Raw genomic sequence first — 57,671 nt, forward strand, 5'->3', positions numbered from 1 at the left:
GCGGTCCTGGCCGGCCAGGGCCTTTCGGCGGCCGTCGAAACGACCTTCGTCGCAGCGGCTTCCACCCGTCGACCGGCGGATATCTGTCGCGGCACACGCGGGGGCGGTAGGCTTTGCGCAAGCGTAAACACCGACGTTTCGCGTTACTCGGACAGTGGGAACGGACTGACGACAATGCCCGATGATCAGCGAGCCGGTACCTATTCGGTGCGCGACACCCTCTCGCAACTGCGGTTGCGCGAACTGCTCGCCGAGGTGCGCGATCGGGTCGACGAGATCATGGACTCCCGAGACCGGATGGACGGTCTGGTCGAGGCCATGTTGTCGGTCACCGCGGGACTCGACCTGGCCGAAACGCTGCGCACCATCGTGCACGCCGCGATCAATCTGGTCGACGCGCAGTACGGTGCGCTGGGGGTGCGCGGCCACGACGAACACCTGCAGCAGTTCATCTACGAGGGCATCGACGAACCGACCCGCAAGCGCATCGGCGATCTGCCCGAGGGCCACGGCGTGCTGGGCATGCTGTTCACCCAGCCCAAACCGATCCGGCTCGAAGACCTCGCGAAGCACCCGTCGTCGGTCGGATTCCCCGCCCACCACCCGCCGATGCGCACGTTCCTCGGGGTTCCGGTGCACATCCGCAACGAGATCTTCGGCAATCTGTATCTCACCGAGAAGGCCGGCGGTCAGCAGTTCACCGAGGACGACGAGCTGATCGTGCAGGCGCTCGCCGCCGCCGCGGGCATCGCCATCGAGAACGCCCGGCTGTACGAGGCCGCCCGCAACCGGCAGGCCTGGATCGAGGCCACCCGCGATCTGACCACGGAATTCCTCGCCGCCGACGAGCCCGGCCGGGTGCTGGCACATCTGGTCGACCATGTGCGGGTCCTCACCGGATCGGAGTGGGTGCTGCTCGCCACGGTTACCGACCCGGACGTGCCGGCGGAGGAGATCACCGAGTTGGTCGTCGAGCAGGCCGCGGGCGAACGAGCCGACGTCGCCGGACATTCCCTCGACGTCACCGGCACCATCGGGAGGGCCTTCGCGGACCGCAAACCGCTGCGCTTCGACGATGTGAGCGACCTCGACTTCGCCGCGCTGTTCCCCACCGGCGGGCCGGTGCTGCTGGTCCCGCTGCATACCCGCGACGCCCCGCAGGGCATCCTCATCGCGGTCCGCGCGAAGGACACCGCACCCTACGACGACGAGATGCTGGAATTGACCGCCGCCTTCGCCGATCAGGCGGCGCTGGCCATGCAGCTGGCCGCCACGCAGCAGCGATTGCGCGAACTCGACGTGCTCACCGACCGCGATCGGATCGCCCGGGATCTGCACGATCACGTCATCCAGAGGTTGTTCGCGATCGGTCTGTCGCTGCAGGGCGCGGTGCCCCGCACCCGCGTTCCCGAGGTCAAGGTCCGGCTCACCGAAGCGATCGACGGATTGCAGGATGTGGTCCAGGAGATTCGCACCTCCATCTTCGATCTGCACGGCGGCACCAGCACGCGCTTGCGCCAGCGCCTCGAGGAGGCGATCCGCCAGCAGTGCGGCGACACCCCGATCCGCAGCTCGCTGCGGGTGGCCGGACCGCTCTCGGTGGTGAGTTCGCAGCTGGCCGATCACGCGGAAGCCGTTGTGCGCGAAGCGGTCAGCAACGCGGTCCGCTACGCCGGCGCCGCGATGCTGGAGGTCGTGATCGGTGTCGGCGACGACTTGACGATCACCGTCACCGACGACGGTTGCGGCATCGGCGACAACATCACCCCCAGCGGCCTGACCAACCTCGCCGAGCGCGCGCGTTCGCTCGGCGGCACCTTCCGCACCGAGCCCGGCGCGGCGGGCTCGCAACGACCGGGTACCCGCCTGGAGTGGTCGGCTCCGCTGAGCTGACCACCCGGGCGACTGCTACCGAACCCGCTGTCACGCGGTCTTTCCGGCCGGTTGGCGGACCACGGTGATCGGACATTCCACCGAATGCGCCAAGGCCGCGCTGGTGGAGCCGAGGAGCATTCCGGTGAATCCGCCGCGGCCGTGGCTGCCGACGACCACCAGCTGTGCGTTCTCCGACGCATCGAGCAGGGAGCGCACCGGCCGGTCGAGCACCATTTCGCGGCGCACCTTCACATCCGGATACCGTTCGGAGTATCCGGCCAGGGTCTCGGCCAGCACCGCGTCCTCGGATTCCCGGATCGCGTCCCAGCCGACGATCGCCGGATCGAGGCCGCTGCTGCGGTCGCTCCACGCGTGCAGCACCACCAGCCCCACGTTGCGCCGCGACGCCTCCTCGAAGGCGAGTTCGAGTGCCGGCACGCTGTTCGCTGTGCCGTCGACGCCGACGAGAATCGGCTTCACCGCCGTGACGGCATCCGTCGCCGAGATCGAATGCACCACGGTCACCGGGCAATTCGCGTGCCGGATGAGCGCGGAGGACACCGACCCCAGCAGGCCGCGCCGGATGGCGCCCAGGCCGCGGCTACCCACCACGATCCCCTGCGCCTGATCGGACTGTGCGATCAGATGTCCGATGATCGCGTCGGTGGTGATCTCGGTGGTAATCACCGGCGCACGGTCCGGTGTCGCGGCACGGGCGATGCGGGCGGCCTCGACGAGGACGCGTTCGGCGTCCACGCGCAGCCAGCTCATATCGTCCTCGGTGAGGATCGGTGCGGGACCCAGCCCGCCCGCGACCGAGATCGACGTGACCAGATGCAGGCGGCAGTCGCGCACCGCGGCGTCGGCGGCGGCCCAGGCGGCCGCGTGGTAACCGACGGCGGAGCCGTCGACCGCGGCGACGATCGGCGGATCGGTGTGCCGCTGCGGTACGGCGGAGTGCTCGGTCATGATGTTCTCCTCGTGAATCGGGTTTTACGGAGTTCCGATGGGGCGGCTGATCTGTCGCCATTCGCGGGCCCAGCCGGCACGATGCCGGATACCGAATGCCCAGGCCGTCAGCCATACCAATGCCGCTGTGGCGAAACAGATTTCGACGAAGGTGGCCATTCCCAGCCCGACCCCGCGCATCGCGGCGGTGTCGGCGGGCAGCGGCGCGGCGGTCGGGCGCCCGTCGGGCCCCAGCCACAGGGTCAGCTGCTGCCCGGGATGCGCGGATGCCGCCACCATGGTCGTGGCGTCGCCGGAACGACCCTCGTGCGTCCACCGCACCGTGGCCTCGTATCGATCGGCGGAGACGTCCGTCGATGTCGCCGTCGTGCGAACCGGATCGGTGACGATCATGGCGGCGACCGCCGTCTTCGCCGCATTCTCCTCGCGGATCTGCACGGCGGCATCGGTGTAGCGGGCGGTGCCCATCGCCGCGCAGATCGGCACCGCGGCGAGAACCGCCACGACGGCCAGGATCCGGATGACGGCCTCGATCCGGTCCGACGGCCGCATCAGCCGGTTCGCCGCCCACGGACCCGTGCGCCACGTGCGCAGTGCCAACGACGGATACCGCGTCATGTCGGTCATCTCCTCACAGCCGGGTCACGACGTCGTCGAGCGGTCGTCGCGGCGTCGGTGAGAGCGGGGAACCGGTTGCGGCCCAGCCGGTTCGGACGATCATCTGCGGATATCCGCTGTCGTCGAGAAGGTCGTTGCGCAGCTCCGCGCGCACCTCCGGGATTTCGAGTGGTTCGCTGAGCGGGCAGGTCGCCAACCCGAATGTGGTCGCGGCCAGCAGGACCGCGCTGGTCGCCTCCCCGGCGCGCAGCCGGCTCACCGTGTCGTCGCCCGCGGTGTAGAGCACGAGCATGTGATCGGCGTCGGCGATATCGCGTACCACCGCCTCCGGCAGCCGGGGATCGGCGAACGGCCGGGCCGACGCGTCGGTCGCGGCGACCGCACTGCGGGCCGGAACGCCCTCGGGGGCCGCGTGATGGCCGCTCCAGCGCGCCAATTCGGCGCGGTAGGAGGCGTCGGAGTTGTGTACCGCAGCGGCGCGTTCGAAGGCGTGCAGCAACCGCACCCGGTCACCGTCGGCGACCACATCGCGGACCAGCACGCCGTTCGCCGCCGCGGCGGCCGACAAGGCGCCCACGTGGATGTCGGGCACCTCCCAGGAGGTGTAGTGGCGGCGGTCGCTGCGCCGCAACGGAATCGCGCGGGAGAGGCCGACCGCCTCGGCCGTCGCCGGAGCGGGCCGGAATTCCACGGCCGCCAGGTGCTCCGGCACGGCCGGGTTCGGCACTCGGTGCACCACCGTCGCCCAGCCCAGCGCCGCGGCCGCCACCCGCAGATGATGCAGTGCCGCACCACAACTCACGATCAGATCGCGCTGGTCGGGGTCGGTCTGCCGCAATTGCCGGGTGGTGTCGGCGTAGAGCTGCACGGTGTCGTCGCCGATGCGCCACAGCCACGGCTGGCTGTTGTGCACGGAGGGGGCGCGCACCGCCAGCTCCACCGCCGTCATCAGGGTGTCGTAATCCGGATGTCTCGTCATGATCGGTCTCCTACCGCGGCAGGCAGATTCAGCACCTGACCGGACGTGGCGCCGCCGTCCACCACGAATTCCGATCCGGTGGAGAACGTCGCCTCGGCGACGACGAACCGGACCATGGCGGCGACTTCTTCGGGCTCCCCGAAACGCGCCAACGGTTGTGCGGCGGTGACGGATTCGTCCATGCCGGCGGTCATCGCCGTGCGAATCGGGCCGGGATGCACCGAGCAGACCCGGATATTCGACGGTCCCCATTCGAGCGCCGCCGCCTTGGTCAGCCCGCGCAATCCCCATTTGCTGGCCACGTAGGCGCCCACACCCGCGTACCCCATCAGGCCGGCGGTCGAGGAGATGTTGACCACCACTCCGCCGCCGGCTTCGCGCAGGCGCGGACCGGCCAGGTGCATGCCGAGCCACGAGCCGTACAGGTTCACATCCAGGACGTGGCGGAACATGGTGGGTGGCTCGGTGTCCATGCCGCCGAAATCGACGATGCCGGCGTTGTTCACCAGGACCGCCAGCGGGCCGAACGTGGCTTCGGCGTCGGCGATCACCCGCTGCCAGGCGTCCTCGTCGGCGACGTCGAGGCGGCGGAAGATCGCCCCGGCGCCCACGGCGGCCGCTGTGGCGGTGCCGTCGCGTTCGAGGAGATCGGCGATCACCACGCCGAGCCCCTCCTTGGCGAGCGCGACCGCCACGGCGGCGCCGATGCCTCGTGCGCCGCCGGTGACGATCGCACTGCGACCACTGAACGTGCCCATTGTCTGTCGCCCCTTTCACTGGTGCGGTATCGCACTCAGCATCGCGCCCCGGCAGCGGGCGGGGCATGGCCGAAAGTCACCGGAACGCCGAGTCTTCGGACAGTCGTGATCGCCGGGCCGTCGTCGTGCCGGCCGGATCCGTCGCCGTCATCGGCGGTTGGTCGCCGAATCACCCGAGTCCGGTGGACCCTCGGGACGGTAGTGCGGGACCAAAGGCCCTGGCGGCCCTTCCCCGGTGTCGGGAAAGGTCGGGGTATGGCAGGAATCACTCTCGGCGACGGCGTCGGACGCTCGCACGTATTGCTGGCCGCGTCCGCGGGTGTGGTCACGGCGAGTGTCGTCGCGCTCGGGGTCGCGCTGAGCGTCGGCCTTCCGGTGAGCGCGCCACTGGGGAGCGCACCGGCCGGGAACGGCGTAGCGGCCGGCGCTGTGGCCTTCGCACTGGTCGTGGGAATACCGATGACGATCACCGCGGGCGGCGCTCTCGCCGGTGATCGGCGCGTCGCCACGGCCGCGGTGACCAGCGGCTTGCTGCTGATCTGCTGGTTGCTCGCCGAGATGGCCGTGGTCCGCACGCTGGACTGGGCGCAGCCGCTGTATCTCGTCCTCGGCATCGTCGTCGCCGGCCTGGGACTACATATCAAAACCGAGGAGATCGCATCATGACCGGCGTATGTGCGCGGCGGATCGATCAGCGTGAAAGGAAATACCGATGAGTTCTCAGTATGCGGACGATGCGCACCACCTCGTCTCCGCCCCGATCGTGGTCGGGGTCGACGGGTCGGCCGGTGCCCGCACCGCGCTGTTGTGGGCGGCCGAGGTCGCCCGCGATCGAGGACGCGACCTGCGCATCGCCTACGGGCTCGACCTGCCGAGCGCCAGCCGGGTTTTCAACAACTACGACCTGTCCGAGCCGGCGGTACTGGAACGCCTGCGCGCCCACGGCGCCGCCCTGGTCGCCCGCGAGGTGCTCGCCGTCCGCGACACCCTGCCCGAGGTCCAGGTCAGCACGGAGGTCTCCTCCGAGCATCCGGCGCGGATGCTGTTGCGGCACAGCACTACCGGCTATCTGGTGGTCCTCGGCGCACAGGGCGCCGGCGGTTTCGGCACCCACCTCGGTTCGATTCTGCTGTCGGTCACCAGTCGTGCCGAAGGCCCGGTCGTGGTGGTGCGCACCGAGTCCGAGCAGCACCCGCGACCGCGCGAGACCGGCCCGGTGGTGGTCGGCGTCGACGGCAGCCCGCTCAGCGAGGGCGCGGTGGCGGCCGCGTTCGAGGAGGCCGCCGAGCGCGGCGCCGAACTGGTGGCCGTGCACGCGTGGAGCGATCTGACGTTCGGCTCGTTCGTCGGCGACCCGTACACCTGGTTCCCGATGTCGGATATCGAGGTGAACGAGGAAGCGATCCTCGCGGAACGACTGGCCGGCTGGCAGGAGAAGTATCCGGACGTCTCGGTGCGCCGGCACATCAGCATGGCCGAACCCGCGGCCCATCTGCAGCGGTGGAGCGAATCCGCCCAGCTCATCGTGGTCGGCAGCCACGGCCGCGGCAGCTTCCGGGGGCTGCTGCTGGGCTCGGTGTCCAATTCCCTTGTCCAGCATGCGAAATGCCCCGTCATGGTGGTGCGTTCGGCCGAGGAGAGGCAGGCACATGACAAGGACTGACCACGCGGCCGCCCGCCGCGGCGCCGCAGCCGCGGTCGGCGTCGCCTCGTTTCTGGGCGGGCTGGCCACCGGCTACCGGCTCTTCGCCCGCCGGTGGTGTCTGAACTGGGGCGCGACCGAGGAGGAGGTGCGCCGGCGCATGCCGGGCGACGACCTGCTGCTGCTTCCCGACATGCTCTCGACCCGGGCGATCACGATCGAGGCCGATCCCGCCGCGGTCTGGCCCTGGCTCGTGCAGTTCGGGCCGCAACGCGGCGGAATCTACAGCTACGACTGGATCGACCGGCTCCTCGGCGTCGACGTGCACAGCGCCCGGTCGATCCTGCCCCGGTTCCAGGACCTCGCCGTCGGTGACGTCGTCACGGTGAACTCCGGCAGCACCCCGTCCCGGGTGGCGGTGCTCGAGCCCGAGCGAACGCTGGTATTCCGCACCGACGACGGGAACTGGATCTGGGAATTCGGGCTGTATCCCTGCCCGGAGGGCACCCGCCTGGTGAGCCGCAACCGGATCGCGACTCCCGGCGCCTCGGCCGTCCTGCGGCTGTTCAACACCTTCTTCCTGGAACCCGGCAGTCTGGTGATGGAGCAGAAAATGTTGCGCGGCATCAAAGAACGCGCCGAAGCGCACCGCGTCGCCGAACCCGTCCGGATCGGGAGCGCGGCGCCGTGACCACCACCGGCACACCGGCACCACTGCCGATCGCGCCGGCGTTCCTCGCGGTCGGCCGGTGCGCGGTCATGACCGCCGGCCTGCTGGCACGCCACCGCGTCCACTACCCGGCCGAGAATGTGGGAACGTGGCTGAGTTTCGGCGACGGAACGTCGGCCTACGTCTTCCGGGAAACCGTGGTCGACCGCATCCCGTCGCCCGAACCGTGTGTGCTGCTGGTGTGTTTCCAGTTGCGGGGCGTGCGCGGACGCGGGCATGCGTGGTTCCGTCGCGAGAGCATCCTCAACACCGTGCTCTTCGCCGGATTCCCGGGGCTGATCAGCAAGTTGTGGCTGGCGCACGATCAACGCGGCGTATACCGGGGGCTCTACGAATGGGACGGGGCGGCCTCCGCCGAGGCCTATGCCCGCGCGCTGTGGCGGGTGCTCGCCCCGGTCAGTGTCCCGGGCTCGATCGATTATCGAGTGCTGCCCGGCCTGCGCCGCCGCGACCTGCCGGTGGCGGTCACGGGCCACGCCGCCGGTGGCACGGAATGGTGGCGGGTCACCGAATTCGGTTCGGCCGCAGCGTAATCGGGCTTAGCGCAGTCTGGCTCAGCGTAATCGGGCTCAGCACGATTCGAAGCACGGCGCGGCGAACCTCCGCGGACGGTGCGGCCTTCACGCCGTCAGTGTTCGTCGACGGCCGGCAGCGTGGCGCTCTCCCCCGTCGACAGCACGACGGTGCGGCCGCGGCATTCGATCGTGATCGACCGCGCCCCGTCGGTGTCGGAGGTGATGTCGATTCGCCGGGCGTCGATGCGCACGGTCAGGCGGTGGCCGTGGTAGATGATCGCGAAGGTCAGGGTGCCCAGCTCGGGTGGCCAGCACGGCGCGAAGATCAGGCGGTCGTCGCGGGTTTCGAGTCCGGTGAAGCAGCGCTGCACCAGATCGATACTGCCCGCCATAGCGCCCAGGTGAATCCCCTCGGCCGTGGTGCCGCCCTGAATATCGGCGATATCGGATTCCAGGACGCTGGCGAAGAATTCCATCGCGCGGTCCCGGTTCGCCCGGGCCAGCACCCAGGCGTGCACGACGGCACTCAGGGTCGAGCCGTGCGAGGTGCGGGCGAGGTAGTAGTCGACGGTGCGCGGGATGTCCGCACCGCCGAAATCGTAGCCGAGCCCGGCGAACAACCGTCCCAGCTCGTCGGCCGAGAACAGGTAGAACAGCATCAGGACATCGGCCTGCTTGGCCACCCGATACCGGTCGACGTCGTCGCCTTCGGCCTCGAGGATGCGGTCGAGCCGGCTCGTATCGCCGTAGCGGCGCCGGTAGTCGTCCCAGTCCAGTTCCGCCAGCCGGTCATATCCGGCGAACTGGCTGATCACCCCGTCGTGGAAGGGCACGAACATGCGATCGGCCACCTCGGCCCAGCGCTCCGATTCGACGGCCGGCACCGCGAGGCGGTCCAGCAGTTCCGACCGCACGCGCGGCGGCAGCAGTGCGACCGTGTCCAGCGCGCGCCGGATGACCCACACCGCCATGACGTTGGTGTAGGCGTTGTCGTCGATCCCCTGGTAGGGCTGCCCGGGATAGCCGGAATGAAATTCGTCGGGTCCGATGACACCGCGGATGTGATACCGGTCGTCGGCGGGGTCGTAGGTGGCGCGATCGGACCAGAATCGGGCGATCTCCACCAGCAGCTCGGCGCCGAACTCGGCGAGGAACGCCCGGTCTCCGGTCGCCTGGTAGTAGTGCCACACGTTGTAGGCCACCGCCGGACCGGCATGCTGGGCCCGCGCGCTGGCATCCGGATTCCAGTGTCCCGAACGAGGATTCAGATGCAGGCGCTGACTCTCCTCCCGTCCGTCGCTGCCGGATTGCCAGGGGAACAGGGCGCCGCGGCAGCCCTGTGCGCGGGCCGCGGCGCGTGCCTGCGGCAGGCGGCGATAGCGGTACCGCAACAGTTCTCGCGTCAGCGCCGGATCGCGCAGGCTCACCACCGGCAGGACGAACAATTCGTCCCAGAACACGTGCCCGCGATACGCCTCGCCGTGCAAGCCACGCGCCGGCACCCCGGCGTCGAGGTCGGCGGTGTGGCGGGACAGCGTCTGCGCCACATGCAGAACGTGCAGTCGCAGTGCTCGCACCGATTCCTCACTGGCGTCCAGATCGATGCGCAGGCGCCGCCACACGTGCTCCCAGGCGTCGGCGTGCGCGGCGCACAGCGCGTCGTAGCCCGGTGCCTCGTCGAGCAGGCGCAGGGCGGCTTCGTCGGGTGCGGAGATGGCGCGGTCGCGGCCGGTGAACACCGCCGCCGTCTTGTCGACGACGATGTCGCGACCGGACTCGGCGCGCACGACGAAATCGTGGCCGGCCGCGCCGTCGGTGAGCGCGGAGCCTGCCGTCTCCTGCGCTTCCGATGTCACGGTGGTCCGCGTGGCCACCGCCACGGTGACCAGCGACTGCGTGGTCCGCATCAGCGCGGACACGGTGTGGGCGTCCGGAGTATCGACGCGCAGTTCACTCAGATGCGTCCCGGACAGGTCGCGATACCGGTCGACTCCGGTGTTGCGGACCGACGTATCGATCGCCGACCGGACGGTGAGCGGCCCGCTCCAGTTCTCGGGCGTCAGGGTGGTTCGCATCGCACACGTGTGCGGAGAGTCCATCGACGCGAAACGCTGCTGAACCACCGCGGTGATCCGGCCCGCGGTGTCGCGGCAGCGTAGCCGGCGGGTGAGCAGCGCCTGGCGCATATCGAATTGCTGTGTGTAGTCGAGCAATTCGACACCATCGACATCGAACCATTCGTCGTCGGCGGCGCACCAGGTCAGCGGAAGCCAGTTCGGCAGATTCACCAGGCTCTCGTTCTCGACGTGCCGTCCGCCGATGTCGTCGCCGAGCCGGTTGTAGATTCCCGCGACATAGGTTCCGGGATAGTGGTGGGCTCCGGCGCGCGTCTCCGGCGCGGCCGCGCGGGTGACGAGGTAGCCGTTGCCCACCGCGCACAACGCTTCGCGCAGCCGCTCGGCGGCGGGATCGTAGCCGTCGTAGGTGAGCAGCCACGACCGCCCCACCGCCCAATCGCTCTCCCCGGTCAGCAATTCGGCCATCCGCTGCAGGAATTCGCCGGCGCGGGCGGGACTGTCGAGGGCGAACCGTGCCGCGGTGCGCCGATCGCCGGTGTCGCCGTGGCGAACCACGAGCGGCACCCCGGTGACCTGGATCGCGTCGAACGCGTCCTCGTCGGTCAGATCGTCCCCGAGGTACATCGGCATCACCGGCCGGTTCACCAGATCCAGCACCCAGTGCAGGGCTCGCCCCTTGTCCCAGTCCACATCGGGACGCAATTCGGTGACCTTGCGGCCGGCGGTCACACGCAATCCCTGACCGCGGGCGATGTCGTGCACGGTGGCCACGACCGTCGACACGGCGTCGGCGGCGACCTTGCGGTGATGGACTGCGACCGCGAATCGCTTCGGCTCGATCAGCACACCGGGAATCCGGCTCAGCCGCTCGGCGAGTTCGGCCGCCGCCCGCACCAGCGCCCGCTCGGCCTTCAGGCCACCCTCGTGCACGTGTTCGGTGCCGTCGGGGGCCATCAGTTCGAAGCCGTGGCTGCCGGCGTACCAGATTCCCTCGACGCCCACGCGCCTGCGTAGATCGTCGAGTCCGCGACCGCTGATCACGGCGACGGGACACCGCGCGGCCAATGTGGCCAAGGTGGCGCGCACGCCCTCGATCGGGATCGCCGCATCGGGATCGGGCACGATTTCCGAGATCGTGCCGTCGAAATCCAGCAGCACCGCGACGTGCTCGTCCTCGACGGCGTCGGCGATCGACGGCCAGCACGCCAGCGCGTCCGCGATCTCCGAGAGGCGGCGGAAACCACTGCGCACCCGGATCTCTTCGGCGTCGGCGACCACCACATCGGCTCCGGTGCACAACAGCCGGTCCGGATCTCCGCCGCGCTCGATGCCGATGACCAGCCCGAAACCGCCGCGCCGCCCGGCGCTCACCCCGGCCTCGGCATCCTCGACCACGACCGTCCGCTCGGGTTCGGCGCCCAGCCGCTGCGTGGCCAGCACCATGGTGGCCGGATCGGGCTTGCCCGGCAGCTCGAGTTCTTCGGCCACGACACCGTCCACCCGCACGGCGAACAGATCTCCCAGCCCTGCGGCGTCGAGTACCTGAGCAGCGTTGCGGCTGGCCGAGAACACCGCGGCCCGCACCCCCGCGGCGCGCAGGCGGCGCACCAGGGCCACCGTGGTGGCGAACACCGGTACGCCCGACTCGGCGATCCGGGCGAGGAACACCTCGTCCTTGCCGTTGCCGAGTCCGCAGATCGTGCCGTCGGCCGCCGTATCCGACGGCTCGCCTCGCGGCAGTGAGATCGCCCGGGAGGCAAGGAAATCCGCGACACCGTCGTAGCGCGGCTTGCCGTCGACGTAGTCCTGGTAGTCCGAGGCGGTGAACGGGTCGCAGTTCTCGCCCGGCCCGGGTGTGCGGGCGGCGAGGAAGTCGTCGAACACCTGGGTCCACGCGGCGGCGTGGATCGATGCCGTGTCGGTGACCACGCCGTCCATATCGAAGATCACCGCGTCGTAGCGACGCGCGTCTATCACCGGCCCGGCCACCGGTTTGTCAGGGTGCACTCCCCCACCCTCCGCTCCCGAGCGGGCCCCGGCAAGGTACACAAGTCCTCACCTGCACCGCCACCGGTCCCCATCCACCGGTCGGCAGCAGCGGTGACCGCCGGAGCGGTCCGGCAGTGTCTTTGGTCCCTGGCGCATCCCGGGGGCTCGCACAACCATCGAGGTATGAACCGTGCCGCCGTGCGAGCGGTCGTCCCGACGGCCACGTCCCGGACCGACGCCGCCCCCTCGATCGGCCCGCTGCCGGCGACAACGGCCGCCGCCTCGACGCCGGACCAGGTGCTGGCCGCGGTGACCACCACCGACACCGGCCTGACGAGCACCGAGGCCGCGCGCCGACGCCACCTGCTCGGCCCCAATGCTGTTCGCACGCATCGTGCTCGGCTGCTCGCCGTGGTCGCGCGGCAGTTGCGTTCGCCGCTGCTGTTGCTGCTCGGGGTCGCGGCGGTGGTGTCGTTCTTCGTCGGTGAACGTTCCGACGCGGTCGTCATCGGGATCATTCTGCTGGTATCGGTCGGGCTGGGGGCGGTGAACGAGTTTCGCGCCGAACGCGCCGCCGACGCGCTGCACGAACGAATCCGACACGGCACCACGGTGATTCGCGACGGCCGGTCGGCATCGATCGACGTGGTCGATCTCGTACCCGGCGATGTGGTGGAGATCCGGGCCGGGCAGCTGGTCCCGGCGGATGTGCGGCTGCTGTCGGCGACCGCGCTGCAGTGCGACGAATCGGTGCTGACCGGCGAATCGGACAGTGTCGAGAAATCCGTCGACCCGGTGCCGCCGCATTCGGCGGTCGCGGAGTTGTCGTGCTGCGCGCTGATGGGCACGGTCGTCGCCGCGGGGCACGGGCGTGGGGTCGTCGTCGCCACCGCAGGTGCGACGGAGTTCGGGCGGATCGCCCTCGGCCTGGGAAAACGACAGCCCGACACCGAATTTCAGATCGGGCTGCGACAGTTCTCGATGCTGCTGGTGTGGGTGGCCGCCGCCCTCACCACCGGCATCTTCGCCGTCAACCTCGTCCTGCACCGCCCGATCCTCGATGCCCTGTTGTTCTCGCTGGCGATCGCCGTCGGTATCTCACCCCAACTGCTGCCCGCGGTGGTATCCACCAGCCTCGCCGCCGGATCACGGCAACTCGCGCGATGCAAGGTACTGGTCAAGCGCATGGTGTGCATCGAGGATCTCGGCGATATCGAGGTGCTGTTCACCGACAAGACCGGCACCCTCACCGAGGGGCGCATCGAGTATCTGCGCGCGCTGGCGGCCGACGGCTCTCCCGGCGACGAGCCGGTGGTCTATGGCCTGGCCTGTACCGACGCGGTCGTCCACGACGGACGACAGGCCGGCGCCGATGCGCTCGACTCCGCACTGTGGGCGGCGCGCGTGGCCGAACACGCCGGCGCAGAGGGTTTCGTCCGCCGCGCGGTCCTGCCCTTCGACCACAACCGCCGTATGGTGTCGGTCCTCGCCGGCGCCCCGGACGGCACCACCATGATCATTGCCAAGGGCGCACCGGAGGCCGTGCTCGCGCGCTGCCGCGACGTTCCGCAGACCGCTCGCACCGCGCTCGACGCCGAGTTCGCGGCCGGCCACCGCATCGTCGCCGTCGCGACCCGCACGGCGGTCCACACCGACCGCCTCACCGCCGACGACGAGCGCGACCTCATCCTGCGCGGATTCCTCGTCTTCCTCGATCCCCCGAAAGCCGATGCGCGCGAAGCGTTGCGGCGTCTGGCCGGTCTGGGCATCACCGTGAAGGTGGTCACCGGCGACAATCCCGCGGTCGCGGTCCGGGTGTGCACCGACCTCGGCCTGGACCCCGGCCGGCCGCTCACCGGCGCGGACCTCGATCGCCTCGACGACGGCTCCTTGAGCGATCTATTGCCCGCCACAACGATTTTCGCCCGGGTCGACCCCGAACAGAAGGCGCGGATCGTCCGCCTGCAGCGGCATGCCGGCCGCGATGTCGCATTCCTCGGCGACGGAGTCAACGACGCGCTCGCCCTGCACCTCGCCGACGTCGGCGTCTCCGTCGACTCGGCGACCGATATCGCCAAGGACGCCGCGGATATCGTGCTGCTGGAAAAGGATCTGCAAGTGCTCGCCGACGGAGTGATGGCCGGACGCCGGATCTTCGCCAACACCATGAAATACGTGCTGATGGGCACGTCCAGCAATTTCGGCAATATGTTCAGCGCGGCCGGCGCCTCGGCGTTCCTGCCGTTCCTGCCGATGCTGCCGGGACAGATCCTGCTCAACAATCTGCTGTACGACACCAGCCAGCTCGCCATCCCGACCGACACCGTCGACCCGGAACAACTCGCTCGGCCGGCCCGCTGGGACATCGGCCTCATCCGGCGCTTCATGCTCGTCTTCGGCCCGATCAGTTCGCTGTTCGACTTCGCGACCTTCGCGCTGATGCTCGGTGTGTTCCATGCCGGTGCGGAGCTGTTCCACACCGGCTGGTTCGTCGAATCGCTGTGCACGCAGACGCTGGTGCTGTTCGTGATTCGCACGCGCCGCAGTCCCAGCTACCGCAGCCGGCCGAGTCTTCCGCTGCTCCTGGCGGTGCTCGCCGCGGTCGGTGTGGGTGTGGTTCTGCCGTATACGCCGGTGGCGCCCGATCTCGGCTTCACCCCTCTGCCCGCCGCGTTCTTCGGCGCGCTGAGCGCGACGGTGCTGGTCTATCTGGTTCTCGCCGAGGCCGCCAAGCGGTGGTTCTTCCGCACTCAGGCATCGGCGCCGGACCACCCGCCGCGTACCGGTCGCCGGGTCCAGCGGCGAGCCTCGCGCTTCAGCATCCGGGGTGCGCGCACGCCGATCGGCGCGATACCGCCTCGGACGGACCGCTCGAACCGGCGTCACCGGATTCGAATGCTGCTGTCGCACAACTGATTCAATGGACCGGAAGTGCGTCGCCCGGTCGATCTACTCCGGCTCCACGTGCTCGGGCACCACGAGCGTCGGGCAGTGGGCGCGATGCAGCACCGTCGCGCGTGTGGACCGCACCGCGGTTCCCACCAGGCCGCTCCAGCGATGCCGGCCCACCACGAGCAGTTGCGCGTCGCGTGCTCGTTCCAGCAGGACCTGCGCGGGCCCGCCGAACATCACCTCGGTCTCGAGCGGGACCTCCGGATACTTCCGGTGCCACGGATCCACCTGCCGGTTCAGCGCCCGCGTCTCGTCCGCGCGGAACTGCTGGAGTTCTCCGTCCAGGACGAATCCCCCGACCTCGTCGTCGCAGCAGCGGACGGCTTGCAGGCCGACGCCGCGCAGCGCCGCCTCCTCGAACGCACAGCCGACCGCGGTGCCCTGCTCGTCGACGCCGACCACCACCGGCCGCGCGTCCTCGCCGACGGTGAACAGGCTTTCCCGGTGCACGACCGCGACCGGGCACCGAGCCTGCCGCGTCACCGCCGAACTGACCGAACCCAGCAGCGCGCGCCGGACCGCGCCGCGGCCGTGGCTGCCCACCACGATCATCGGCGTGCGCGACGAGCGCTCCACGAGCGTGTCGATCACCGGATCCGCGGTCAGTTCGGTCGTGACCTCCACGCCGTCGGCCACATGCCGGGCCATGGCCGCGGCCTCCGACAGCACACCTTCACCGTTCCAGTACAACCATTCCCGGCCGCCGACGATCTCCATCGCGCTGAGCCCGGTCCGCGGCGCCGAGGCCGACGAGAGCAGGATCCGCAATCCCCAGTGGCGCACCGCCGCTTCGGCCGCCGCCCACCGCACCGCCTGCAGCGCCGTACCGGAGCCGTCGACCGCCGCGACGATCGCCGGCTCGGTCCCGTTGTCACTGCTCATCGCCGCCTCCTGCCGCCGGACCTGTTCCGATCGTCCGGCCGCGGTGTCCGTCGATCTAGGGCCGAAAGTCGCCACCGCGGGCCGAGTTCGTCCGCGGGACGCGACCTGGGCGAAATCGGCGCGGATGTCCCGGCAGGACAGGCCCTTGGTCCCTCGCGGATCCGCGTGGGCGCGGGCATTGTCGAGGCAGACACCGAGAAAGAGGACGCCATGGACTACCGGGTGGATGTGTGCGAAGTGCCGCCACAGGCCCTGTTGCGACTACCTCGCGCGATCCGGGCGGATCGGCCCGGTGAGGACATCACCGCGGGTATGCGCGAATTGTTCGCGACCGTCGCCCGATCCGGCCTCACCGCCAGCGGTCCGACCGCGATCACCTACACCGACACCGACGGATCGTCGATCGTGACGAGCGTCGACTTTCGCGTGCCGGTGGAGCCCGCCGCCGAATTGAGCCTCGCCTCGGGTGCGGAAGTGCTCGTCACACCCGGCACGACGGTGGCCCGCGCCTGCCACCACGGCGGCTACCGCGATCTCGGCGCCGTCTACCGCAGCCTGGCCGAATGGGTGGATCGCAACGCCTATCGGATCACCGGCCCCCCGACCGAGGTCTATCTCGTCGGTCCCGACGAGGTGAGCGACCCGCGTCAACTCGTCACCGAGATCCGGCTGCCCGTGGCCCCCGCGCCGACGATCGTCACCCGGGTGCTCTCCGACTTCGACACCGCACTGGCTCGGACCCGGAACACGTTGCGGGCCAATGGCTTCACCATCCTCGCCGAGGTGGACCTGAACACGGCGCGGTACGACGGCCGCACCCGCCGCCCCGCCCACCACACCATCCTGGAGGTCTGCCGCCGCAACCTGCTCGCGGCCGAACTCGCCGGCGACGACCGGGCCGACATGCTCGTGCCGCATCCGGTGGTCGTGCGGGAACGCCACGAAACCGTCGTCGTCGAGGCCCTCGACCCGACGATCTGGGCCCGCGCACTCGGCGACGAGGAACTTCTCGCCCTCGCCGCCGACAGCCGCCGCCACCTGATCACCGCCATCGACGACCTCGCCACGACGGCGACCGCGGCCGACGGCTAGGCCGGCCCGACGCGGTGGCGAGTCCCCGCCGGGTGCGGGCTCCGTCGGCGACGCACTGCATCGGCAGCCGATGCCTGACGCGAAAGATGTTGCCGGACACGTGATTCCGGACCGCGGGCATATCGTCGCGCTGGACGCCCCGACGCACTGCTGGACCTGGTCACGCCGTTCCTGGCGTGACGTCCGGTCACATCGAATAGCGCAGGATGGCGGCGGCCGATGCCTCGTCCGGGATATCGGCCTTGCGCACCGCGAGCACCTGCGCGCCGGAAAGCAGTGCGCGGCGGGCGATCTCGTCGAGGATCCCCGGGATCTCGGTCTCGGAAGCGGGTCCGAATTCGATCGCGCCGGTGTCCGGGGCGACCGTGCCGGGCACGGCGGTGTCGATATCGACCAGCAGTGTCTGCACGATGCCGAAAGTTGCCGCGCGGGCGATGTCGGCGAGGTCGGCGGTGGCCCGGGCCTCGCTGCGGCGCTTGTCGAACAGCTGACGCAGATCGGCGAGTTGCGCCGCGTAGTGGCCGTCGAGGATGTGGCGGGCCCGGTCGGCCAGGTCCTGGTCCGACAGGTGTTCCGGGTTACCGGGAATTCCGTCGTCGAGCAGTTCCGCGTAGCTGGCGACCGAGCGATAGATCGCGTCGATCGGCTCGGGCGCGGCCAGGATGAGCGGGGTGTCGCGCCCGGAGAGGATGTCACGCAAAGCGCGGTCGACACCACGCGCGTACTGGCGGACCAGTACCTTCTTTCCTTCGCTGCCGGTCAGCCGCCGCTTCGGCGAACGATCGCCGATCGAGGCCTTCCGCGCGAAATCCGCGGCGTTGGCGGGCATATCGGGAACCCGGACGTCCTCCGCCGGCCGGTCCGGGGTCACCTCGACCAGCCGCACCGACCCCTCGGCCAGCGCCAGCACGAACGCGGCCTGCGGGAAGGTGACGGCTCGCAGCAGCGGCTTGAGCAGGAACCGGTCCGAGACCGTGACCGCCGCGCCCAGCCGGTTCGGGATCCGGAAGGTCCACATGCGCTGCGGGGATACGTGCACGACCAGGGTGTGCGACTGGAAGCGCCAGAAATCCTCGTCCTCGGCCAGATCATCGAGTTGTTCGGCGATGGCCTCGCGGCTGTCGGCATCGGTGACGAGGTCGACCGCCTCCCGGACCTGGTTGCCGAACGCGATCCGGTTCGCCTCCGGATTCGCGGTGGCGGCTTCGGTCGGCAGATAGATCGACACCGACCAGGGGCCGGTCCATTCGGCGAGGGTTTCGATCTCGCGGCGAGTCGGGATGTCGGTGTGCAGCACTTCGATCCTCCTTCGTTGCCCCGAACTGTGCGACGGGATGCGCGGGCCGGGCCGGATATCGGCCGTATCGTTAGCCAACTCGTAACCACATCGACGCTACTGGACATCCGCGCAGGCCGGTACGCATCCGATCATCGGATGCCGAAACGTTGCTGCATTCGTTCCAGCGACTCACCGACCGGATGCGGGCCTAGGGGACGGCGAGAGCGGGGCCGGCATGCCCGGAGATGTGGCGGCCGTGGTCGGGGGGACCGAGCGGGTCGTGGCGGAGGCCGCGGAGGTGGTCGTCGCGGCACCCGTTCCGTAGAGGTGCTCGATGATGCGCTTGGCGATCTCACTGGCCGCCGCGCTGCCGTCGGCGGTGGGTTCCAGGTTCGCCCACACCACCACGGTCACCTTGTGCGCCGGATCGGATCCTGCGAAGGTGTTGAAGCCGGGCAGTTCCCCCGTATGTCCGTACAGCGCACCGAATTTCGCGATGGCGAGACCGTATTGCGGCGCCTGCGGCGGGTTGGCCGGATCGGTCGCCTGCAGGCTGCTCATGCGCCGGCCCTGCATCTCGGCGTCGAGGACCTTGCCGTCGGTGAGCGCCTCGGCCCAGGTGGCCAGATCCCCGACCGTGGAGACTCCGGCACCCGCGGCCCAGGCCCACGAGGGGTTGTCGGCGGTCCGGTCACCGGGCAGCAGCCGGCCCGCCTTGGCCTCGGCCTGCATCTCCGGCGGCAGCGCCGGTGGGGATCCCATGGTCACGACGTTGGTGCCGTACATGTAACCCTGCGGATGCGGGTCGGGTACGGCCGCGGAGGTGCGCGCGGGGAACGTGCTCTGGGTCAGCCCGAGCGGGCCGAACAGCCGATCCCGCATGATCTGCTCGAGCGGTTTGCCGTCCAGCTGTTCGGCGATCAACCCGAGCAGGATCGTGTTGGTATTCGAATAGTGATAGCCCTGTCCCGGAGGGAAATACGGCGGGTGCGCGTAGGCCATGGCGAGTAGTTCGTCGGGCTGCCACACCCGGCCCGGGTCGGCGTCCATGGCCTCGGCGAGCTCCCGGGTCTCGCTGTAGTTGTAGAGGCCGCTGCGCATATCGAGCAGCTGGGCGATGGTGATCGTCGCGCCGCCGGGCACATCGGTCCGGTACTTCGACACCGGATCGTCGAGGCCCAGTTTGTGTTCCTGCGCCTGTTGCAGGATCACCGTGCCGGTCCAGGTCTTGGTGACCGATCCGATGCGCACGTGGTCGGCCGCGGTGACCGCCGGGCCACCGCCGAAGGTGCGGGTGCCGTAGGAGGTGCCGACCTCGCCGGCGGCGGTGCGGACGAATGCCACGACTCCGGGCACCGACGCCGGACGCGCCACCGACTCGACCATGCCGCGCAGCGTCGGCTCGTCGATCGATTGGACGGCCGGCGCCGTCGAGGTGGTCGCCGCGGCGGAGGAGGTGCTCGCGGGTGCGGGTTTCGACGACGATCCGCACCCACAGGCGACGAACAGAACTGCGACGCCGGTCAACGCCCCGGCGATCAGCCGGGGCCGGATCGGCACGGAAACCACGGGCACTGCACGACCTCCCTCATCGGGAACGGTGGAGCCGGGATTGAAACTCTACTGCGCCAGCGCCTCTCGCGGACGCGGTTGGCGAATGCTCAGCGACATCACCGCGGCCACCGCGCACAGACCTCCGGCGATGAACCAGGCCAGCTGGTAGCTGCCCTGCACGTCCCGGATGACGCCGGCACCGGACGCGGCGATCGCGGCGCCGATCTGATGTGAGGCGAACACCCAGCCGAAGGCGATCGGGCCGTCGGCGCCGAAGTGTTCGCGGCACAGCGCGACCGTCGGCGGCACCGTCGCGATCCAGTCCAGGCCGTAGAAGATGACGAACACCCACATGCTCGGCCGCACATCGGGAGCGAACAGCATCGGCAGAATCAGCAGCGACAGGCCGCGCAGCGCGTAGTACATCGTCAGCAGGTACCGCGAGCCGATGCGGTCGGTGAGCCAGCCCGAGGCGATGGTTCCCGCGACGTCGAAGATGCCGACGGTGGCCAGCAGTCCGGCCGCGGTGGTGGGCGGCATGCCGTGATCGTGTGCCGCACTGACGAAATGGGTCCCGATCAATCCGTTGGTGGAGGCGCCGCAGATCGCGAAACCGCCTGCCAGCAGCCAGAATACGGGCTGGCGAACGATCGCGGCCAGGACGGTCAGCGCGCGCGCCGCCCCGCCGGACGCCGCGGTGCGCAGGCCCGCGTCGCTGCCGGGGCCGGCACCGTAGGCGGTGCGCCCGATATCGCTGGGGAAGTCGCGGATGAACAGCACCACCAGCGGCACCACCGCCAGGGCGGTCACGGCGACGACCAGCGCCGGGGCCCGCCAGCCGTGATCGCGGGCCAGCATCGAGACGAGGGGCAGGAACACCAGCTGTCCGGTGGCCCCGGCCGCGGTGAGCACGCCGGTGACCAGGCCGCGGTGGCGGACGAACCAGCGTCCGGTGATGGTGGCGACGAACGGCATCGACATCGATCCCACCCCGACGCCGACCAGCAGCCCCCACGTCGCCATCAACTGCCACGGCTGGGTCATGAAGACCGTGAGCCCGCTGCCCGCGGCGACGAGGAGCAGCGCGCCCGCCACCACCAGCCGAATGCCGAACCGGTCCATCAGCGCGGCCGCGAACGGCGAAATCGCCCCGTACAGCAGCATATTCACCGATACCGCGGCGCCGATGGTGCCGTGCGACCAGCCGAATTCCTCGTGCAGCGGATCCATCAGCACGCTGGGCACAGACCGGAACGCGGCCGCGCCCAGCAGCGCGACGAAGCCGACGGCGGCGACGATCCACGCCGGATGCGGCCGACGCGCGAATCGCGGCGCGGTCGGCTCCGGCGGTGGCGAGGGAATGTGGTCGGTGAGGCGAATTTCGGTCACCGAGTGAGCGTGCCGAATCTCGCGGTCGCCGACGAGTGGCCTGAATGCCATAATGCGTAAAGATTCAGCCATACCTGCCCGAGGAGACTACCGTGCCCGACCCGCATCTGGTGGCAGTACTGGCCCTGGCGCCCATCGTCGGCTTCGATATGGCGATTCCGCCGACCGTCCTGGGCGCGGCCACCGCCGACGACGGCACCTCGCTCTACGACGTGCGGATCTGCGGGCTCGACCGCTCCCCCATCCCGTCCACCAACGGCTACGCCGTCACGCCCGAGTACGGCGCTGACCTGCTGGCCCGCGCCGACACCGTGATCGTGCCGGGAACGACCATGCCGGGCCCGCGCCGCGACGGTGTCCTGCCGGCCGCGGTGACGGCCGCGCTGGCGTCGATCCGGCCCGATGCCCGCATCGTCTCGATCTGCACCGGCGCGTTCGTGCTGGGCGCGGCGGGCATCCTCGACGGCCGCCGCGCCACCACCCACTGGAAGTACGCGGCGGACTTTCGCGCCCTGTTTCCCGCCGTGCTGCTCGATGAGGATCTGCTGTTCGTCGAGGACGGAAATGTCTGCACCGCAGCGGGTCTGGCGGCCGGGGTGGATCTGTGCCTGCATCTGGTGCGTTCCGACCACGGCAGCGCGGCCGCGAACCGGGCCGCCCGCCACTGCGTCGTGCCGCCCTGGCGTGAAGGCGGGCAGTCCCAGTTCATCGAACAGCAGGTCCCCGATCCGGGTGCGGAAAGCACCGCCGCGACCCGCGAGTGGGCACTCGCGCGACTCGGCGACGATCTGGATCTCACCACTCTGGCCGCGCACGCCCGGATGAGCGTGCGCACGTTCACCCGCCGCTTCAAGGCCGAGACCGGCATGGCGCCCGGCGCCTGGGTCCTGCACCAGCGGATGCGTCATGCGCGCCATCTCCTGGAAACCACGGCGCTCACCGTGGACGAGGTCGCGCGGGCGGCCGGTATGGGCACCGCCGCCTCGCTGCGCCACCACCTGCGCACCCAGCTGGGCGTCGCGCCGATCGCCTATCGCAAGACCTTCCGGCAGCCGGGAACGCGACGAGATCAGCCGGTCGCGCGGTGAGCTCTGCCCCCGGCGCGAAGCGGGTCCGCGACGCCCGCGCGGGCCCATTGACAACCCCCGCTACCCGGGTGCTACCTTAGGCAAGGGTTACCTGCTTAGGCGAGGCTTACCTCCCGACGCGCCCTCACCGTTGTCGTACAGAGCAATCCGAGGCCGACCGTGTACATCTGCATTTGCAATGCCGTCTCCGAAGCAGACGTGCACACCTGCGTCGCCGCCGGCGCGTGTTCGACCAGGCAAGTCAAGAAAGCCTGCGGCTGGAAGCCGGGGTGCGGCTTGTGCACCTCCCGATTGGCCGAGGCGATAGGCCGGGCGCGCACCGACGCCCCGGCCGAGTCGACTGCCGCCTGATACCGACACGCGCCCCGCTCATTCCCCTGGCCTGTGATCTGTGCCACGATCACACGTCATGGAAGGCGACAAGGAAATCATCGCGCTGCTCAACGAGCAGTTGACGGCGGAACTCACGGCGATCAACCAGTACTTCCTGCACGCCAAGATGCAGGAGAACTGGGGCTACCCCAAGCTGGCCAAGCACACGCGCCACGAATCGTTCGATGAGATGAAGCACGCCGAAGTTCTCACCGATCGGATCCTGTTCCTCGAGGGCCTGCCGAACTACCAGAAGCTCAACCCCCTGCGGATCGGCCAGACCGTCCCGGAACAGCTGCGGGCCGACCTGCAGATCGAGATGGAAGCCGTGACCCGGCTGCGCGGCGGTATCGAGCTGATGCGCTCGCGCGGCGACGTCACCTCCGCCCGCCTCTTCGAGGCGATCCTCGAGGACGAGGAAAGTCACGTCGACTACCTCGAAACCGAGCTCGAACTGCTGAGCACGCTGGGCGAACAGCTCTATCTGCAGCGCTACACCGATACGCCCGAGGGGGACTGACACCGTCTCCATCACCTCACTCGTGCGGGGGTAGCGTCCTCGACGGATTGCTCGGCAGCGCAGCCGATCTCACGCGCGAAGCGGGCGCCCGGATCCGCACTCGTGCCACCGCATCGCGGAAAACCGCGCATGCGACGAGGTTCGCATACCTGGTTCGGTATCAGCTGTCCCGAGGCGGTGGCAGTGTTCACCGGCCGCGGATAGTTTGCAGTGGTGCACGACCACCTCGACGACGATCTCCGTTTCGCCCATGTCCTCGCCGATTCCGCCGACGCGGTGAATATGGACCGGTTCAAGGGCCTCGACCTCGCGGTCCGGTCGAGACCGGATATGGCCTCGGTGAGCGACGCCGAGAATGCGGTGGAGAAACTCGTCCGTTCCCAACTGCGCCGGTCCCGCCCACGCGATGCGGTCCTGGGCGCCGGTGACGGACTGGAAGGCGGCGGTCCGCGCTGCTGGGTGGTCGACGCCATCACCGGGCTCGACAACTATGTGCGCGGAGTCCCGGTGTGGGCCACGCAGATCTGCCTGCTGGAGGTCTCCGAGGGCGGATATCGTCCCCTCGTCGGCGTCGTCTCCGCGCCGGCACTCGCCCGCCGCTGGTGGGCCGCGAAGGACCACGGCGCCTTCACCGGCCGCAGCCTGACCTCGGCGTCGCGCCTGCGAGTCTCCGGCGTCGACACCCTGACCGACGCCTCGTTCGCCTACTCCACCGTCACCGCCTGGGAAGACGACGGCCGCCTGAACAACCTCCTCAGCCTGTCGCGCGACGTGTGGCGCACCCGTGCCTACGGCGAATTCTGGTCCTACATGATGCTCGCCGAGGGAGCGATCGACATCTGCGCCGATCCCCGCCTGTCCCCCGGCGATATGGCGGCCAACGCGATCATCGTCACCGAGGCCGGCGGCACCTTCACCGCCTTCGACGGCACCCCCGGCCCGGTCAGCGGGAATGCCGCGGCGTCGAACGGGTTGCTGCACAACGAGTTACTGACCTACGTGGCCCGGCGCGACTGACGCTCCCACATGTCGCGAGGCGGCGACGTCGCGCGCGCGGCGAGTTCGCCCCGGCCACACAGAATCTCCACAACTGATACCGGTTCTCTCCACACGAGATCGCTAGGCTCCCCGAGCATGGAACAGAACCCACCGGTGGAGGCCACGACGGCGCGGCGGATCCTGGTCGTGGACGACGAGTCCACGATCGCGGAATCGGTTGCGGCGCGGCTGCGGGCCGAAGGGTTCACGGTCACCACGGCCCCGGACGGTCCGGCGGCGGTGGCGGCCGCGAAGACGTTCGAGCCGGACCTGGTGGTCCTCGACGTCATGCTGCCCGGCTACGACGGGCTGGAGGTGTGCCGGCGGATCCAGGCCGAGCGCTCGATACCGGTACTGATGCTCACCGCGCGGACCGACGAGACCGACCAGCTGATCGGACTCGGCGTGGGCGCGGACGATTACCTGACCAAACCGTTCTCGCTACGGGTGCTCACCGCGCGGGTGCGTGCGCTGCTGCGCCGGGTCGAGCGCGCGGGTGATCAGCACGGCGCGATCACCGTGGTCGGCGATCTGCGCATCGACAGCGATCAGCGCAGGGTCTGGCGCGGCGGTGTGGAAGCTCAGCTCACGCCGCTGGAATTCGATCTGCTGGTCCGGCTGGCCCGGCGGCCCCGCGCGGTGCTGGCCAGGGAGCGGCTCCTCGAAGAGGTCTGGGACTGGGCGGACGCGGCCGGCACCCGTGCCGTCGACAGCCACATCAAGGCGCTGCGACGCAAACTCGGCGCCGACCTGATCCGCACCGTTCACGGCGTCGGCTATGCCTTGGAGACCCGATGAGCGCGCCGGCCGGACTCGACGACCGTACCGATGCCCGGGCTTCGCGCCTGCTGAAGCAGGTGTCGGATCGACTCCCGCGGCCGTTGGATCGCCTCCGATCCATCAAACTCAAACTGGCCGTGCTGATGACCTTTTCGGGCGGGCTCGCCTTCGCCTGGTTCAGCCACCGGATCGGCTGGCTGCCACCGATGACCACCCTGACCGCGGTGCTCATCGCCCTGGTGTCGTCCCAATTCCTGGCGCACGGCATCACCGCGCCGCTACGGGAGATGACCGCCGCGGCGCGGCGAATGGCACACGGGGACTACACGAGCCGGGTGCGCGCGTCCTCCCGCGACGAGGTGGGGCAGCTGGCCGACGCGTTCAATCGGATGGCGACCGACCTCGCCGCCGCCGACCGGCAGCGCCGCGAACTGATCGCCAATGTCTCGCACGAGTTGCGCACACCGATCACCGCGTTGCACGCCGTGCTGGAGAACCTCGTGGACGGCGTGTCCGAGCCCGATCCGAAAACACTGGAAACCGCGCTCGCGCAGACCGAACGGCTCGGCCGGCTCGTCTCCGAGCTCCTCGATCTGTCCAGTATCGAGGCGGGAGCGATCCCGCTCGACCGCGAAGAATTCGCTGTCGCACCGATTTTCGGGACGGTGACCGCCGAGGCGGAGGTCATGACCGCGGCCCTCGGCCGCGGTGTCCGCTTCCGCAGCGAGGTCTCGCAAGCCACCGCCACCGTGTACGCCGACCGCGCCCGCCTGCACCAGGTGTTGCTGAATCTGCTGGACAACGCCGCGCGACACGGTCCCGCGGGTGGCGAAGTCCGCCTGCTCGCGCACATCACGGGCGGCGATCTCGTCATCGATGTGGAGGACGACGGGCCCGGAATACCACCCGCACAACGCGAGCGCATCTTCGACCGCTTCACCCGCGGCGGCGGCACCGACGGCGGCGGCACCGGACTCGGACTCGCCATCGCCCGCTGGGTGGTCGACCTGCACCACGGTTCCATCGCGGTCGCCGAACCCGGCTCACGGATCCGCGTGATACTTCCGGCCACCGCGCCCCACCACCACTGACACCCGAATTCCGCAGCCCGGCAGACCAATTCGGTCCCGGGCCGGTAACGCACACCCTCAGGAGGGAACAGCCGTGCCCGAAGAACCCACCCCCGACCGCACGCGGACACCGGAACCGGTGGACCCCGCCGACCACGATCGTCCGGCACGCTCCGGCGCGTCCGCGGAACCGGAGCGACACGAAACCTTGCCGGACCCGGACGGCACCATGGGGCCGGACGCTCCGGAGATTTCGGATGATCAGGCGAAACCTGCACAGGCATCTCCGCCGGCGGTCGCCGCGAAACCGGCTGCGCCGGAACCCGGTTCATTCGCCGGCACACCGGTCCCGGCCGGGCACAGCGATCCACCGGTGTGGTCGCGGAATGCCGGTACCGCCGTCGCGATAGCCGACCCACCACACCGGGGCTCGGCGGACGATCAGCTCACCGTGGACAGCGGCGCCCGGCCACCCGGGCGCGCTCCCGGACCGGAGCAGTGGGCACCGGGCCATCCCGGGTCTGCGCCACCCGTTCCGCCGCGCCGGCGACGGGTCCCCTACCCGGCCGGTGTGCTGCCCGCCGCGGGGGTCGCCGGTCTGGTCGCGGCGGCCACCGTGTCCGTGGACCGGCCCGGAATCGGCTGGCTGCTCGCGGGTTCCGCCACCGCGGTCGCGGTCGGCACCGTCCATCGTCGCGCCGCGAACCGGTCGGAAACACCCCCTGAACGCCGGATCCGCCCCGGCCGCTGGTGGGCGGCCGCCGCACTCGCATTGCTCGCGGTGGGCACCTTCCGGGCCGCGGGGTGGCTGTTCGTGCTCTGCCTGATCGCGGCGGCCGTGTGCGGGTCGCTCGCAGTGGTCGGGCGGCCGTCGGCGCGCGGAGTGCTCCACGACACGATCGCGGTCCCGCTGGCCTCCGCCGGCGCCCTCGCCTGGGTGTACGCGGCGCAGGCCAGGCAGCGGGGCAGCACCGGAGCCCGGCACTGGCGGCTCGGCGCGTCCGTGGTTGCCACGGTGGTGATCCTGGCGGTGTTCGTGCCGCTGCTCGCCGGCGCCGACGCCACCTTCGCCGCCATCGTCACCGGGCTGGTACCGCGCATGGACGCCGCCGCCACCACTCGATGCATCGTGCTGTTCCTGCTCGCCGGTACGGCAACCCTGGGCGCGCTGTACCTGCTCGCCGCTCCCCTGGCTCCTGCCGACGCACAGAGCCGCCCCGCGAACCGCACACTGGCACGCCTGGAGTGGGCTCTGCCGGTCGGAGCGCTGACGGTGTTGTTCGCGTCGTTCCTGGGCGCACAACTGGTGGCCCTGTTCGGTGGCGACGACTATGTGCAGCGCACCGCCGGTCTGACCTACGCCGCCTACGCGCGCAGCGGATTCTGGCAACTGGCCGCGGTCACCCTGCTCACTCTCGCCGTCATCCTGCCCGTCCTGCGCTGGGCCACCAGGGATTCGGCGACCGACCGCCTCTGGCTGCGCGGCCTGCTCTGCACGATCAGCGGGCTCACCCTGGTGATCATCGCCTCCGCGTTCGGCCGCATGTGGACCTATCAGCAGGCATACGGATTCACCGTGCTGCGTCTGCTGGTCGGAACCTGTGAACTCTGGCTCGGTGTCGTCTACCTGCTGGTGATCGTCGCGGTCCTGCGCCTGGACACGGCGTGGTTGCCGCGCACCACCATCGCGACCGCGGTGGCCGCGTTGCTGGTGCTCGCCGCACTGAATCCGGAGGCCCTGGTCGCCTCGGAGAACATCGACCGCTGGCAGCGCGGGGAAGAACTCGACGTCGACTATCTGTCCGGGCTGTCGGCCGATATCGTCCCGGTTCTCGACCGCCTCCCCGCACCGATCCGCCTCGACCTACGGCAGCGGCTCACGCACGGGCCGGACGACGAGACCTGGAACAGCTGGAATCTGGCTCGGATGCGCGCCGGCGAGTGACGTCGCGCACCGCGGGAGTCACGGCAGCTCCGGCCCCGGCGGACCGTCCGCGACGCCGGGCCCGGAGGCCGTTGCTCAAACCCCGAAGTCGGCCAGGGCTTTCAGGACTTCGTCCGCCAGCTCGGGCCGGCAGATGAGCAGATCGGGCAAGTAGGGATCGGGCTGGTTGTAGATCAGCGGGGAACCGTCCAGGCGTGAGGTGTGCAGGCCCGCGGCGGCGGCCACCGCGACGGGTGCGCAGGAGTCCCATTCGTATTGGCCGCCGGAGTGGGCGTAGATGTCGGCATCGCCGCGCACGACCGCCATGGCTTTGGCGCCGGCCGACCCCATCGGGATCGTCTCGGCGCCGAGCGCGGCGGTGAGGTGGTGCACGCAGGCGGGCGGGCGGCTGCGAGAGACGACGATGCGCGGCGGGCCGTCCTGGGCGGACGGGAGTACCGGCGGCGCACCGGTTTCCAGCACCAACCCTGGCACCGGCAGCGCGACGGCACCGATCTCGGCGCGACCGTCCACCGCCAGCGCGACGTGCACGGCCCAATCCGCCCGCGGGGGCTGCCCGTATTCGCGCGTGCCGTCGAGCGGGTCGACGATCCACACCCGGCTGCGGGACAGGCGAATCGGGTCGTCGGTGCTCTCCTCCGACAGGACGGCGTCGTCGGGCCGCAACTCCGCGAGCCGCTTCAACAGCAGGTCGTTGGACCGCCGGTCCCCGACCGCACCGCCCTGGTCACGAATCTCGAGCAGGAGCTCGCCGGCTTCCCGGGCGAGCTCGGCGGCCACCGCGTGGTCGTCCATATTCGGTTCTCACTCTCCCGCCGGACGGCGAACCGACGCCGACCGGGCGCACTTCCGCGCCGGCGTTCGGCCGGCGCTCGCATCGCCCCGCGGTGTTCGGCGGGACCCTTGCAGTGTGCCAGCCGGTGCGGCCGCGGGCGCGTGCCCCCTGTCGCTGCGGGCCGATCAGTGGGCCGACACCGATTCGCGGCACCGGCTACTCACGCGGCGCGCGGGGACAACCCGATCAACGGAATCAGCCGGGCCGTGCGCTTCTGATAGTCCGCGTACCCCGGATAGGCCCGCACCACCCGCGGCCACCGCCCGCCCCGACACCTTCGACATGCTCGTCGTGCACAACGCCTTTCGCACGCACTTCCGCGCACTGCCCGGCCTCGTCGCCCGGGTCGATGCGGGCGACGCCGGGCGCGCCAGGCAGCTCGCGGCATTCCTCGACGAGGTGTGCACCGGACTGCACGACCATCACGCCGGCGAGGACGAGCTGATGTGGCCGCTGCTGCTCGAACGCGCCCCGATGCATGCCGGCTCGATACTGCGCATGGAGGAACAGCACGAGCGCATCGCCGAGCTGGTCCGGCGCGCACGCCGCGAGGCGGAGGAATTCGGCACGGCTGCCGCCCCTTCGGTGCGCGACCGGCTCGCCGAAACGTTGCGCGCACTCGCCGCCGCTCTCGACGAGCACCTGGCCGAGGAGGAGCGTGAGGCCCTGCCGGTGGTCGAGAAGGTCATGACCGTCGAGGAGTGGCGGGCTCTCGGCGAACGCGGCCGCGCGCACATGCCCGCAAACCGCCGGCTGATCTTTCTCGGCTTCCTGATGCAGACGGCGTCGGAATCCCAGCGCCGCAAGCTCCTCCCGGAGATACCGGCGGCGGCACGCCTGGCCTGGCGGTTGCTCGGGCGCCGCGGCTTCGCCCGGGAGTATCGCGCGATCTACCACACCGACCCGGAGTGGTGAGCGGCGCTCACCACCGGCCGGCACCGGCGCGGTCTCGTTCAGCGCCGGCGCACCGCCTCGTTCCGCGACGACCAGGAGCGGCCTCCGACCGACAAGTCGCCCGGGGAACGGCAGGTGCGCACGCGCGCGGCATACCGACCGGCGAGATCGGTGCGCACGGCAACCGGACGTCGGTCTCGCCCCGTGGGCCGGCGAATCTCGGCACAGGTTCCGTATGCCGCCAGCACGGCGGTGGTCACCGTGGCCGCGACGACGATCATCAGATACAGCACCACGGCGTCTCCTCCCGTCCGAGAGCGTGCGTTCGCGCGACCGATCTCGCGCGACTCCGCGAATGCGCAGGCCGCCGAAGCCGCGCGCACCACCTCGTTGATCGGATCTCCGCGGCGAATAGTTACGCGAGTTAAGTAACCGCGCCGTCGGGCGGCGCAGCCGCCGATCCTGAGCGCAGACTGAGAACAAGAGACGAAATCGCGGATAACAGAAGCGTCACGCTAGCATCGGCGACCGTGGTCGACACGATGGTGAGGGCGGACGGTGCGCCTACTGCAGGCGCGACACCCAGGACCTCGGGGAGACAGCGCGGCGACTGGGCCGGACCGATCGCGTTCCTCGCCGGGCTGCTGGGCGCGTTGTGTGCTATCGCGGTGCCGCTGCTACCGGTGAAGGTGGACCACACCACCCTGTCGTGGCCGCAGGCCGATTCGGCCCGCAGTGTCGCCGCACCACTGGTCACCTACGCCCCGCTGACCTTCGATGCCACCATCCCCGGCCGGTCGATGGCGCAACTGAGCGCGCACGGCGGTGTGCTGGCTTCGACGCTGCCCGCCGGTGCGCCGCAACTGGAGAAGTACGGCTTCGTCGCACGGGTGCGACCGGTACAGGACGGCAGACCCGCGCAACTCGAGGTCGTGTTGCGCAATCAATCGCTGCTGAACGCGCCGATCGACGCGGTCGCCGACGGCACCTTGACCGTGCACGCCGATATGACCTCGACCAAGGTCGGTGTCACCGGAACCGATATCGAAGGCGCCACCCTGCCGCCGGGAGACTGGCGGCCCCAGGTGGCCGGCATCTTCAGCGATCTGCCCAAGGCGGACGGCGCCAAGGTCGTGGCGCAGGTCGACAGCCGGTTCTCGGTGACGCCGACCGTCCTCAAACGCGCGGCCGAAGTACTCGCCGTCGTCTTCACACTGGTCGCGCTGCTGGCGCTGTACCGGCTGGATCGCGCCGACGGCCGGCGTTTCCGGCGGGCGCTGCCGCAGCGGTGGCAGAGGTTCACCGGTGCCGACGTCGTCGTCTTCGCCACGCTGCTGCTGTGGCATTTCATCGGAGCCACCACCTCCGACGACGGCTACCAGTTCGGGATGGCCCGCACCTCGCTGGTGTCCGGATATATGGCCAACTACTTCCGCTTCTTCGGCGTCCCGGAGAACCCGGTCGGCACGCCGCCCTACGACATCATCGCGCACATGTCGGAGATCAGCGTCGCGAGCCCGTGGATGCGATTGCCGACGCTGCTGGCGGCCGTGGTCACCTGGCTGGCGCTGAGCCGGGAGGTGATCCCGCGGCTCGGTGTGGCCGTGCGCCACGACAAGGTGGCGGTGTGGACCGGCGCGCTGGCATTCCTGGCGGTGTGGCTGCCCTACAACAACGGGCTGCGGCCCGAGCCGGTGGTCGCGGTGTGCGTGCTGCTCACCTGGTGCTTCGTGGAACGCGCCATCGCGACGCACAGGTTGCTGCCGTACGCCCTGGCGATCCTGATCGCGGCCTTCAGCTTCACCGCCGCGCCCTCGGGCATCATCTGTCTGGCGCCGCTGCTGGCGGGACTGCGTTCGGCCGTGGCATTCGGTGTCCCGCGTGCACGCGAACTCGCCGGTGCGCGGGCCGGCACCCCAGTGCCGGCCCGTGCGTGGATCCGGGCGTACGGGGCGCTGCTGGCACCGCTGGCCGCGGCCGGAATGCTGGTGCTGGCCTTCGCCTTCGCCGTCGAACCGCTCTCGGCCATGTTCGAGATGCAGCGCGTGCACAACCTCGTCGGCCCCTCGGACCCCTGGTACAACGACTACCTGAACTACCAGTGGCTGTTCATGCCCTCGGCCGACGGCTCCATCGCCCGCCGCTTCGGCATGGTCGCGATGTGGCTGAGCCTGCTGGTCTGCGTCTTCGTCCTGCTGCGCAAGGGCGGCCGCATTCCGTTCACCGCACCCGGACCGGCCCGGCGGCTGCTCGGTGTGACATTCGGGGCCATGGTGCTGATGGCGACGTGCCCGACGAAATTCACCCACCACAACGGTGTGTACGCCGGCCTTGCCGGATCGGTGGCGGTCCTCACCGCGGTCGCGGTGGGGCCCCGGGTGATGCGCTCGCCGCGCAATCGCGCCCTGTTCGCGGCGGTGGTGTCGCTGGCGATGGCGCAGATCTTCACCAGCGTCAACCAGTGGTGGTGGGTATCGAGTTTCGGTGTCCCGTGGTGGAACGAGCCACCCTCGGTGCTCGGCATCGGGTTCAGCCGGATATTCCTGATCATCGCCGCACTGTGCCTGCTGCTGGCGATCTGGTGGCATGTGCGGGCGCCCGAACCCGGCACCCCGCACCGGGTTTCCCCGCGCGCCTGGCGCCTGGCGAAGTTCCCGCCGCTGATGGCGGCCGCGGCGATCCTGGTGGTGTTCGAGGTGTTCTCGTTCACCGCGGGCGCGGTGGCGCAATACCCGGGATTCTCGCTGGCATCCTCGAATATCCATGCGGTGGTGGGTAATCCGTGCGGGCTGGCGAACAAGGTCCTGGTCGAAACGGACCCCAACGCCTCGATGATGCAGCCGCTGGTCGGCGACCAATTCTCCACCTTCACCAACGGTGCGCGCGGATTCGTGCCGAACGGCGTCGGTGACGTGATGTCCCCCGACGAGCAGGAGGAGACCAGCAGCATCGCCAAATCCTTCGGCAACAAACCCGGCACCGGCGAGTCGGCCACCCAGACCGGCGGCGCCCCACTGCCTTACGGCCTCGACGCGGCGACCACCCCGGAACTCGGCACCTACGGCGAGGAGCAGCCCGCCGATCTCGTCACCGGCTGGTACCGCCTGCCCGCCCAGCACGACCGCAGCGACATCATCTCGATCGCCGCGGCGGGGCGCATCCAGGCAGTCGGTCCGAACAACGGGTATGTCGGCGGCGAACCGGTGGAAATCGAATACGGCAGCACCGACTCCGAGACGAGCGCACACGCACTCGGACGGGTGACCCCGATCGACATCGGCCCGGCGCCGTCGTGGCGGAACCTGCGCGTTCCCCTGGACCGAATTCCCGCCGCGGCCAACGTGATCCGCATCGTGGCCAAGGATCACAACCTCGATCCGCAGCGCTGGGTGGCGCTGACTCCCCCGCGCATCCCGAAGACGCACACGTTGAACGACCTGGTCGGCTCGAAGCAACCGGTACTCCTGGACTGGGCCGTGGGCCTGCAGTTCCCGTGCCAGCGCCCCTTCGACCACAAGGACGGCATCGCCCAGGTACCGGGCTGGCGCATTCTGCCCAACCGCTTGGGCGCCGCCGACACCACGATGTGGGAAAGCCACGCCGGCGGTGGCCCCCTGGGCTGGAGTCAGCAACTGCTGCGCTCACAGACCCTGGCCACCTACCTCGCCTACGACTGGGACCAGGATTGGGGCGAACTGCAACGCCTCAGCCCGATCGACCCCTCGGCGGTCCCGGCGACTCCGACGGTCACCCAGGAGACCCACAGCGGTATGTGGTCGCCCGGGCACATCTACACCTGGTAACGGCGTCGGCGCGGCGCGGGTGCGATCGGATTCCTCGGCGTCTCGCACCGCCGTGGGCCCGGCAGCACAGCACGACGTGTCCCGGAGCAGGACGACAATGGTCTCGTGACCCCAAGTGTCGAACTGCGGGTGTATGCCGAGCTGAACGACTTCGTGCCCCCGGGCGCACGCTACGCCACCCAGCGGCGGCCGATCCGTCCACATCAGACGGTGAAAGACATCGTCGAGGCCGCGGGCATCCCGCATACCGAGGTCGACCTCCTGCTGGTGAACGGTGAATCCGTCGACTTCGGTCACCACCCGCGGCCGGGCGATCGGCTCGCCGCCTATCCGGTCTTCGAGACCCTCGACATCGGACCGTCGACGCGGGTCCGTCCCCGCCCGCTGCGCGATCCGCGCTTCATCGTGGACGTCAATCTCGGTGGACTGGCCCGGCTCATGCGGTTGACGGGCCTCGACGCCCGAAGCCCATCGGACCCCGACGATGCCGCGTTGGCCACCGCCGCCGCGGCCGAACACCGGATCATCCTCACCCGCGACCGCGGACTCCTGAAGCGACGCAACGTCACCCACGGAGTCTTCGTGCGCGCGAACCGGCCCTTCGATCAGCTCGTCGAGGTGATCCGCCGCCTCGACCTGGCCGATCGGCTGCAGCCGTTCAGCCGCTGCCTGCCCTGCGGGGGCCTGCTGACCGACGTGGCCGAACAGGACGTCATCGACGAGCTCGAACCACTCACCCGCAAGTACTACGACTCCTTCAGACAATGCCGGGATTGCCACCGGATCTACTGGGAGGGTTCGCACCAGCGGCGGCTCGACGAGCTCGTCACCAGGATCCGGGCCGCGATCGGACCGGACCGAGAGGTGCACCATCCCACCCGGGAGTAGATCGCGAGCCGGTTCCCGCACCGCAACGGCGACAGGCTTCCACCGGCACCGGCGCAGCCGGTGCCCGGCACATGTGGCGGGCTAGATGCAGAAGCTGACGCTTGCCGATCCGACCGGAAGGTTGAGGCACACGGAAAGCCACTGAATCTGCGTCGCCTGGGCAGCGGTGTCGCTGGTCGTCGGCGAATCGGCCGCGGGCGTTGCGGCCGAGGCGATCGCGGGGGCGGCGACGCCCAAGGTCAACGTAGTGACAGCCGTCGCGACGGCAAGACCAATCCTTCGAGACATGGCAATTCTTTCGCAGGAGTCGGGACTACCACTCCCCGATTCTCCGCCCGGCGCCGCATCGACCACAAGTGATGGTCCGATGACCTCGATCGTGGTGTCGACGCGGTGCCGGGTTAGATTGCCGGGCGACAGCTGTAGTGAGGTGACTCGTGGGCGATCCCCCGGACAAGGACAATTCGAGCGGCGCGCAGGTGCGGCTGCGGGTACTGGGTGGGCTGGCGGCCACCGTGGACGGGCGACCGGTCGATCTCGGGGGCTTGCGGCAGCGGACACTGCTGGCGGCGTTGATCACCGCGTTCCCGCACGAGGTGTCCGCCGACCGGCTGCTCGAGCAGGTGTGGCACGACGCCGGTGATCCATCGGTGAACTCGCTGCATTTCGGAATCTCGACCCTGCGTAACCGGCTCGAGCCCGACCGCCGCCGCGGCGCCGGTGGCGTGATCACCCGGTGCGGCACCCGATACCTGCTGGATCTGCCCGCGGACCGGATCGACGCGCATCGATTCGCGCAGCACGTCGCGACGGCCGAATCCGCCTGCGCCACAGGAGATCTCGATGCAGGGCTGAAAGCATACGAAGCCGCGCTGGCGGATTGGCGGGGTGCGCCGTACGCGGATGTGGCCGACGTGGAATTCGTGCGCCCCGAGATCACCCGACTGACCACGCTCGAACTACGCGCACGAAAGGCGCTGGTGCAGTTGCGACTCGACACCGGTCGCGCCGACGCCGCGCTGGCCGACGCCGAGGACCTGGTGTCGGCGCATCCGCTCGACGAGCGGGTATGGGAGTTGCTGGCGCTGGCCCGCTACCGGGCGGGACGGCAGTCCGACGCCCTTGCCGCCCTGCGGGATATCCGCCGCCTGCTCGACACCGAACTCGGCATCGAGCCCGGTGTCCGGCTGCGTGAACTGGAGACCGCGATCCTGCGTCACGACGAGGATCTGCTCTCCGGCTCCGCGAAGCAGACGACGGCCGTCCCGGGCACGGTGGCGTCGGCCCCGCCGATGCCGGTGCCACGCACCCGGTTGATCGGTCGCAGCGGCGAACTCGAGGACATCGGCCGCGCCGTGCGCACCCAGCGGCTGGTGACGCTCGTCGGCACCGGCGGCGTCGGCAAGACCCGGCTGGCCCTCGAAACCTGCCGGCGACTACCGGCCGGCGACGGGCCGTGGTGGGTCGATCTGGCACCGGTCGAATCCGACGAGCTCGTCGCCGCCACCGTGGCCGCGGCGATGCAGGTTCGCGGTGCGGCATCGCCGGATCGGCTCGCCGCCGTCCTCGCCACACGGGAATGCACACTGTTGCTGGACAATTGCGAACATCTGCTCGACGGGGTCGCCGCCGTCGTGAGCGTCCTGCTGAGCCGCTGCCCGCACATCCGGATTCTGGCCACGAGCCGGGAGGCGCTGGCGGTCGACGGCGAACGCGTCGTCGAGGTCCTGCCGCTGGACGAGGCCGACGCCGTCGAACTGTTCGCCACGCGGGCAGCGGGTGTGGTCGACGGCTGGACGCTCGACGAGCGGGTGCGCGAACCGGTGCGACGGATCTGCGCCGACCTCGACGGCATTCCGCTCGCGGTGGAACTGGCCGCCGCGCAATTGCGAATTCTGTCCGAACAGCAGATCGCCGACGGGCTGGCCGACCGGTTCACCCTGCTGGCGGGCGGCGCGCGCACGGCACCGGCCCGCCAGCGCCGGCTGGCCGACACCATCGACTGGAGCTATCGCATGCTCGCCCCGGGAGAAGCGCGGCTGCTGCGTGAGATCGCCGTCTTCGCCGGCAGTTTCGACATCGACGCCGCGGCCGCTGTGCACGGGGCGCCCTCGCCGCTGGCGGTCCTCGAAACATTGACGGGTCTGGTCCGCCGATCGCTGCTGCGAGTTCAGCCGGCGTCGTCGCCGCGCCGGTACCGGATGTTGCAGTCGATCCGCGAATTCGCCCTCGCCCGTTGCGAAACCGACGAGCTGAGGCGGGCGCGGGCGGCGCATCGGCGCTGCGTGCTGGAGCGAGCGCAACGCGCCGCCCCCCATCTGCGCGACGCGCGGTCGGCACAGATGCTCGATGCGCTGAGTGTCGATGTCGCCGAGCACCGCAGCGCGATCGCCTCCGCCTTCGCGGACGGCGATCCGGGCTACGTGTTGCGGCTGGCGGCAGCTCTCTACTGGTTCTGGTACCGGCGCGGATTCATCGAGGAGGGCATCGAGGCGATCACGGGCGCCCTCGCCGCGACCGGACGTCCGGGAGACCAGGTCGACGCGACGACGCTGGCGTCCGCCCTGGCAGGTCTCGGCGGTCTGTACTACTTGTCCGGCGATCCGGTCCGCGGCGCGGAAGCGACCGAGCGGGCCGCCCGGGTGGCGACGGATGCGGGCGACGACGCCACCGCGGCATGGATGCGGACCTGGACCACCTACATGCACGCCGTGGTCGCGGCGTCGCCCGCGACGGCGGCCGCGGCCCGTGCCGCCGTCGCCGAGGTGAGTGCGGCAGCTCACCCGTGGCAGCTGGCCGAGGCGCTCATGATCGAGGGCATGATCCTGCGGTTCGTGAACCGCCTCGACGCGGCACGGGAAGCGCTGCGTGCGGCGGTGTCGGTCGCGGAACGGTGCGGGCACCGCTGGCCGGTCGCCTCCGCGTCGTGGACGCTGGCTCGATGCGCGATGGACACGGGCGACATGACCGATGCTCGCACGGCCTTGCGCACCATGCAGACCGCGCTGGAAACCGACGGCGACGTCACCTCGTGGCTGGTGATGGTGCATCTGGCCGCCGCGATCGCCGCGCGCAGCGGCCGTGCCGGCGACGGCGCCCGCCTGCTGGGGGCCGTGCGGGCCCTGGGCGGGCGGATCGGATTCCTCCCGGAGGCGATGGATCCGATGGACGCGCCCCGCGAGGCCGCCGCGGTCCGGACGGCGCTGCCGGAGTCGGATTTCGACACCGGGCTGGCGGCCGGCGCGGCTATGACACGCGCCGAAGTGAACGCGCTGGTGAGCGCGGTGGGCGCCGAGTCGTCGAGGGCGCTGAGCGGGAGCTAAGTTCGCGCTAAGTGTGGCGCGGTCTGCTGAAGACGTTCAGCATCAACGACTTCAGGAGTCACATGTCCAGCGTCTTCGACCCGCCCGCGCCGACCGGAACCGGGCGGCAACCACTGACCGGCGCTGTCCTCGCCGAGCGCCTGCGCGCGGCGGTCGCCGGTCGGGTCCACACACCCGGCGAGGACGGATACCGCCTGGCGGCAACCGGGTTCAATGTCGCGACCGAGCACCGGGCGGCGGCCGTCGTGGTGGCCGCCGGGGCCGCGGATGTCGCGGCCGCCGTGAGCGTCGCGAACGCCGCCGGGTACACGGTCGCGGTACAGGCCACCGGGCACGGGGCCAGCCCCACGCCGCCGAACAGCATTCTCATCGACACCGCGCTCCTGGACGCCATAGCGATAGATCCCGAAGGGCGCACCGCGACGATCGGCGCGGGTGTGCGCTGGCAGCAGGTCCTCGATGCGGCCGCCCCCTTCGGTCTCGCCCCGCTGGCGGGCTCCTCGACGAGTGTGGGTGCGGTCGGTTACACCCTCGGTGGCGGTCTGGGCCCGATCGCGCGGACCTACGGCTTCGCCGCCGACCATGTCACCGCCATGGAGGTGGTGACCGCCGATGCGGCGCTGCGCCGGGTCACGCCCGAGGCCGAGCCCGACCTGTTCCGGGCGCTGCTCGGTGGCGGCGCGGCCTTCGGAATCGTCACGCAGATGACCTTCCGGCTGTTCCCGATCCGCACCCTGTACGCCGGCGGCCTCACCTACCGGATGGACGACGCGGCGAAGGTGCTACGAGCCTGGCGGTCGTGGGCGGCGACCGTGCCGGAGACGGTGACCAGTTCGGTGGCTGTCCTGAATTTGCCGCCGCTGCCGGAGATTCCGGAGCCGCTGCGCGGTGCGACGGTGCTGCATGTGCGCTACGCCCATGTCGGCGACGCTGCCGAGGGTGCCGCGCTGCTGGAGCCGCTGCGGTCGGTGGCATCACCGCTGCTGGACACGATCGCCGACATGCCGTACGCGGCCCTCGCGTCCATCCACAACGACCCGGTCGATCCCATGCCGGCTGCCGATCGGTCCACCCTGCTGCGCGAACTGCCCGACGCGGCCATCGACGCGCTGCTGGAGGCCGCCGGTCCCGCGCGCGGACTGCCGATCACCATGACCGAGATCCGCGCCCTCGGTGGCGCACTCGCGCGAGAGTCGCTGACGCCCACCACGGTCGCGGGCAGGCAGGCCGCCTTCAACGTCCTCGCGGTCGGGGTGCTGGCGCCGCCGATCGCGGCGGCGGTCCCCGCGGCCCTGGACACCGTGATCGATGCCCTGTCCGCGTGGAGTCTCGGCGCGGCCACACCGAACTTCACCCGCGATCCGCACAATCGCAGCGCCGCCGAAACCATGGCGGCCTGGACCGCCGACCAGCGCGACCGACTGGTCGAGGCGCGGCGCCGCTACGACCCGGCCGGCGTGTTCGACCCGGCCGCTCGCTGGACCATGCCCTGCCGCTGACCTCCGACGGGGCCGCGGGATCCGGAAAGACCTGCCACTGATCGAAAGATCACGAGGGGTGCGGCAGGTCGTTCCGGGTCCATGTTTCATCTCGGTCGCTGATCCCGGAGCGACCCCGCGCCACGGGTAGACTGCAGCTTGCTCGCAGATGTCCAACAGGTGAACTCAAAGGGAGTGACGATGGACCTTCTCGAGGGTGGGGTAAAAGCGATTTCGTGGACGGCCGATGCGACCACATCCGCGGCCGGGGCGGTGGGCGGCGCCGCGGTGAACGGTGTTCTGGGGGGTATGCAGGGCGTCATGTCCGGGGTGCGGAGCGGACTGAGCAGCGGTAGCCATTCGACGCCGGCCGCCGCGCTCACGCTGGCCGCGATCGGAGCCACGGGAGTCGTGGACTGGCCTGTACTCCTGGGCGTGGGCGGCACCGCACTGGTCATACGAAAGCTCACCTCGCACCCGAACCAGCACTCGGCATCCGCTACCGATGGTTCCGCGGCGCGTCACGAGCAGCAGGCACACGGTGATCGACCGGCCCTCTCCGGCAACGAAGGGGGGAAGACGACCGCCGAGGAGGCCGCGACCGGGTCGCCGCACGCATCCAGCAAGGCTTAGCCTCTCGCCGGTGTCGCCTCACGGCGTAGCGTGGGGGCGATCAGCGCGATGATCCGCCGACGACGTCGATGACTCCCAGGCGCCATAACGCCGCGTACAACTCGCGCAGCGGAACGCTCAGCACCTGCGTCAGCGCACCCGTCAACGGATCCGGGCCACCTACATCAGCTGTCCTCACAACGGACAGTGTGGCGAACCCAGGCGTCGAGACCCCGAATATCGCATGACCGGGAGGCAACATATGGCCGACAACTCGCATACCAGCCACCGGAACGCGGTCGACAAGGTCATGGCCGCGCACAGTTTCTCGGTGGAACTTCCTGTGCTCGGCCGAGTACCGATTCCCCGTCCCGAACAGTTGGCCTACTACGGCGCACTCGGCGCCCTCGCCGCCGCGGAGATCATCGAGTGGCCCGTCGCGCTGGTACTGGCCGGCGGGCATTGGCTTGCCGAGAACCAACACAACCGGGTGGCCCACGAGATCGGCGAGGCCCTCGAAGACGCCTGACCACATCGGGCCGTCGCCGCCACGAGGTGCCCGCGCCGAGCCGCGCCCGGACCGCCGACCACTGATCGAACGCGCCTACCCGCCGTAGATTCCGTCGACGAGCACAGGCACGGCCGTACTGGCGTTCCACTGCGCCGCGAGCCGAACATCGCGCGCCAGCCCGCCGCCGGTCAGTTCCCGGCCGGACACCGCCTCGCCCAGGACAGCGGGCAATTCATCGCTGGCGGCGCGAAATCCGATGGCGGCGAGCCGGGCCTCCGGTGAGCCGCCGGCATTGCGCGCGAGAAGTGCGGCGGCGATCGCGCCCGCCCCCAGGTAGTCCTCGAGACTGGGACGCAGCGGCCCGTCCACGATCCCCCACCGCTCGCCCGCCGGGATGATCCCGACAGGTCGATCACCGGCCGCGGCGATCGCTGCCGTCGCGACCGCATCGGCATTGCGGAGCGAGCCGGCGAAGACGGTGAGATCGAATTCGCCGGCCCGGGCCGACAGCGTCGCGCCGTTCGGCGACGGCAGCGCCAGCACCGTGCCCGCCGGAAGTTCCAGCAGCGGCGAGGGACTCAGCGACCACCCACCCTCATGCTTGGCAGCAGCAAGCACCGCCCCGGCCCGCTCGGCCGCGACAGCAGCGCGGGGATCCGCGTGCCGCAGCGGTAACGGCAATATCCGCCCGCCCCGCGATACCGCTATGTCGACCGAGGTCGAGAAGGAGAGGACATCGACGATGATCAACGCCCCGCACTCCGGGCCGAGCTGCTCGACCCCCTCCCTGCCCCACTCGAGACGAATGCGATAGCCCTGCTGCCGGAAGATGCCTGCGTTCACCCACCGATAGTGCACTCACGTCCGCCGATTCCGGTGGGCGGCCTCGAGTTGTATTCGAGCACATACGCTTTCGACCAACTCCTTCATTCGCGCGATGCTTCGGGCATTCCTCGCGTCGCGCAAGCTGGATCGTGTTCGCCGCCCGGCCGGCTCGCGCGGCGGCAGATCAGGCCCTGCAGTTGGATGGCCAGCAATTCCCGGACCGCACCGGTGGTCTCGACGGGGAACGTCGGCTGGTTCGACCATGCCGATACCGCGGTGACAACGGCGTGGAAACCCGCGACCAGGTAGGCCTGGTCGCGGGCGCGCAGCTCGATGCCGAGGGCGGCGGTGAGGATGCGGGACAGCTCGGCCTGGTTGTGACGCCCTTGTTCGCGGCACCGCTCGCGTGCCGCCTCCGGCATCGGGTACTGCAGCAATTCCGCCGAGGCGGCGATGAGCCGCGCGAGGATCGGCCGCTCGGCGAGGGCGTCGGCGACGATCGCCGCCACTTCATCGACATCGAGCGGTCCATGATGCTCGCGGATCCTCGCTTCGAGTTGCGGAGTCCATGATCGGTACTCCGCGTCCATGAGGTCGAGCAACAGCGCCTCGCGAGAACCGAAGTACCGCAACACGTTCGAGGCAGCCAAGTTCGCTTCGCGGGAAATCGCCCCCAAGGACAGCGATGTCACGTCGACAGTGACCAGCAGTGCGCGCGCGGCCTGCAAGATCGCGTGGACCCGCTCGGCACGCTGTGCGTCGGTCCGCGCTCGCTGGAAACTTTCGCCGGTCATCGCGCCTCTCCTGCCCCGAGTACCTGATCGATCTCCCAAATAATAGAACATCCTTCTGTTATATTTCCGAAGGCTTACACCGAGAGGAGCCGCCATGCTCGGCAGAACGTTCACATACCGGTTGGATCGCCGCGGGCCCGCCACCCCGGAGGCGATGTTCGATCTGATCCGCGATGCCGAGAGCTGGCCCCGATGGGCCGGACCGCTGATCACCCACGCGACCTGGCGCGACGGCCACACCGGCGTCGGCGACGACATCGTCGGGCGCGTGCGGATGATGGGCACGCCGCGATTCCGGACGCCCGAGCAGATCACCATCGACGATCGCCCGCGCGTGCACGCCTACCGCATACTCACCCGCTGGCCGGTGCGCGACTACCACGCACGGGTCGAGTTCACGCCCCACGACGACGGCACCACGACGGTGCGATGGTCGGGCGAGTTCGTCGAACGCATCCCGGGCACCGGATGGCTGTGGAAGCGATTCCTGCTGCGGTTCCTCGGCAACCTGGCCGACAACCTCCTCGTCGCGGCTGCCGATCACGCATAACGCTCGACGTGCCCGACGGTGACGAAGCCGAGGCGCCGATAGATCCCTTCTCCGTCCGGCGAGGCGGTGAGTACGACCCGCCGAGCACCCGAGTCGAGGGCCAGCGCCAGGGCATGCCGAGTGAGCGCGGTCCCGATGCCTTCTCCACGATGATCGGCCCGGGTCACGATGTGCTCGAGCGACGCGCCCGCGGCGCAGGTCACGACGGCGGCACAGCCGAGCACCTCGCCGCCTTCACGCCAGAGCAGGTAGCGCGTGGACCCGCGATCCATACCTTGGCGTAGACCGGTCACGAGGTCGTCGACATCGATCGCGCCCGACCAGACTCGCGCCCACTCGGCGAGGCCACGGTCGTCGGCCACGTCCTCGATGGGTTCCGGCCGTCCGAGCCCCCGGCGCACGCCCCGATCAGGATCGGCGAGCATCATCAGCGGTTCGGTTTCGAACCGCTCGAGTCCCCGGCGGCGCAGCAGCTCCGGAATCTCCGGCGCATCGACGTCCGGCCAGAAATGCCAGCACGCCGGTACGCCGTCGAACAGCGTGCGCAACTGCTCGATCTCGTGCGGGATCGCACCGCTCAGCCGGAGAACGCCATTCAGTTCCTCACTGGGCGCGCCGGTGTGGAACCAGCTCGACCGCGCACCACCGCTCCACCGGTTCGCTCGCACCAGATGCGTTGCGACAAAGGTGGTTACGCCTCGTGGTGCCCGCGGTTGCCGAGATCAGCGGTCATCCGGCGATTCCGAGCGGAACAGCGATTCGTATTCTGCGCGAAGGGATTCGAACTTCGGCCGGAACGGATCGGGTGCGGACGCCGCGAGCCTGGCGCCCAGGATGTCCAGGTGGGTGTGCCAGCCTGCCGCGATATCGAGGATCTCGTCGCGGGTCGGGAGCCGGCGGTGGGTGACGGTCAGACGGACCTTGTCGGCGACCCGTTCGAGCGCGAAGGTCACGTCCGAGTCGGCGAGGCCGCCGCCCGTGCTCCAGGTGTGGCGCAGCAGATGCGGAGGATCCCATTCGAGCACCTCACCATGCCTGCGGTCGGCTACCGCGGCGGGATCGCCTTCGCCGGTGAGTTCGTGGATGCGGAAGATGTGTTCGACCCGGCCGCCGGTGACCTGTTCGAGCAGCCCGCCGGCCAGCCAGGTCGCGCGTTTGTCGATATCGGTCAGATACGCCCAGACCCGTTCGATCGGCCCCGGCAACAGCCGTTCGATACGGACCGTGCCCGGTTCGATGACCTCCCCGTAGTCACTCATCTCGCGAATCCTCCTGCCGCAGTGCGGCTTCCAAAGCGTCGAGACTCTCGTCCCAGAAACGCTCGTAGAAGTTCACCCATTCGGCGCAATCTCGCAGCGGGCGCGGATCGAGCCGGCACAGATGCGTGCGCCCGCGCACGCTGCGTCGCACCAGCCCGGCCCGCTCGAGCACCTTGATGTGTTTGGACGCGGCCGCGAGCGAGATGTCGTACGGCGCGGCCAGCTCCCCGACGCTGCATTGACGCCGCGCCAGCGTGCGCAGCATCGAGCGGCGCGTGGAGTCCGACAGCGCGTGGAACACCACGTCGAGCCGTTCCGAAGAATTCTCAACCACATGGTTGACTATTCCGTCTCCACACACCTACTGTCAACCCATCGGTTGAATATCGCGGCCGATTCACCCACCCCTTCAGGGAGTAACCCATGACCGAACCGCACTTCACGACTTCCTTCGCCACCGACCGGAGTCCCGAGACAGCCTTCGCCGCCGTGCTCGACGTGCGTGGCTGGTGGTCGAAAGCTCTCACCGGACGCAGCGAAAAGCCCGGAGACGTCTTCACTTACGAGGTTCCGGGCGTACATCGCGCCACGATCGAGGTCACCGAGGTCGTCCCCCACGACCGCGTCGTCTGGCGCGTCCTCGATGCCCGACTCACCCTCGTCGACGACCACACCGAATGGAACGGCACCGAAATCCGTTTCGAGATCGCCCGCCGCGCCGGCACCACCGAACTCCGCTTCACCCACGTCGGCCTCACCCCGGCGTTCGAATGCTTCGACGTCTGCCGCAAAGGCTGGTCGTTCTACATCGACACGAGCCTGCGCGACCTGATCACCACCGGCACCGGCCAACCCGACGAGGACCCGCAAGCACTCGCCCTGGCGAACGGGAATGCCGAGGCGACTCCGCACTGAACGTCGACACGACGCCACGGCACCCCGGGGTCGACGACGGCTGCCGCCGCACCGAGGCGGCAGCCGAAACTCGATGCGGCACTGGACGTTCGGTCGTCGGCCGTCGTTCCGACTCAGGCGGAGACCCGAGCCGTGTGTTGTCCGACGTCCACCTGCCCGGCGACCTCACCGTCCACGTGACCGTCAGGACCGGTGAAGCGGTGTTCGATACCAGTTTCTGTCTCGAAATGAAACACCCGCCCGTTCCGGCACCTATTAATGTCGAAATCACCTCTCGAGCGGTGAAGGAAAATAACGTCGTCGCCCCTCCGTCAACGATGCCGGTGCGGTTCACAAAGAAGTGAACCCGAGGGGCCGACAAACTATCTCGAATGCAACCGAGTACGACCGGGAATTGCCATGGGAAAACAATCGGATCGGCAGTGTTCCGAGCGCCCGAGCGGGCCTGCACGCGTCCTCGACCGACGACGGCGAGAGGTCCTCAACTATTTCGGGTCGTGTCCGCAATGCGGTTACCCGGCGCAGGCATTCCTGGTCGCGACATATTACGCGGACGGGAAAACCCGTGTGACCACCGACGGCTCGTGCGCACTTCCCTGCGGATGGTCGGGCCCGATAGAGGTTACGAAGATGACCACCGGAACCACCTCGGTATGAGCGGGGTCATATCGCACGCCCGGGATTCAAAATCCCTTTCGGATCGAAGGCGTGCTTGATCTGCCGCATCACATCGAGTTCGACCGCGCCGACCATAGGTTCGAGATACCGGCGCTTGAGTTCGCCCACTCCGTGCTCGCCCGTTATCGAACCGCCCAGCGCCAGACAGCGGTTCATCATGTCGTCGAAGGCGCTGTAGGCCCTGGCGGTTGCGTCCGGATCCGTGGCGTCGAACACGATGGTCGGATGGAGGTTGCCGTCGGCGGCGTGGCCGAACGTACCGATCAGAAGGTGATAGCGCTCGGCGATCCACGCGATGGCGTCGATCATCTCCGGAAGCCGCATCACGGGCACGGCGAGATCGTCCAGCAGAGTGCTGCCGTAGCGCTGCAGGGCGGGCAGCGCGACGCGGCGGGCCTCCATGAGCGCGTCGCCTTCCGCGGGGTCCGTGGTCACGTAAACCTCCCGGGCGCCCACGCCGCGGCATCCCTGTTCGCAGCGTTCGGCCTCGATCTCGGCGGCCGGGCCGTCACACCGGATCAGCAACAGCGCACCGGCGGTGTCGTCGATTCCCATGCGAGTCATCGCGTCGACAGCCACGATGGTCGCGTTGTCCATCATCTCCACGACGCTCGGCTCCGCGACGGCCCGGATCGCCACCACCGCCGCGACGGCGTCGACGACCGAGGAGAACACCGAGACGACCGTGGCCGATTGCACCGGCTTGGGTCGCAACCGCATCGTGGCCTCGACGATCACCGCCAGAGTGCCCTCGGATCCGACCAGGAGCTGCGTCAGGTTGAGTCCTGCCACGTTCTTGCTGGTGGCCGCTCCGGTGTGGATGATTCGGCCGTCGGGCAGGACCGCTTTGATCCGTGCGACGTGATCGGCGGTGACGCCGTACCTCGCACAGCAGGCGCCACCGGCATTCGTGGCCAGATTGCCGCCGATGGTGCAGGATGCGCGGCTGCCCGGATCGGGGACATACCACAGGCCCAGCTTTTCCGCGGCCGCTGCCAGATCGCCGTTCACCACCCCCGGCTCGACCGTGGCCGTACGCGCTTGTTCATCGATATGAAGTATTCGATCGAACCGTTCGGTGCTCAGAACGATGCCGCCGTCGAGCGCGTTGCTGCCCCCGGCCAATCCGGTGCCGGCCCCCCGGGTCACGACCGGAACACCGTAGCGGTTCGCCGTGGTCAGCGTGGCGACCACATGATCGGTCGTGCGCGCACGCACCACAGCGATCGGATCTCCGGCGCGCGACAGCAACGAGTGGTCGCGCAGGTAGCCGATCATCGTCTGCCGGTCGGTCACGACAGCGTCGCCGAGCGACGCTGTCAATTCCGCAATCGGCCCGGTCAACGTCCCGGTCATTCGTTCTACCTGTTCCCGGACTGTTCCGCGATGTCGAGCTCGCCCATTCGGGCCCAATCGTTTTCGGGAATCTGCATATGCAGAATGCGCGGCGTCTCACGCAACGCGGGTCGCATCGATTCCAGTCCCTTGCGGAAATGGGCGGAATCGACATGGTCCGATCCGGCTTGTTCGTCGCGGAATGCTTCGACCAGAACGAACTCGGACGGGTCGTCCACATTCCGATGCCATTCGAACCACAGATTTCCCGGCTCGGCCCGGGTGGCCTTCGTGAATTCCTCCGTGCGGGACAGCCAGTTGTCGATATTTTCCGGACGAACCTGGAACTTCACCACAATGAAAATCATCAGCATTCCTTCTCCCGGCCGAAATCCGGCCGGACGGCGAACAGCGGCATGTCGCCGGCTTCACTTCCGGTCACCACCTCGATCTGCGGGGGCGAGGTGGTGACCGGTCGTCGTCACCGGCGCTCAGTAGATGTTGGACGGGCGGACCATGCCTTCGGCGAGGTCACCGAACCCCGGCGCCACGATGGCGCCCGGGTTGTAGAGCGTCTCCTCGACGATCGCGGTCTCGGTGGTGATGAGAAGTGCCGCAATCGACGCCGCGCTTTCCAAGGCGGCGCGGGTGACCTTGAACGGATCGATCACGCCGTCGTCGAACATGTCTCCGTAGGTTCCGGTCAGCGCGTTGAAGCCGTGCCCGATCGGCAGCCCGGCAACGACTTCGACGATCTCGTCACCGTCGAAACCGGCATTGATCGCGATCCACCGCAGCGGTTCGGCCAGCGCGCGGCCGACGACGTCGCGGCCGATCGCCTCGTCGGCGGGCAGATCCAGACCGGCCAGGGTGCGACGCGACTGCGCGAGCGCGGTGCCGCCGCCGGCGACGATGCCCGCCTCGACAGCGGCGCGAGTGGCCGCGAGGGCATCCTCGACTCGGAGCATCCGTTCCTTGAGTTCGACGCTCGTCGCCCCTCCGACCCGGATGACGGCGACCCGCCCGGTGAGGCGGGCGATGCGCAGTTCGAGACTGTCCCGGTCGGCATCGATCTTGGCCCGCTCGAGCTGGGCCTCGAGCTGGGCGATGCGGGCATGCAGCCGGCTGCCGTCACCGTGGGCGCCCACAATGGTCGTCTCGTTCTCGGTGACAGTGATCCGATCGCAGGAGCCGAGGTGTTCGGCCGTGATCTCCGACAATTCGATGCCGGTGTCCTTGGCGACGACGTGCCCGCCCAGGGCGACCGCCAGATCCTCGAGTTCGGCGACGCGCCGATGGCCGAAGCCGGGTGCGCGAACCACCACCGATTGCATCGTCTTGTGCATATTGCCGCCGACGAGCAGCTGGAGCGCGGGGCCGTCGACGTCCTCGGCCAGCACGACGAGCGGTCGATCGGCCCGCTTGGCCACCTCGATGCTCGGCATGATGTCTTGGACCTGGGTGATCTTCTTGTTGGTCAGCAGGATCAGCGGATCGATGTGTACCGCCTCCATCCGCTCCGGGTCGGTGACCATGTATCCGGAGGTGTAGCCATGGTCGAACTCGATGCCGTCGACGATGTCCACCGACAGGCCGAGTCCGTCGCTTTCCACCGTCGTGACGACGCCCGACCGGCCGACGTAGTCGACGGCCTGGGCGATGACTCGGCCGATCGCCTCGTCGTCACTGGCGGCGAGCGTCGCGATCCGTTGCAGATCGCTCGGACCGCCGACTTCGGCAACCTGACTGTGCAGCGAGTCCACGACCGCGGTCACCGCACGCTCGATGCCGCGGCGCACCCGCATGGGATTGGCTCCGGAGTCGACAGCCTGCAGACCCTCACGGACCATCGCCTGCGCCAGCACGGTCGCCGTTGTCGTTCCGTCCCCCACGGTGCCGTTGGTCTTCATCGCGACTTCTTTGACCAGTTGCGCGCCCATATTCGCGAACGGGTCGCGCAGCTGTATCTCACGCGCGATGGTGACGCCGTCGTTGGTGATCGTCGGCGGTCCGGTGAGTTTCTCGAGCACCGCGTTGCGACCCTTGGGCCCCAGGGTCACTTTGACCGCGTCCGCGAGGGCGTTGACGCCGTGCTCGAGCCGCGACCGGGCGTCCTTGTTGTAGCGCAGCTCCTTGGCCATGGCTGATCTTCCTTTCCTGATTTCCGCGAGCGAAGAGCCGCCCTACGGGACGAGAATCGCCCGGCCTCGTACGCGTCCGGCGTCGAGATCGTCGAGTGCCTGCTGGAAGCTCTCGAGCGGGTACGTGGTGGTGTGCAACGTGACCTTGCCCTGAGCGGCGAGGGTCATCAGCTCCTGCAGATCGTTGTAGGAGCCCACGAGATTTCCGATGAAGTTGATCTCGGTCGAGATCACGTCGATCGTCGCGACATCGATGTTCTCGCCGTACCCGACCACGTAGTAATTGCCGGCGCGGCGCAGCATCGCGACGCCTTCCCTGGTGGTGCCGCCCTCACCGACGAAGTCGACCACCGCCTCGGCACCGTGTCCGCCGGTGAGATCGAGTACCTGCCGAACCTGGGTGCCGTCTGCGACGATGCCTCGGTCGGCGCCGATCCTGACCGCAAGGTCGACCGCCTCGGGATTGCGGTCCACGACGACGACGGTGACCGCGGAAATCGCCTTCAGCACCTGGATTCCGATGTGACCGAGGCCGCCGGCGCCGATCACCACGCACACATCACCCGGGCGTGTGGACGTCGCCACCTTGGCGACGGCGTGGTAGGCGGTCAGACCCGCGTCGGCGAGGGCGGCGACGTCGGCAGGCTGGAGGGAGTCGTCGATCCGGACCACGCTGCGGGCGGTGGTGCGCAGGTATTCCGCGTAACCGCCGTCGACGTCGATCCCGGGGAATGCGCTGTTCTCACAGTGCACGTCGTCGCCGAAGCGGCACGCGCGGCAGAGTCCACAGGTGATCAACGGGTGCAGGATGACCTTGTCGCCCACGGCCACATTGGTGACGGCATCGCCGACCGCGTGCACCCATCCCGCGTTCTCGTGTCCGATCGTGTACGGCAACCGGACTCCGCTCTTGTCCTCCCACTGTCCTTCGAGGATGTGCAGATCGGTACGGCATACACCGGCACCGCCGATGCGCACGATCACGTCGAGCGGCCCCTGGATCTTCGGTTCGGGGACTTCGGTGAGTTGCAGCTTGGTGTGGTATCCCACCACCTGCACGGCTTTCATCGCGGGCTCCTTGTTCTCAGGTCTTCGATTCGCGGTGTGGTGCCGACCGATTCGCTGTCGGCGTAGCGGGTCGCGAGCAGTCCGCGGCAGAAGTGGGCATTGCCCTCGATCGAGATGCGCACGGATTTCGCGAATCTGAGCCGCCTCGGCACGTCATCGGACGGGATGGGTCTGCCGTGCTCGTCGACCACCACCCGCCCGGCCGGGCAGACGCTCAGTCCGATGCGTGTGCGCCGCCGCAGCAAGGCCGCCTTGTCCGGTCCCGGTGCCAGGTCGGCCAGGGTGAGGTGGTGAATCTCGTTGACACTCAGCCCGGTTCGCCGCATGTGTGCTTCCACGCACCGTTCCATCGCGGCGGCGTGTGCCTTCACCAGAAACGTCCTGCGCAGCTCGTAGAGGCTGTCCTCCGCCTCGGGTCCGAAGGTGCCGACGTAGCCGGCGTCGGCGGCCAAGCCCGCGTTGATCTTGTCGCTGTCGTGATGGTCGTCCAACATCACCCGCACCTCACCGGCTCCCTCGACCATCCGGAGGGCATCGAGCGCGTCGGCCGCCATCAGATAGGCGAAGTTGGGTGAGCAGAACGCGGTGGGAAGGCGTAGGTGAACGGCGACACCGCGGTCGTCGATGGTGAGCGAGCGAACGAACCCCAGATCGGTGATCGGCTCGTCGAGTTCCGGGTCGACTACCGTCGAGAGCGCATCGAGCAGATCCCGTTCGGTGCAGGCGACGGTCGTGGTCATGACAACACGCTCTCCGGCTCACGCAACCCGGGCTCCGGATGCTGCAGGTCCAACTCGGCCGGCACCTCGATGTCGTACAGAGCGGCCGCGTTGAGCCCCAGAATCTTCTTTTTCTGCTCGACGGTGATCGGCGGGTAGTCGGTCTGCATGTCCTCGGGGATCTGGAAGTCCACGAATTGCTCGATCAACCACTTGGGAGTCCACAGGGCGTAGTCGCTGCCGAACAGAATCTTGTCCTCCTTGATCCAATACAGCAGCTCACCGATGATCTGGGCGAAGTAGCGAGGGCGGGTGTGGATGAACGGCAGCGCCACCGCGAGTCCGCCGTAGACATTGGATTCCTGAGTACCGATCCAGCAGAAGTCCTCGAGCCGCGGCAGCCCGACATGCTCGACGACGAAGTTGAGCTCGAGGTAGTCGGTGGCCACCTTGTCCACATCGGACACGTCGAACGCGTCGCGGTCGAGTGGCCGGATAGTGGGGCCCTTGTGAACGTGAATGTTCTTGATACCCAACGAAATGCACTCTTCGAGGTAGCGACGCGACCAGCGGTCGTCGAGTTTGTAGCCGCGGGAGTCGCCGTACCACTCGGCGGTGTAGAGCTTGACGCCCTGCAAATTCATCCGCTCGGCGTCACGGCGCAGCTGGTCGAGTCCGGCTTCGCCGTAGCGCGGGTCGTAGGCGTGGTTGTAGGTCAGTTTTCCGGGATGCTTGGCGACCAGCGCGAGCGCTTCCTCGGTCTGCCCGAATCCGTTGCGGTAGAAGTCGCTGAGCAGCGTCGCCTGGAAAATCGCGTGGTCGACGTATCCCTCGCCGAAAATGTCGCGCTCGAAGCGTTCGCTGCCGTAGTAGGTGTAGGTGTCGTAGTCCCACACGGCCTCCGCGGGACTGAGATTCTTGTGATAGTCGTAGAAGCAGTCGATGAACTCCCTGCCGTGCACGTTCTTGTGATTGGACTCGCGGCCGTCCCAGATATGGACGTGACCATCGACGATGAAGTACTTCTCGCCGTTCTTCTCATACATGGCGGATGCTCCGGTTTCTTCTGTTGATCACTGCAGGTGAATGCCGGTCGATCACCGGCTGAGGACGACCTCGAGGCGGACGAACGGTGAACCGAGGCCGCAGGCGGTGGGGACGTCGCCGGCGCCGCCGGGCAGGTACGACGGCGCCGGCGAGCGGCCGGGCTGCGCCCCGGCGCCGCTACTGCACGGTGAGGTCGAAGCCGATGTACTCGGCGGCGTCCTCCGGGCTCGCGAACAGCAAGGTCTTGTCGTCGAGGTGAACCATCCGGCCGTAGTGGGTGGAACTGATCTCCTCGAAGATCGAACCGTCGAATTCCTCGCCGAGCGCTTCGCTGAGTTCGGCGTAGTCGAAGTCCAGCAACCGCTGACCGTCGACCCGGATCATCGACGGGTACTCGGTGAGCTCCACACCGTCCTTGGCGCCCATCACTTCGGCGACGACGCGGCCGATCGGGGTGTTCATCAACGTGACACCGCACATATTGGAGAACTCGGTGGACGATCCGAATTGCATGCTCACTTCTTCAACTCCTTGGGAACGTCGAGGTCGATGTCCTCGAGCAGCGAACAGAACTTGGCGATGGCGGCGTCCATGCTGGTGGCGAAGGTGACCGCCTGCTGAGCGGGTTGCGACCAGATCGGCTGCAACGCCCGTGCGGCCGCGAGGCAACGCGGAACCCAGGTTTCGAGCCAGGTGCCGAACAGTTCCTTGTTCGCGGCGCCGTATTCCGGATCACGGGTGAGCAACCGGAACAGGTTGCGGGTGTAGGCGAGATCGCGGTCGTAGTCGTGCTCGCCGGTGCCGACGATGGTCGGAGTGATGTAGTCGCCGTTGCCCGCGGCGATCTGCATGACCAGCTCACTGCGGAACAGGGTGCCGACCAGCTGCTCGAAAACGACGTTGGAGCCGAACAGCAGCTCACACCAGTCCGGCACCGCGGTCAGCCGCTCGACGACCTCGCGGGTGGGTTGCCATTCGGGCGCGGATTGCCACACCTGCTTGTGCAGTGAGCCGTCGAAGTCGACGCCGGCCTCGGACAAGTCCAAATTGAACAGCGCCAGGTCCTGAGCGAAACGCAGCTTGTGTGCGGCGTTCACCGCCACCGCGGTGTTGATCATGTTCGTCGGGCACGACCGCTGGATCGAGGTGAAAACATGCAGGGCCAGACCGTTCTCGGCATGCATCCAGGCGCCCAGGTTGCGGCTGACGAAGGTGAGCCACGGGGTGTTCCAGGCGTCGTAGACGCGGGCGCGCTTGGCGTTCGACAGGCACAACTCCACCTGGTGGACCACCTTGGAGTTGTTGCGATAGATCGTCTGGTCCCATTCCTCGTTCGGGTCGAGGAACGCGTGCCAGTTCGACGATCGCGCGGCCGTCCACTCCTTGGGGTATCCACCGGGGCCGTCGCCGAAGCCGTAGATCCAGCCCTGCGAGAGGTGGCGCTCGGGGTCGGGCTGCACGTCGACGGTCACGTCCTCGTACATCGTCGACCGCTTCTTGGCCGGCGTGTAGTAGGTGAAGGTGCGACTGCGGGAGCTCGGAAACTCCAGTGCGCCGGCCTCGGCATCGGTGAATTCGATTGTGGGAAAGCTACGTTGCTTGGTCCCTGTGCTTGTCGTCATCTCTTTCTCAGTTCTTGTCGATGTGGGGTGCTGTCGGTTCCTGCGGGACTAGTCGAAGGCGGGGCTGGTGAACTTGTCGTAGAAGATCTGGTCGTGCGGGGTACCGCCGGCCGCGAGCAGTTCCAGCGCCGCGTCGACCATCGGCGGCGGCCCGCACAGATAGACCTCGGTCCGGCCCAGATCCGCCTCCCGCCGGCCGACCACGTCGGTGACGTTGCCCTGTTCGACCTCGATGGAGCGCATGGGCTGCGGATCCATCGATTCCGACAGGCAGGCGACGAAGACGAAGTCGGTCAGAGTGCTGCCGAGTTCGCGAATTTCGTCGAGGTAGAACAGGTCCTCGGGAGTGCGGGCGCCGTAGTAGAAGTGCACCGGCCGGCTGTTGCCCGTCTCGTTCATGTGCCGCAGCAACGACAGCAGCGGCGCCATGCCCGCGCCGCCGCCGATGAAAACCAGCGGCAGGACGTGCCCGTCCTTGATCGTGAACGACCCGTAGGGTCCGGTCAGCGCGATCTCGTCGCCCACGCCGATCCCGTCGTCGAGCAGACCGGCGAACTTGCCGCCGGGATACTTCTTGATCAGGAATTCGACATGATCGGTTTCCGAGGCGGTGGTGGCCATGGAGAACGAGCGGTGTTCGTCGGTTCCGGGGATGTGCAGGTCGGAGTACTGACCGGGTTTGAACTCGTATCCGGCCGGTTCCACCGCTCGCAGTCGCAGCGACACGATGTCCCTGGTCTTCGGTTCGATCGCGACGACGCGGGTGCGCACATTCTGGATGGGCACACCACTGAGCAATTCGTCCTCGTCGAAATTCAGCAGTTCGATCGTGCAGTCGCTGTATGCCGTTGAGCGGCAGAGCAATACGTGCCCCTCGTCGACCTCCGCGTCGTTGCAGGCGAAGGTCGAGTAGTCGTCCATCTGGATGTCGCCGTCGAGGACGAACGACTTGCAGGCCGAGCACCGCCCCTCACGGCATCCGTGCATCAGATGGATTCCCTGCCGGAACGCGGCGTCGAGAATGTACTCGTCTTCACCGACTTCCATCTCGATGTCGACGGGCTCGAAGTTGATACGGTGTTTGTCGGCCACGGGGTGTCTCCTGGGCTGGTGAACGAATGGTGAGCCGGTGGGTGGCGCCGGATAGCGGCCGGCACCACCCACCGGGCCCGGAATCAGGCGGGAACGGCGCTACCGGCCCGGTACGCGGCGACGTGCGCCTCGCGTTCGGCGTCGGACATCTCGTTCAGCAGCACATTCGGACTCTGGAAGGTGTTGCCTCGCACGTCGTCGAGGGTCCACAGCTTCTTCGGGTCGTCCAGGTCGAGGTGCGGCTGGCCGACGAGGGTCCGACCGTCGTCGCGCACGTAGCCCAGATCGGAGACGATGTCGGCCAGATCCTTGCCGTGGTGCAAGGTCTCCCACTCCCGGAAACCGGTGAGCCGCCCCATATTCGGGGTCGGGCGACCGTCGTACTCGCCGCGGAAGGCGACCGCGTCGGTCCAGTAGCAGGTTTCCGAGCAGTAGGTCCGCCACTGGTCGTCCACCTTCTCCACGACCATGTCCTCACGGATGAGGGCGGGCACCATGCAGGTCCAGCAGCGGTGCGGGTACTGGTAGCCGACCTCCTCGAACGCGATCGGCTTGTTGCGGCCGGGGTAGGCCAGGCGGTTGTACTCTTCCCACCACTTGCCGTACTTCGAGTACCAGCCCGGGTACTTGTGCTCGAACCACTCGAAGTCCTTGTCGGTCATGGCGTCGATGCGCCAGTAGTTGACCGGCCAGCCGGTGGCGAAGAACCGGGCCACCTCGTGGACGTAGCCCTTGTCGACGATGCGCTTCCACGCCTCCTCCACCAGGTCGTGCGGAATCGTCAGGCCGTACTTCTCGAGCGGGATCAGGTAGCTGCGGTAGTAGTCGTCGTAGATCCAGCGCCGCCACATCTCGGCGTAGCTCTCGCGATCCTTGCGGCGGTCCTTGGTGCCGTACTCGATGAAGGTGCCGATGGCGGCATCGACCACACAGTGGTTGTTCCACCAGGCGTAGCGCAGATCTCGTTCGAGCAGCGGGCGGTTGCGCTCGTCGGCCAGCGCCATCAGCAGGATGGAGTAGCCGTTGGAGATGTGGCGCGATTCGTCGGACTGCACCGAGTGGAACACCGTCGGCAGCAAGTAGTCGCCGTTGGCGGCGGCCTCGTCGGGCATGGCGACGAAAAGCGTGTTGGTGAAAGCGGTTTCGGCGACGACGGTCAAGTAGATGTTGGCCGCGGTGATCGCGTCGCCGGTGATGAAGCCTTCACCGAACTGGCGGCCGATGGTGCCCGCGTAGTTGTTCGCGAACGCCTTTTCGGTCATATCGAACCCGGCGGGGTCGATGTAGTTGTTCATGTACAGCTTCTTGAGGTTCATCTGGATCGTCGAGTGCCGCACCTCGTCGATCATCTGCACCGCGAGACCATTGTGGATCTCGGGATTCGGCACCGCGTCGATCGCCATCGGCATCGCGCGCGCGGCCGAGATCTCGGGGAACGGAATGATCGACAGGAACAGCTTCTGCCATTCCAGCCACCGCTGCTGTACCTGGCGGAACATATTGCCGCGGATCGCGCCGTCCATCGCACCGTAGACGCGGTTGTCCTTCTCCTCCTCCATGGGGAAGTAGGACCGCATGATCTGCTTGAGGGGATCCTTCTTCGGAGCCTTCTCGAAGGTGTAATCGGTGCCGAAGCGCGTCGCCGGGGTCGCGAAGGTCGGTTCCCACGACAACTCCGTGATCTTCGCGTGGGCCTTCGTCAGGCTTTGCCTACTCAATGTTCGCCTCCTGGGTCACAACAGCCGGCCGGTATGCCGGCAGTGGGGGACGTTGCGAAATCCATTGCAGCCGAGAATGTCCGGCCGGAGCGTCTCAGTCTGAGACGAGGGTCACAGTGGCTGGGATCCCCGGAAACGCAGCTGTCCGGTGCCGCGAGACCCGCTCGCGGCACCGGACAGTGAGAATGGGGATCAGGCCAGGTCGAAACGATCCAGGTTCATCACCTTGACCCACGCGGCGACGAAGTCCTCGACGAACTTGCGTTCGTTGTCGTCCTGCGCGTACACCTCCACGAGCGCACGCAGCTGCGAGTTCGAACCGAACACCAGATCGACACGGCTGGCGGTCCACACCGTTTTTCCGGTCGAGCGATCGTTCCCGGTGTAGATGCCCTCCTCCGTCGTGGACGGACTCCAAACAGTGCCCATATCAAGCAGATTCACGAAGAAGTCGTTGCTCAGCGCCCCAGGGGTGTCCGTGAAGACCCCGTGAGGTGTCCCGTTGTGGGTGGCGCCCAATACCCGCAGCCCGCCGACCAGAACCACCAGCTCCGGAATCGTCAGAGTCAAGAGATTGGCTCGGTCCACCAGCTGGAACTCCGCCGGCAGGCGGCCGCCCTTGCCGACATAGTTGCGGAAGCCGTCGGCGGTCGGCTCGAGCGCGGCGAACGACTCCACGTCGGTCTGGTCCTGCGTAGCGTCGGTCCGTCCCGGTACGAAGGGAACCTCGATGTGGAACCCGGCGTTCTCCGCCGCCCGCTCGACACCGGCGCATCCGGCGAGCACAACCATATCCGCGAAGGAAACCGCCACTCTCCCAGTCTGTTCGGCGTTGAACTCCTCCTGGATGCCCTCGAGTACGGCGATCACCCGGGCCAGCTCGTCGGGCTCGTTGACCTCCCAGCCGACCTGAGGTTGCAGGCGGATGCGACCACCGTTGGCCCCGCCGCGCTTGTCACTACCCCGGAACGACGACGCTGCCGCCCACGCCGTCTCGACCAGCTGCGCGACGCTCAACCCGGAGGCGAGCACACGGCGCTTCAGCTCGGCGATACCGGCGGCGTCGATCACGTCGTGGTCCGGGGCGGGGATGGGGTCCTGCCACAGCTGAGGCGTGCTGGGCACCTGCGGTCCCAGGTGGCAGATGAGAGGTCCCATATCGCGGTGGGTCAGCTTGTACCACGCCTTGGCGAACTCGTCGGCCAGTTCCTGCGGGTTCTGCAGCCAACGACGCGTGATCTGTTCATAGCTCGGGTCGAATCGCAGGGCCAGATCGGTGGTGAGCATGACGGGGGTGTGTGTTTTCCCGGGCACGTGTGCGTCGGGGACTGTCCCCGTCCCGGCTCCATCCTTCGGAACCCATTGCTTGGCCCCGGCCGGCGACGTGCTCAGCTCCCACTCGTAGCCGTACAAGGTCTCCAGGAAGGAGTTGTCCCACGTCGTCGGGGTC

52 protein-coding genes (1 of these 52 cut by a window edge) are annotated in these 57,671 nt (G+C 68.7%); 24 read left to right on the plus strand and 28 right to left on the minus strand.

Annotated elements, in window-relative coordinates; translation table 11 throughout:
- Positions 1-174 precede the first annotated feature (174 nt).
- Positions 175-1,893: a GAF domain-containing sensor histidine kinase gene (locus NA3_RS30420; RefSeq protein ID WP_062967516.1), complete on the plus strand. Its 1,719-nt coding sequence runs from the start codon at positions 175-177 to the stop codon at positions 1,891-1,893.
- Positions 1,894-1,923: 30 nt separating this feature from the next.
- On the opposite strand, the gene NA3_RS30425 is transcribed toward NA3_RS30420, so the two are convergent.
- Genes NA3_RS30425 through NA3_RS30440 form a run of 4 tightly spaced genes read right to left on the minus strand, consistent with a single transcriptional unit; the run spans position 1,924 to position 5,199 of the window.
- Positions 1,924-2,844 (minus strand): universal stress protein, encoded by a 921-nt coding sequence (locus NA3_RS30425; protein ID WP_062967518.1) that lies wholly within the window; start codon positions 2,842-2,844, stop codon positions 1,924-1,926.
- A 24-nt stretch (positions 2,845-2,868) separates the two neighbouring features.
- Entirely contained in the window at positions 2,869-3,471 is a 603-nt protein-coding gene (locus tag NA3_RS30430) for an Rv1733c family protein (protein WP_062967520.1), read from the minus strand.
- Positions 3,472-3,475: 4 nt separating this feature from the next.
- On the minus strand, positions 3,476-4,441 hold the full coding sequence (locus tag NA3_RS30435; RefSeq protein WP_062967522.1) for an Acg family FMN-binding oxidoreductase: 966 nt from the start codon (positions 4,439-4,441) through the stop codon (positions 3,476-3,478).
- Entirely contained in the window at positions 4,438-5,199 is a 762-nt protein-coding gene (locus NA3_RS30440) for an SDR family NAD(P)-dependent oxidoreductase (protein WP_062967524.1), read from the minus strand. Before NA3_RS30440 ends, NA3_RS30435 begins: the two co-directional genes overlap by 4 nt.
- A 255-nt stretch (positions 5,200-5,454) precedes the next feature.
- Between NA3_RS30440 and NA3_RS30445 the strand changes: the two genes are divergently transcribed.
- From NA3_RS30445 to NA3_RS30460, 4 genes are read left to right on the plus strand one after another with little or no spacing between them, the layout of a single operon-like run.
- Positions 5,455-5,865, plus strand: coding sequence for a hypothetical protein (locus tag NA3_RS30445; protein WP_062967526.1), 411 nt, complete (start codon positions 5,455-5,457; stop codon positions 5,863-5,865).
- A gap of 46 nt (positions 5,866-5,911) precedes the next feature.
- A complete protein-coding gene (locus NA3_RS30450) occupies positions 5,912-6,862 on the plus strand; it encodes a universal stress protein (protein WP_062967528.1) in 951 nt (316 codons plus the stop codon).
- Entirely contained in the window at positions 6,849-7,532 is a 684-nt protein-coding gene (locus NA3_RS30455) for a hypothetical protein (RefSeq protein WP_062967530.1), read from the plus strand. The genes NA3_RS30450 and NA3_RS30455 overlap by 14 nt, the downstream gene beginning before the upstream one ends.
- Positions 7,529-8,104, plus strand: a complete 576-nt coding sequence (locus tag NA3_RS30460) for a hypothetical protein (RefSeq protein WP_174561125.1) — start codon at positions 7,529-7,531, stop codon at positions 8,102-8,104. The genes NA3_RS30455 and NA3_RS30460 overlap by 4 nt, the downstream gene beginning before the upstream one ends.
- A gap of 95 nt (positions 8,105-8,199) precedes the next feature.
- Here NA3_RS30460 and otsB read toward each other — a convergent pair whose 3' ends face one another.
- The gene (gene otsB / locus NA3_RS30465) at positions 8,200-12,171 is read right to left on the minus strand and encodes a trehalose-phosphatase (protein WP_227995168.1); all 3,972 of its coding nucleotides are present in this window, start codon (positions 12,169-12,171) and stop codon (positions 8,200-8,202) included.
- A gap of 165 nt (positions 12,172-12,336) precedes the next feature.
- On the opposite strand from otsB, the gene mgtA reads away from it, so the two are divergent.
- Positions 12,337-15,069: a magnesium-translocating P-type ATPase gene (gene mgtA, locus NA3_RS30470; protein ID WP_084491999.1), complete on the plus strand. Its 2,733-nt coding sequence runs from the start codon at positions 12,337-12,339 to the stop codon at positions 15,067-15,069.
- Between the two features lie 33 nt (positions 15,070-15,102).
- On the opposite strand, the gene NA3_RS30475 is transcribed toward mgtA, so the two are convergent.
- Positions 15,103-15,987 carry a universal stress protein gene (locus NA3_RS30475; RefSeq protein WP_062967534.1) on the minus strand — a complete coding sequence of 295 codons (885 nt, stop codon included), beginning with the start codon at positions 15,985-15,987 and terminating at the stop codon, positions 15,103-15,105.
- 165 nt (positions 15,988-16,152) lie between these two features.
- Here NA3_RS30475 and NA3_RS30480 point away from each other — a divergent pair, with 165 nt between their 5' ends.
- Positions 16,153-17,079, plus strand: a complete 927-nt coding sequence (locus NA3_RS30480; protein ID WP_062967536.1) for a DUF302 domain-containing protein — start codon at positions 16,153-16,155, stop codon at positions 17,077-17,079.
- Between the two features lie 187 nt (positions 17,080-17,266).
- Here the strand turns inward: NA3_RS30480 and NA3_RS30485 are convergent, their stop codons facing one another.
- From NA3_RS30485 to NA3_RS30495, 3 genes are all read right to left on the minus strand, one after another.
- Positions 17,267-18,376: a baeRF11 domain-containing protein gene (locus tag NA3_RS30485; protein ID WP_062967538.1), complete on the minus strand. Its 1,110-nt coding sequence runs from the start codon at positions 18,374-18,376 to the stop codon at positions 17,267-17,269.
- Positions 18,377-18,547: 171 nt separating this feature from the next.
- Positions 18,548-19,933 carry a serine hydrolase domain-containing protein gene (locus tag NA3_RS30490; RefSeq protein ID WP_063917823.1) on the minus strand — a complete coding sequence of 462 codons (1,386 nt, stop codon included), beginning with the start codon at positions 19,931-19,933 and terminating at the stop codon, positions 18,548-18,550.
- Between the two features lie 45 nt (positions 19,934-19,978).
- Complete coding sequence (locus tag NA3_RS30495) at positions 19,979-21,301, minus strand: MFS transporter (protein ID WP_372464225.1); 1,323 nt, start codon at positions 21,299-21,301, stop codon at positions 19,979-19,981.
- 92 nt (positions 21,302-21,393) lie between these two features.
- On the opposite strand from NA3_RS30495, the gene NA3_RS30500 reads away from it, so the two are divergent.
- From NA3_RS30500 to NA3_RS30530, 7 genes are all read left to right on the plus strand, one after another.
- The gene (locus NA3_RS30500) at positions 21,394-22,389 is read left to right on the plus strand and encodes a GlxA family transcriptional regulator (RefSeq protein ID WP_227995162.1); all 996 of its coding nucleotides are present in this window, start codon (positions 21,394-21,396) and stop codon (positions 22,387-22,389) included.
- A gap of 159 nt (positions 22,390-22,548) precedes the next feature.
- Positions 22,549-22,740 (plus strand): (2Fe-2S)-binding protein, encoded by a 192-nt coding sequence (locus tag NA3_RS36385; RefSeq protein ID WP_084492001.1) that lies wholly within the window; start codon positions 22,549-22,551, stop codon positions 22,738-22,740.
- Positions 22,741-22,798: 58 nt separating this feature from the next.
- The gene (gene bfr / locus NA3_RS30510) at positions 22,799-23,281 is read left to right on the plus strand and encodes a bacterioferritin (protein ID WP_062967543.1); all 483 of its coding nucleotides are present in this window, start codon (positions 22,799-22,801) and stop codon (positions 23,279-23,281) included.
- Between the two features lie 213 nt (positions 23,282-23,494).
- Positions 23,495-24,298: an inositol monophosphatase family protein gene (locus NA3_RS30515; protein ID WP_062967661.1), complete on the plus strand. Its 804-nt coding sequence runs from the start codon at positions 23,495-23,497 to the stop codon at positions 24,296-24,298.
- A gap of 117 nt (positions 24,299-24,415) precedes the next feature.
- Complete coding sequence (locus NA3_RS30520) at positions 24,416-25,117, plus strand: response regulator (protein WP_062967544.1); 702 nt, start codon at positions 24,416-24,418, stop codon at positions 25,115-25,117.
- Between the two features lie 50 nt (positions 25,118-25,167).
- On the plus strand, positions 25,168-26,190 hold the full coding sequence (locus NA3_RS30525; RefSeq protein WP_218021923.1) for a HAMP domain-containing sensor histidine kinase: 1,023 nt from the start codon (positions 25,168-25,170) through the stop codon (positions 26,188-26,190).
- Between the two features lie 73 nt (positions 26,191-26,263).
- Positions 26,264-28,114 (plus strand): DUF4153 domain-containing protein, encoded by a 1,851-nt coding sequence (locus tag NA3_RS30530; protein ID WP_227995160.1) that lies wholly within the window; start codon positions 26,264-26,266, stop codon positions 28,112-28,114.
- 75 nt (positions 28,115-28,189) lie between these two features.
- Here the strand turns inward: NA3_RS30530 and NA3_RS30535 are convergent, their stop codons facing one another.
- The gene (locus NA3_RS30535) at positions 28,190-28,909 is read right to left on the minus strand and encodes a 3'(2'),5'-bisphosphate nucleotidase CysQ (protein WP_062967545.1); all 720 of its coding nucleotides are present in this window, start codon (positions 28,907-28,909) and stop codon (positions 28,190-28,192) included.
- 322 nt (positions 28,910-29,231) lie between these two features.
- On the opposite strand from NA3_RS30535, the gene NA3_RS30540 reads away from it, so the two are divergent.
- Positions 29,232-29,864 carry a hemerythrin domain-containing protein gene (locus NA3_RS30540; protein ID WP_062967547.1) on the plus strand — a complete coding sequence of 211 codons (633 nt, stop codon included), beginning with the start codon at positions 29,232-29,234 and terminating at the stop codon, positions 29,862-29,864.
- A 38-nt stretch (positions 29,865-29,902) separates the two neighbouring features.
- Here NA3_RS30540 and NA3_RS30545 read toward each other — a convergent pair whose 3' ends face one another.
- On the minus strand, positions 29,903-30,139 hold the full coding sequence (locus NA3_RS30545) for a hypothetical protein (protein WP_128145303.1): 237 nt from the start codon (positions 30,137-30,139) through the stop codon (positions 29,903-29,905).
- 234 nt (positions 30,140-30,373) lie between these two features.
- Between NA3_RS30545 and NA3_RS30550 the strand changes: the two genes are divergently transcribed.
- From NA3_RS30550 to NA3_RS38880, 5 genes are all read left to right on the plus strand, one after another.
- The gene (locus NA3_RS30550; protein WP_062967551.1) at positions 30,374-33,646 is read left to right on the plus strand and encodes an arabinosyltransferase domain-containing protein; all 3,273 of its coding nucleotides are present in this window, start codon (positions 30,374-30,376) and stop codon (positions 33,644-33,646) included.
- 105 nt (positions 33,647-33,751) lie between these two features.
- Positions 33,752-34,534: a Mut7-C RNAse domain-containing protein gene (locus NA3_RS30555; protein ID WP_062967553.1), complete on the plus strand. Its 783-nt coding sequence runs from the start codon at positions 33,752-33,754 to the stop codon at positions 34,532-34,534.
- Positions 34,535-34,971: 437 nt separating this feature from the next.
- Positions 34,972-37,857, plus strand: coding sequence for an ATP-binding protein (locus NA3_RS30565; RefSeq protein ID WP_227995159.1), 2,886 nt, complete (start codon positions 34,972-34,974; stop codon positions 37,855-37,857).
- Between the two features lie 62 nt (positions 37,858-37,919).
- Positions 37,920-39,356, plus strand: a complete 1,437-nt coding sequence (locus NA3_RS30570; RefSeq protein WP_063917830.1) for an FAD-binding oxidoreductase — start codon at positions 37,920-37,922, stop codon at positions 39,354-39,356.
- A 180-nt stretch (positions 39,357-39,536) separates the two neighbouring features.
- Entirely contained in the window at positions 39,537-39,968 is a 432-nt protein-coding gene (locus NA3_RS38880; RefSeq protein WP_063917824.1) for a hypothetical protein, read from the plus strand.
- A 40-nt stretch (positions 39,969-40,008) separates the two neighbouring features.
- On the opposite strand, the gene NA3_RS37215 is transcribed toward NA3_RS38880, so the two are convergent.
- Positions 40,009-40,146, minus strand: a complete 138-nt coding sequence (locus NA3_RS37215) for an Rv1535 domain-containing protein (protein ID WP_157126608.1) — start codon at positions 40,144-40,146, stop codon at positions 40,009-40,011.
- A gap of 63 nt (positions 40,147-40,209) precedes the next feature.
- Here NA3_RS37215 and NA3_RS30580 point away from each other — a divergent pair, with 63 nt between their 5' ends.
- Positions 40,210-40,476 carry a hypothetical protein gene (locus NA3_RS30580; RefSeq protein ID WP_128145304.1) on the plus strand — a complete coding sequence of 89 codons (267 nt, stop codon included), beginning with the start codon at positions 40,210-40,212 and terminating at the stop codon, positions 40,474-40,476.
- A 75-nt stretch (positions 40,477-40,551) separates the two neighbouring features.
- Here the strand turns inward: NA3_RS30580 and NA3_RS30585 are convergent, their stop codons facing one another.
- Together NA3_RS30585 and NA3_RS30590 are read right to left on the minus strand one after the other, a co-directional pair.
- Positions 40,552-41,301, minus strand: a complete 750-nt coding sequence (locus tag NA3_RS30585; RefSeq protein ID WP_218021919.1) for a 2-phosphosulfolactate phosphatase — start codon at positions 41,299-41,301, stop codon at positions 40,552-40,554.
- An 83-nt stretch (positions 41,302-41,384) separates the two neighbouring features.
- Complete coding sequence (locus NA3_RS30590; RefSeq protein ID WP_062967559.1) at positions 41,385-42,077, minus strand: TetR/AcrR family transcriptional regulator; 693 nt, start codon at positions 42,075-42,077, stop codon at positions 41,385-41,387.
- 94 nt (positions 42,078-42,171) lie between these two features.
- Between NA3_RS30590 and NA3_RS30595 the strand changes: the two genes are divergently transcribed.
- Complete coding sequence (locus NA3_RS30595) at positions 42,172-42,627, plus strand: SRPBCC family protein (RefSeq protein WP_062967561.1); 456 nt, start codon at positions 42,172-42,174, stop codon at positions 42,625-42,627.
- On the opposite strand, the gene NA3_RS30600 is transcribed toward NA3_RS30595, so the two are convergent.
- The 3 genes from NA3_RS30600 to NA3_RS30610 are packed head-to-tail and all read right to left on the minus strand — an operon-like array spanning position 42,618 to position 44,220.
- Positions 42,618-43,295, minus strand: a complete 678-nt coding sequence (locus NA3_RS30600; RefSeq protein WP_062967563.1) for a GNAT family N-acetyltransferase — start codon at positions 43,293-43,295, stop codon at positions 42,618-42,620. The two genes, NA3_RS30595 and NA3_RS30600, sit on opposite strands and share 10 nt — an antisense overlap.
- Before the next feature lie 54 nt (positions 43,296-43,349).
- Positions 43,350-43,886 carry an SRPBCC family protein gene (locus tag NA3_RS30605; RefSeq protein WP_062967565.1) on the minus strand — a complete coding sequence of 179 codons (537 nt, stop codon included), beginning with the start codon at positions 43,884-43,886 and terminating at the stop codon, positions 43,350-43,352.
- Positions 43,879-44,220, minus strand: coding sequence for an ArsR/SmtB family transcription factor (locus tag NA3_RS30610; protein WP_062967567.1), 342 nt, complete (start codon positions 44,218-44,220; stop codon positions 43,879-43,881). Before NA3_RS30610 ends, NA3_RS30605 begins: the two co-directional genes overlap by 8 nt.
- Positions 44,221-44,309: 89 nt before the next feature.
- On the opposite strand from NA3_RS30610, the gene NA3_RS30615 reads away from it, so the two are divergent.
- Positions 44,310-44,801 (plus strand): SRPBCC family protein, encoded by a 492-nt coding sequence (locus NA3_RS30615; RefSeq protein ID WP_062967569.1) that lies wholly within the window; start codon positions 44,310-44,312, stop codon positions 44,799-44,801.
- Positions 44,802-44,935: 134 nt separating this feature from the next.
- On the plus strand, positions 44,936-45,145 hold the full coding sequence (locus NA3_RS37220) for a hypothetical protein (RefSeq protein WP_128145305.1): 210 nt from the start codon (positions 44,936-44,938) through the stop codon (positions 45,143-45,145).
- A 319-nt stretch (positions 45,146-45,464) separates the two neighbouring features.
- Here the strand turns inward: NA3_RS37220 and NA3_RS30620 are convergent, their stop codons facing one another.
- From NA3_RS30620 to katG, 11 genes are all read right to left on the minus strand, one after another.
- Positions 45,465-46,835: an FAD-binding oxidoreductase gene (locus NA3_RS30620; RefSeq protein ID WP_062967571.1), complete on the minus strand. Its 1,371-nt coding sequence runs from the start codon at positions 46,833-46,835 to the stop codon at positions 45,465-45,467.
- A gap of 5 nt (positions 46,836-46,840) precedes the next feature.
- The gene (locus tag NA3_RS30625; RefSeq protein ID WP_062967673.1) at positions 46,841-47,182 is read right to left on the minus strand and encodes a putative quinol monooxygenase; all 342 of its coding nucleotides are present in this window, start codon (positions 47,180-47,182) and stop codon (positions 46,841-46,843) included.
- Between the two features lie 123 nt (positions 47,183-47,305).
- A complete protein-coding gene (gene groL / locus NA3_RS30630) occupies positions 47,306-48,955 on the minus strand; it encodes a chaperonin GroEL (protein ID WP_062967573.1) in 1,650 nt (549 codons plus the stop codon).
- Between the two features lie 42 nt (positions 48,956-48,997).
- Positions 48,998-50,023, minus strand: coding sequence for an NAD(P)-dependent alcohol dehydrogenase (locus tag NA3_RS30635; RefSeq protein WP_062967575.1), 1,026 nt, complete (start codon positions 50,021-50,023; stop codon positions 48,998-49,000).
- Complete coding sequence (locus tag NA3_RS30640) at positions 50,020-50,763, minus strand: iron-sulfur cluster assembly protein (protein ID WP_062967577.1); 744 nt, start codon at positions 50,761-50,763, stop codon at positions 50,020-50,022. Before NA3_RS30640 ends, NA3_RS30635 begins: the two co-directional genes overlap by 4 nt.
- Positions 50,760-51,788: an amidohydrolase family protein gene (locus NA3_RS30645; RefSeq protein WP_062967579.1), complete on the minus strand. Its 1,029-nt coding sequence runs from the start codon at positions 51,786-51,788 to the stop codon at positions 50,760-50,762. The genes NA3_RS30640 and NA3_RS30645 overlap by 4 nt, the downstream gene beginning before the upstream one ends.
- A gap of 178 nt (positions 51,789-51,966) precedes the next feature.
- A complete protein-coding gene (mimD, locus tag NA3_RS30650; RefSeq protein ID WP_062967581.1) occupies positions 51,967-52,308 on the minus strand; it encodes a propane 2-monooxygenase effector subunit MimD in 342 nt (113 codons plus the stop codon).
- On the minus strand, positions 52,305-53,411 hold the full coding sequence (locus NA3_RS30655; protein WP_062967583.1) for an aromatic/alkene monooxygenase hydroxylase subunit beta: 1,107 nt from the start codon (positions 53,409-53,411) through the stop codon (positions 52,305-52,307). The genes mimD and NA3_RS30655 overlap by 4 nt, the downstream gene beginning before the upstream one ends.
- Positions 53,412-53,459: 48 nt before the next feature.
- The gene (locus NA3_RS30660; protein WP_062967585.1) at positions 53,460-54,503 is read right to left on the minus strand and encodes a 2Fe-2S iron-sulfur cluster-binding protein; all 1,044 of its coding nucleotides are present in this window, start codon (positions 54,501-54,503) and stop codon (positions 53,460-53,462) included.
- Between the two features lie 83 nt (positions 54,504-54,586).
- Positions 54,587-56,221: a ferritin family protein gene (locus NA3_RS30665; protein WP_062967587.1), complete on the minus strand. Its 1,635-nt coding sequence runs from the start codon at positions 56,219-56,221 to the stop codon at positions 54,587-54,589.
- 192 nt (positions 56,222-56,413) lie between these two features.
- Positions 56,414-57,671 carry the 3' portion of a catalase/peroxidase HPI gene (katG, locus tag NA3_RS30670; RefSeq protein WP_062967589.1) on the minus strand. Its footprint extends 977 nt past the window's final position, so the window shows 1,258 of its 2,235 coding nt (coding positions 978-2,235); the start codon falls outside the window, past its right edge; its stop codon occupies positions 56,414-56,416.

Source organism: Nocardia africana NBRC 100379 (assembly GCF_001612635.1).
In the GTDB taxonomy this organism is placed as follows: domain Bacteria; phylum Actinomycetota; class Actinomycetes; order Mycobacteriales; family Mycobacteriaceae; genus Nocardia; species Nocardia africana.

Bases quoted from the DNA above. Each gene is read 5' to 3' on its own strand.
- NA3_RS30420 (WP_062967516.1), top strand. From the start codon at position 175: ATGCCCGATGATCAGCGAGCCGGTACCTATTCGGTGCGCGACACCCTC.
- NA3_RS30425 (WP_062967518.1), bottom strand. From the start codon at position 2,844: ATGACCGAGCACTCCGCCGTACCGCAGCGGCACACCGATCCGCCGATC.
- NA3_RS30430 (WP_062967520.1), bottom strand. From the start codon at position 3,471: ATGACCGACATGACGCGGTATCCGTCGTTGGCACTGCGCACGTGGCGC.
- NA3_RS30435 (WP_062967522.1), bottom strand. From the start codon at position 4,441: ATGACGAGACATCCGGATTACGACACCCTGATGACGGCGGTGGAGCTG.
- NA3_RS30440 (WP_062967524.1), bottom strand. From the start codon at position 5,199: ATGGGCACGTTCAGTGGTCGCAGTGCGATCGTCACCGGCGGCGCACGA.
- NA3_RS30445 (WP_062967526.1), top strand. From the start codon at position 5,455: ATGGCAGGAATCACTCTCGGCGACGGCGTCGGACGCTCGCACGTATTG.
- NA3_RS30450 (WP_062967528.1), top strand. From the start codon at position 5,912: ATGAGTTCTCAGTATGCGGACGATGCGCACCACCTCGTCTCCGCCCCG.
- NA3_RS30455 (WP_062967530.1), top strand. From the start codon at position 6,849: ATGACAAGGACTGACCACGCGGCCGCCCGCCGCGGCGCCGCAGCCGCG.
- mgtA (WP_084491999.1), top strand. From the start codon at position 12,337: ATGAACCGTGCCGCCGTGCGAGCGGTCGTCCCGACGGCCACGTCCCGG.
- NA3_RS30475 (WP_062967534.1), bottom strand. From the start codon at position 15,987: ATGAGCAGTGACAACGGGACCGAGCCGGCGATCGTCGCGGCGGTCGAC.
- bfr (WP_062967543.1), top strand. From the start codon at position 22,799: ATGGAAGGCGACAAGGAAATCATCGCGCTGCTCAACGAGCAGTTGACG.
- NA3_RS30520 (WP_062967544.1), top strand. From the start codon at position 24,416: ATGGAACAGAACCCACCGGTGGAGGCCACGACGGCGCGGCGGATCCTG.
- NA3_RS30535 (WP_062967545.1), bottom strand. From the start codon at position 28,909: ATGGACGACCACGCGGTGGCCGCCGAGCTCGCCCGGGAAGCCGGCGAG.
- NA3_RS30540 (WP_062967547.1), top strand. From the start codon at position 29,232: ATGCTCGTCGTGCACAACGCCTTTCGCACGCACTTCCGCGCACTGCCC.
- NA3_RS30570 (WP_063917830.1), top strand. From the start codon at position 37,920: ATGTCCAGCGTCTTCGACCCGCCCGCGCCGACCGGAACCGGGCGGCAA.
- NA3_RS38880 (WP_063917824.1), top strand. From the start codon at position 39,537: ATGGACCTTCTCGAGGGTGGGGTAAAAGCGATTTCGTGGACGGCCGAT.
- NA3_RS30580 (WP_128145304.1), top strand. From the start codon at position 40,210: ATGGCCGACAACTCGCATACCAGCCACCGGAACGCGGTCGACAAGGTC.
- NA3_RS30590 (WP_062967559.1), bottom strand. From the start codon at position 42,077: ATGACCGGCGAAAGTTTCCAGCGAGCGCGGACCGACGCACAGCGTGCC.
- NA3_RS30595 (WP_062967561.1), top strand. From the start codon at position 42,172: ATGCTCGGCAGAACGTTCACATACCGGTTGGATCGCCGCGGGCCCGCC.
- NA3_RS30605 (WP_062967565.1), bottom strand. From the start codon at position 43,886: ATGAGTGACTACGGGGAGGTCATCGAACCGGGCACGGTCCGTATCGAA.
- NA3_RS30615 (WP_062967569.1), top strand. From the start codon at position 44,310: ATGACCGAACCGCACTTCACGACTTCCTTCGCCACCGACCGGAGTCCC.
- NA3_RS30620 (WP_062967571.1), bottom strand. From the start codon at position 46,835: ATGACCGGGACGTTGACCGGGCCGATTGCGGAATTGACAGCGTCGCTC.
- NA3_RS30625 (WP_062967673.1), bottom strand. From the start codon at position 47,182: ATGATTTTCATTGTGGTGAAGTTCCAGGTTCGTCCGGAAAATATCGAC.
- groL (WP_062967573.1), bottom strand. From the start codon at position 48,955: ATGGCCAAGGAGCTGCGCTACAACAAGGACGCCCGGTCGCGGCTCGAG.
- NA3_RS30635 (WP_062967575.1), bottom strand. From the start codon at position 50,023: ATGAAAGCCGTGCAGGTGGTGGGATACCACACCAAGCTGCAACTCACC.
- NA3_RS30640 (WP_062967577.1), bottom strand. From the start codon at position 50,763: ATGACCACGACCGTCGCCTGCACCGAACGGGATCTGCTCGATGCGCTC.
- NA3_RS30645 (WP_062967579.1), bottom strand. From the start codon at position 51,788: ATGTATGAGAAGAACGGCGAGAAGTACTTCATCGTCGATGGTCACGTC.
- NA3_RS30655 (WP_062967583.1), bottom strand. From the start codon at position 53,411: ATGACGACAAGCACAGGGACCAAGCAACGTAGCTTTCCCACAATCGAA.